This window comes from uncultured Thermosynechococcus sp. (genome assembly GCF_938074695.1).
Taxonomy (GTDB): Bacteria; Cyanobacteriota; Cyanobacteriia; order Thermosynechococcales; family Thermosynechococcaceae; genus Thermosynechococcus.
On sequence record NZ_CALJEM010000044.1, the window covers coordinates 1 to 53,179 of the forward strand.

54 protein-coding genes, 2 tRNA genes and 3 pseudogenes are annotated in these 53,179 nt (G+C 53.8%); 26 read left to right on the top strand and 33 right to left on the bottom strand.

The features are described from left to right. From Q0683_RS07195 to recJ, 3 genes and pseudogenes are all read left to right on the top strand, one after another. Positions 1-829: pseudogene (locus Q0683_RS07195) on the top strand (type I restriction endonuclease subunit R); the annotation flags it as partial. Next, the gene (locus tag Q0683_RS07200) at positions 826-1,143 is read left to right on the top strand and encodes a M48 family metallopeptidase (protein ID WP_366142736.1); all 318 of its coding nucleotides are present in this window, start codon (positions 826-828) and stop codon (positions 1,141-1,143) included. The pseudogene Q0683_RS07195 and the gene Q0683_RS07200, both read left to right, overlap by 4 nt. 87 nt (positions 1,144-1,230) lie before the next feature. Next, positions 1,231-3,525, top strand: a complete 2,295-nt coding sequence (gene recJ, locus Q0683_RS07205; protein ID WP_298977006.1) for a single-stranded-DNA-specific exonuclease RecJ — start codon at positions 1,231-1,233, stop codon at positions 3,523-3,525. 22 nt (positions 3,526-3,547) lie between these two features. On the opposite strand, the gene Q0683_RS07210 is transcribed toward recJ, so the two are convergent. Further along, the gene (locus tag Q0683_RS07210) at positions 3,548-3,679 is read right to left on the bottom strand and encodes a photosystem II reaction center protein Ycf12/Psb30 (RefSeq protein WP_298615073.1); all 132 of its coding nucleotides are present in this window, start codon (positions 3,677-3,679) and stop codon (positions 3,548-3,550) included. 159 nt (positions 3,680-3,838) lie between these two features. Here Q0683_RS07210 and larE point away from each other — a divergent pair, with 159 nt between their 5' ends. Next, positions 3,839-4,651 carry an ATP-dependent sacrificial sulfur transferase LarE gene (larE, locus tag Q0683_RS07215; protein ID WP_298615016.1) on the top strand — a complete coding sequence of 271 codons (813 nt, stop codon included), beginning with the start codon at positions 3,839-3,841 and terminating at the stop codon, positions 4,649-4,651. Here the strand turns inward: larE and Q0683_RS07220 are convergent. Both Q0683_RS07220 and Q0683_RS07225 read right to left on the bottom strand, forming a co-directional pair. After that, a complete protein-coding gene (locus Q0683_RS07220; protein ID WP_298977007.1) occupies positions 4,623-6,095 on the bottom strand; it encodes a helicase C-terminal domain-containing protein in 1,473 nt (490 codons plus the stop codon). The genes larE and Q0683_RS07220 overlap by 29 nt on opposite strands. 41 nt (positions 6,096-6,136) lie before the next feature. After that, positions 6,137-7,630 (bottom strand): UDP-N-acetylmuramoyl-L-alanyl-D-glutamate--2,6-diaminopimelate ligase, encoded by a 1,494-nt coding sequence (locus Q0683_RS07225; RefSeq protein ID WP_298977008.1) that lies wholly within the window; start codon positions 7,628-7,630, stop codon positions 6,137-6,139. Between the two features lie 349 nt (positions 7,631-7,979). Between Q0683_RS07225 and Q0683_RS07230 the strand changes: the two genes are divergently transcribed. Together Q0683_RS07230 and glmS are read left to right on the top strand one after the other, a co-directional pair. Further along, positions 7,980-8,255: a hypothetical protein gene (locus Q0683_RS07230; RefSeq protein ID WP_298977010.1), complete on the top strand. Its 276-nt coding sequence runs from the start codon at positions 7,980-7,982 to the stop codon at positions 8,253-8,255. Positions 8,256-8,294: 39 nt separating this feature from the next. After that, positions 8,295-10,175, top strand: coding sequence for a glutamine--fructose-6-phosphate transaminase (isomerizing) (gene glmS, locus Q0683_RS07235; RefSeq protein ID WP_298977013.1), 1,881 nt, complete (start codon positions 8,295-8,297; stop codon positions 10,173-10,175). Positions 10,176-10,260: 85 nt separating this feature from the next. Here glmS and Q0683_RS07240 read toward each other — a convergent pair whose 3' ends face one another. Together Q0683_RS07240 and Q0683_RS07245 are read right to left on the bottom strand one after the other, a co-directional pair. Next, positions 10,261-10,587, bottom strand: coding sequence for a 2Fe-2S iron-sulfur cluster-binding protein (locus tag Q0683_RS07240; RefSeq protein ID WP_298615029.1), 327 nt, complete (start codon positions 10,585-10,587; stop codon positions 10,261-10,263). Between the two features lie 204 nt (positions 10,588-10,791). Continuing rightward, positions 10,792-11,532 carry an FHA domain-containing protein gene (locus tag Q0683_RS07245; RefSeq protein WP_298977015.1) on the bottom strand — a complete coding sequence of 247 codons (741 nt, stop codon included), beginning with the start codon at positions 11,530-11,532 and terminating at the stop codon, positions 10,792-10,794. 313 nt (positions 11,533-11,845) lie between these two features. On the opposite strand from Q0683_RS07245, the gene Q0683_RS07250 reads away from it, so the two are divergent. After that, positions 11,846-11,983, top strand: coding sequence for a hypothetical protein (locus Q0683_RS07250; RefSeq protein WP_298615033.1), 138 nt, complete (start codon positions 11,846-11,848; stop codon positions 11,981-11,983). Here the strand turns inward: Q0683_RS07250 and Q0683_RS07255 are convergent. Then, positions 11,980-14,742 carry an SMC family ATPase gene (locus Q0683_RS07255; RefSeq protein ID WP_298977018.1) on the bottom strand — a complete coding sequence of 921 codons (2,763 nt, stop codon included), beginning with the start codon at positions 14,740-14,742 and terminating at the stop codon, positions 11,980-11,982. The two genes, Q0683_RS07250 and Q0683_RS07255, sit on opposite strands and share 4 nt — an antisense overlap. Before the next feature lie 318 nt (positions 14,743-15,060). Here Q0683_RS07255 and Q0683_RS07260 point away from each other — a divergent pair, with 318 nt between their 5' ends. Beyond that, complete coding sequence (locus Q0683_RS07260; protein ID WP_298615038.1) at positions 15,061-15,420, top strand: hypothetical protein; 360 nt, start codon at positions 15,061-15,063, stop codon at positions 15,418-15,420. Positions 15,421-15,431: 11 nt separating this feature from the next. On the opposite strand, the gene menD is transcribed toward Q0683_RS07260, so the two are convergent. The 3 genes from menD to ftsH3 all read right to left on the bottom strand — a co-directional run bounded on the left by menD (position 15,432) and on the right by ftsH3 (position 19,214). Beyond that, complete coding sequence (menD, locus tag Q0683_RS07265; RefSeq protein WP_298615040.1) at positions 15,432-17,120, bottom strand: 2-succinyl-5-enolpyruvyl-6-hydroxy-3-cyclohexene-1-carboxylic-acid synthase; 1,689 nt, start codon at positions 17,118-17,120, stop codon at positions 15,432-15,434. Positions 17,121-17,250: 130 nt separating this feature from the next. Then, positions 17,251-17,321, bottom strand: a tRNA-Gly gene (locus Q0683_RS07270). Between the two features lie 54 nt (positions 17,322-17,375). Next, complete coding sequence (ftsH3, locus tag Q0683_RS07275; RefSeq protein ID WP_298615042.1) at positions 17,376-19,214, bottom strand: ATP-dependent zinc metalloprotease FtsH3; 1,839 nt, start codon at positions 19,212-19,214, stop codon at positions 17,376-17,378. Positions 19,215-19,324: 110 nt separating this feature from the next. Here ftsH3 and Q0683_RS07280 point away from each other — a divergent pair, with 110 nt between their 5' ends. Further along, entirely contained in the window at positions 19,325-20,146 is an 822-nt protein-coding gene (locus Q0683_RS07280) for a pentapeptide repeat-containing protein (RefSeq protein ID WP_298977020.1), read from the top strand. Here the strand turns inward: Q0683_RS07280 and hisB are convergent. Together hisB and Q0683_RS07290 are read right to left on the bottom strand one after the other, a co-directional pair. Continuing rightward, positions 20,143-20,775, bottom strand: a complete 633-nt coding sequence (gene hisB / locus Q0683_RS07285) for an imidazoleglycerol-phosphate dehydratase HisB (RefSeq protein WP_298615047.1) — start codon at positions 20,773-20,775, stop codon at positions 20,143-20,145. The genes Q0683_RS07280 and hisB overlap by 4 nt on opposite strands. Positions 20,776-20,781: 6 nt before the next feature. After that, positions 20,782-21,402 carry a hypothetical protein gene (locus Q0683_RS07290; RefSeq protein WP_298977023.1) on the bottom strand — a complete coding sequence of 207 codons (621 nt, stop codon included), beginning with the start codon at positions 21,400-21,402 and terminating at the stop codon, positions 20,782-20,784. 139 nt (positions 21,403-21,541) lie between these two features. Between Q0683_RS07290 and Q0683_RS07295 the strand changes: the two genes are divergently transcribed. Further along, positions 21,542-22,456: a cell division protein FtsQ/DivIB gene (locus Q0683_RS07295; protein WP_298615052.1), complete on the top strand. Its 915-nt coding sequence runs from the start codon at positions 21,542-21,544 to the stop codon at positions 22,454-22,456. Positions 22,457-22,505: 49 nt separating this feature from the next. Continuing rightward, positions 22,506-23,225 carry a peptidylprolyl isomerase gene (locus Q0683_RS07300; RefSeq protein ID WP_298615054.1) on the top strand — a complete coding sequence of 240 codons (720 nt, stop codon included), beginning with the start codon at positions 22,506-22,508 and terminating at the stop codon, positions 23,223-23,225. On the opposite strand, the gene Q0683_RS07305 is transcribed toward Q0683_RS07300, so the two are convergent. Both Q0683_RS07305 and Q0683_RS07310 read right to left on the bottom strand, forming a co-directional pair. Further along, positions 23,185-23,721: a DUF2062 domain-containing protein gene (locus Q0683_RS07305; protein WP_298615057.1), complete on the bottom strand. Its 537-nt coding sequence runs from the start codon at positions 23,719-23,721 to the stop codon at positions 23,185-23,187. The genes Q0683_RS07300 and Q0683_RS07305 overlap by 41 nt on opposite strands. A 78-nt stretch (positions 23,722-23,799) precedes the next feature. Beyond that, positions 23,800-24,999, bottom strand: coding sequence for an MFS transporter (locus Q0683_RS07310; RefSeq protein ID WP_298615059.1), 1,200 nt, complete (start codon positions 24,997-24,999; stop codon positions 23,800-23,802). Positions 25,000-25,315: 316 nt separating this feature from the next. Here Q0683_RS07310 and Q0683_RS07315 point away from each other — a divergent pair, with 316 nt between their 5' ends. Further along, positions 25,316-26,719, top strand: a complete 1,404-nt coding sequence (locus tag Q0683_RS07315) for a BCD family MFS transporter (protein ID WP_298615063.1) — start codon at positions 25,316-25,318, stop codon at positions 26,717-26,719. Positions 26,720-26,725: 6 nt separating this feature from the next. On the opposite strand, the gene Q0683_RS07320 is transcribed toward Q0683_RS07315, so the two are convergent. Further along, positions 26,726-27,976, bottom strand: coding sequence for a hypothetical protein (locus Q0683_RS07320; RefSeq protein ID WP_298977027.1), 1,251 nt, complete (start codon positions 27,974-27,976; stop codon positions 26,726-26,728). A gap of 190 nt (positions 27,977-28,166) precedes the next feature. Beyond that, positions 28,167-28,571, bottom strand: a complete 405-nt coding sequence (locus Q0683_RS07325) for a hypothetical protein (RefSeq protein ID WP_298615068.1) — start codon at positions 28,569-28,571, stop codon at positions 28,167-28,169. A gap of 182 nt (positions 28,572-28,753) precedes the next feature. Here Q0683_RS07325 and Q0683_RS07330 point away from each other — a divergent pair. Beyond that, positions 28,754-28,990: pseudogene (locus tag Q0683_RS07330) on the top strand (zinc ribbon domain-containing protein); the annotation flags it as partial. 246 nt (positions 28,991-29,236) lie between these two features. On the opposite strand, the gene Q0683_RS07335 reads toward Q0683_RS07330, so the two are convergent. Then, positions 29,237-29,683 carry an Rrf2 family transcriptional regulator gene (locus Q0683_RS07335; RefSeq protein ID WP_298616086.1) on the bottom strand — a complete coding sequence of 149 codons (447 nt, stop codon included), beginning with the start codon at positions 29,681-29,683 and terminating at the stop codon, positions 29,237-29,239. Further along, on the bottom strand, positions 29,680-31,224 hold the full coding sequence (locus Q0683_RS07340) for a SagB/ThcOx family dehydrogenase (RefSeq protein ID WP_298616088.1): 1,545 nt from the start codon (positions 31,222-31,224) through the stop codon (positions 29,680-29,682). Before Q0683_RS07340 ends, Q0683_RS07335 begins: the two co-directional genes overlap by 4 nt. A gap of 121 nt (positions 31,225-31,345) precedes the next feature. Between Q0683_RS07340 and Q0683_RS07345 the strand changes: the two genes are divergently transcribed. Beyond that, the gene (locus Q0683_RS07345; RefSeq protein ID WP_298616090.1) at positions 31,346-31,876 is read left to right on the top strand and encodes a pentapeptide repeat-containing protein; all 531 of its coding nucleotides are present in this window, start codon (positions 31,346-31,348) and stop codon (positions 31,874-31,876) included. Here Q0683_RS07345 and cbiE read toward each other — a convergent pair. Beyond that, positions 31,867-33,114, bottom strand: a complete 1,248-nt coding sequence (gene cbiE / locus Q0683_RS07350; RefSeq protein WP_298616993.1) for a precorrin-6y C5,15-methyltransferase (decarboxylating) subunit CbiE — start codon at positions 33,112-33,114, stop codon at positions 31,867-31,869. The genes Q0683_RS07345 and cbiE overlap by 10 nt on opposite strands. Next, positions 33,111-33,725: a cobalt-precorrin-8X methylmutase gene (locus tag Q0683_RS07355; protein ID WP_298615145.1), complete on the bottom strand. Its 615-nt coding sequence runs from the start codon at positions 33,723-33,725 to the stop codon at positions 33,111-33,113. The genes cbiE and Q0683_RS07355 overlap by 4 nt, the downstream gene beginning before the upstream one ends. A 36-nt stretch (positions 33,726-33,761) precedes the next feature. Here Q0683_RS07355 and Q0683_RS07360 point away from each other — a divergent pair. Both Q0683_RS07360 and Q0683_RS07365 read left to right on the top strand, forming a co-directional pair. Continuing rightward, positions 33,762-33,846, top strand: a tRNA-Ser gene (locus Q0683_RS07360). 154 nt (positions 33,847-34,000) lie between these two features. Then, complete coding sequence (locus Q0683_RS07365) at positions 34,001-34,297, top strand: hypothetical protein (RefSeq protein WP_298615142.1); 297 nt, start codon at positions 34,001-34,003, stop codon at positions 34,295-34,297. On the opposite strand, the gene murQ is transcribed toward Q0683_RS07365, so the two are convergent. The 5 genes from murQ to Q0683_RS07390 all read right to left on the bottom strand — a co-directional run bounded on the left by murQ (position 34,294) and on the right by Q0683_RS07390 (position 37,610). Then, positions 34,294-35,220 (bottom strand): N-acetylmuramic acid 6-phosphate etherase, encoded by a 927-nt coding sequence (gene murQ / locus Q0683_RS07370; RefSeq protein ID WP_298977033.1) that lies wholly within the window; start codon positions 35,218-35,220, stop codon positions 34,294-34,296. The two genes, Q0683_RS07365 and murQ, sit on opposite strands and share 4 nt — an antisense overlap. Next, the gene (locus tag Q0683_RS07375; RefSeq protein ID WP_298977035.1) at positions 35,217-35,786 is read right to left on the bottom strand and encodes a glyoxalase-like domain protein; all 570 of its coding nucleotides are present in this window, start codon (positions 35,784-35,786) and stop codon (positions 35,217-35,219) included. Before Q0683_RS07375 ends, murQ begins: the two co-directional genes overlap by 4 nt. A 54-nt stretch (positions 35,787-35,840) precedes the next feature. Next, positions 35,841-36,869: a pyruvate dehydrogenase (acetyl-transferring) E1 component subunit alpha gene (pdhA, locus tag Q0683_RS07380; protein ID WP_298977040.1), complete on the bottom strand. Its 1,029-nt coding sequence runs from the start codon at positions 36,867-36,869 to the stop codon at positions 35,841-35,843. A gap of 113 nt (positions 36,870-36,982) precedes the next feature. Beyond that, entirely contained in the window at positions 36,983-37,315 is a 333-nt protein-coding gene (locus tag Q0683_RS07385; protein WP_298977042.1) for a DUF1877 family protein, read from the bottom strand. Continuing rightward, entirely contained in the window at positions 37,278-37,610 is a 333-nt protein-coding gene (locus Q0683_RS07390) for a DUF565 domain-containing protein (protein WP_298615131.1), read from the bottom strand. The genes Q0683_RS07385 and Q0683_RS07390 overlap by 38 nt, the downstream gene beginning before the upstream one ends. 57 nt (positions 37,611-37,667) lie before the next feature. Between Q0683_RS07390 and Q0683_RS07395 the strand changes: the two are divergent. Further along, positions 37,668-37,909, top strand: a pseudogene (locus Q0683_RS07395) (alpha-E domain-containing protein); the annotation flags it as partial. A gap of 240 nt (positions 37,910-38,149) precedes the next feature. Here Q0683_RS07395 and Q0683_RS07400 read toward each other — a convergent pair. Next, positions 38,150-38,788, bottom strand: coding sequence for an ATP synthase F0 subunit B (locus Q0683_RS07400; protein WP_298615124.1), 639 nt, complete (start codon positions 38,786-38,788; stop codon positions 38,150-38,152). After that, a complete protein-coding gene (coaD, locus tag Q0683_RS07405) occupies positions 38,743-39,249 on the bottom strand; it encodes a pantetheine-phosphate adenylyltransferase (protein ID WP_298977048.1) in 507 nt (168 codons plus the stop codon). Before coaD ends, Q0683_RS07400 begins: the two co-directional genes overlap by 46 nt. 763 nt (positions 39,250-40,012) lie before the next feature. Here coaD and Q0683_RS07410 point away from each other — a divergent pair. Beyond that, positions 40,013-40,705 carry a hypothetical protein gene (locus tag Q0683_RS07410; protein WP_298977050.1) on the top strand — a complete coding sequence of 231 codons (693 nt, stop codon included), beginning with the start codon at positions 40,013-40,015 and terminating at the stop codon, positions 40,703-40,705. A gap of 135 nt (positions 40,706-40,840) precedes the next feature. Next, on the top strand, positions 40,841-41,644 hold the full coding sequence (locus Q0683_RS07415; protein WP_298977052.1) for a hypothetical protein: 804 nt from the start codon (positions 40,841-40,843) through the stop codon (positions 41,642-41,644). Here the strand turns inward: Q0683_RS07415 and Q0683_RS07420 are convergent. Next, on the bottom strand, positions 41,556-42,296 hold the full coding sequence (locus tag Q0683_RS07420) for a hypothetical protein (protein ID WP_298615115.1): 741 nt from the start codon (positions 42,294-42,296) through the stop codon (positions 41,556-41,558). The genes Q0683_RS07415 and Q0683_RS07420 overlap by 89 nt on opposite strands. 77 nt (positions 42,297-42,373) lie before the next feature. Between Q0683_RS07420 and Q0683_RS07425 the strand changes: the two genes are divergently transcribed. Next, the gene (locus Q0683_RS07425; RefSeq protein ID WP_298615112.1) at positions 42,374-43,054 is read left to right on the top strand and encodes a response regulator transcription factor; all 681 of its coding nucleotides are present in this window, start codon (positions 42,374-42,376) and stop codon (positions 43,052-43,054) included. A 1-nt stretch (position 43,055) separates the two neighbouring features. On the opposite strand, the gene Q0683_RS07430 is transcribed toward Q0683_RS07425, so the two are convergent. Continuing rightward, on the bottom strand, positions 43,056-43,964 hold the full coding sequence (locus Q0683_RS07430) for a ChaN family lipoprotein (RefSeq protein ID WP_298615109.1): 909 nt from the start codon (positions 43,962-43,964) through the stop codon (positions 43,056-43,058). A 113-nt stretch (positions 43,965-44,077) separates the two neighbouring features. On the opposite strand from Q0683_RS07430, the gene Q0683_RS07435 reads away from it, so the two are divergent. From Q0683_RS07435 to Q0683_RS07445, 3 genes are all read left to right on the top strand, one after another. Further along, positions 44,078-45,337: a bifunctional oligoribonuclease/PAP phosphatase NrnA gene (locus Q0683_RS07435; protein ID WP_298977054.1), complete on the top strand. Its 1,260-nt coding sequence runs from the start codon at positions 44,078-44,080 to the stop codon at positions 45,335-45,337. 34 nt (positions 45,338-45,371) lie between these two features. Then, positions 45,372-45,890, top strand: coding sequence for a phosphohistidine phosphatase SixA (gene sixA / locus Q0683_RS07440; RefSeq protein ID WP_298615105.1), 519 nt, complete (start codon positions 45,372-45,374; stop codon positions 45,888-45,890). An 81-nt stretch (positions 45,891-45,971) separates the two neighbouring features. Further along, positions 45,972-46,346, top strand: coding sequence for a hypothetical protein (locus Q0683_RS07445; protein WP_298615103.1), 375 nt, complete (start codon positions 45,972-45,974; stop codon positions 46,344-46,346). On the opposite strand, the gene Q0683_RS07450 is transcribed toward Q0683_RS07445, so the two are convergent. Beyond that, positions 46,315-46,731 carry a nuclear transport factor 2 family protein gene (locus tag Q0683_RS07450; RefSeq protein WP_298615101.1) on the bottom strand — a complete coding sequence of 139 codons (417 nt, stop codon included), beginning with the start codon at positions 46,729-46,731 and terminating at the stop codon, positions 46,315-46,317. The two genes, Q0683_RS07445 and Q0683_RS07450, sit on opposite strands and share 32 nt — an antisense overlap. Before the next feature lie 78 nt (positions 46,732-46,809). Continuing rightward, on the bottom strand, positions 46,810-47,307 hold the full coding sequence (locus Q0683_RS07455; protein ID WP_298615098.1) for an orange carotenoid protein N-terminal domain-containing protein: 498 nt from the start codon (positions 47,305-47,307) through the stop codon (positions 46,810-46,812). 285 nt (positions 47,308-47,592) lie between these two features. Here Q0683_RS07455 and Q0683_RS07460 point away from each other — a divergent pair, with 285 nt between their 5' ends. The 3 genes from Q0683_RS07460 to Q0683_RS07470 are packed head-to-tail and all read left to right on the top strand — an operon-like array spanning position 47,593 to position 51,486. Continuing rightward, the gene (locus Q0683_RS07460; RefSeq protein WP_298615096.1) at positions 47,593-48,693 is read left to right on the top strand and encodes a glycosyl transferase; all 1,101 of its coding nucleotides are present in this window, start codon (positions 47,593-47,595) and stop codon (positions 48,691-48,693) included. Then, complete coding sequence (locus Q0683_RS07465; RefSeq protein ID WP_298617812.1) at positions 48,690-50,564, top strand: tetratricopeptide repeat protein; 1,875 nt, start codon at positions 48,690-48,692, stop codon at positions 50,562-50,564. Before Q0683_RS07460 ends, Q0683_RS07465 begins: the two co-directional genes overlap by 4 nt. After that, the gene (locus tag Q0683_RS07470) at positions 50,548-51,486 is read left to right on the top strand and encodes a 5'-nucleotidase (RefSeq protein ID WP_298615091.1); all 939 of its coding nucleotides are present in this window, start codon (positions 50,548-50,550) and stop codon (positions 51,484-51,486) included. The genes Q0683_RS07465 and Q0683_RS07470 overlap by 17 nt, the downstream gene beginning before the upstream one ends. Positions 51,487-51,544: 58 nt before the next feature. On the opposite strand, the gene Q0683_RS07475 is transcribed toward Q0683_RS07470, so the two are convergent. From Q0683_RS07475 to rpiA, 3 genes are all read right to left on the bottom strand, one after another. After that, positions 51,545-51,682, bottom strand: a complete 138-nt coding sequence (locus Q0683_RS07475) for a hypothetical protein (RefSeq protein WP_298615088.1) — start codon at positions 51,680-51,682, stop codon at positions 51,545-51,547. Positions 51,683-52,050: 368 nt separating this feature from the next. Beyond that, entirely contained in the window at positions 52,051-52,374 is a 324-nt protein-coding gene (locus tag Q0683_RS07480; RefSeq protein ID WP_298977058.1) for a hypothetical protein, read from the bottom strand. Positions 52,375-52,513: 139 nt separating this feature from the next. Beyond that, the coding region (gene rpiA / locus Q0683_RS07485; RefSeq protein ID WP_298977060.1) for a ribose-5-phosphate isomerase RpiA at positions 52,514-53,179 on the bottom strand (666 nt) is incomplete at its 5' end.

The following is a 53,179-nucleotide window of genomic DNA, read 5'->3' on the forward strand; positions in this document are numbered from 1 at the left end:
CGCCGAGGCGGTGTTGTTGCGCTTTCGCGATAAAGAGCAACGCGAAGCCTTCTACCGCTTCTTCCGCGAACTGGAAGAACTTTATGAAATTCTCTCGCCCGATACTTTCCTGCGCCCGTACCTAGAGGATTACCAGCGCCTGCTAGAGATGTACCGCCTGCTGCGCTCCGCCTACGAGCCGCACGTCCAAGTGGACAAATCCTTGTTGTGCAAGACTGCCAACTTGTTGTGCAAGACTGCCGAAATCGTTCAGCAGCACAGTCACGTCGGCGCCATTCGCGAACCGCAAGCGACCTACGAATTGGGGCCGGCAGCACTGCTGAACCTACTGCGTGCGGAAAAACCTGAAACGGTCAAAGTCTTCAACTTGCTCAAAGAATTGCACCATTTGGTAGACGAACAGGGGAGCACCGCGCCCTACCTGCTCTCGATTGGCGAGCGTGCCGAGGAAATCCGCCGCCGCTTCGAGGAACGCCAAATCGAATCAGAGCAAGCGCTGCGTGAACTAGAGGAGCTGGTGCGGCAACTCCAAGAGGCCGAAGAAGAACGCCGCAGCAAGATGGGCGATCTGTCCGGTCGCCCCTACGCCCCCCAAGCCTTTGCTGTCGAGTGGTGGCTGCGCACTCATCAAATTGACCCTGGGCAGGCGCTTCAGGTGGCGCAAGCGATGGAAACTGCTTTTGCCGAATTTCCCCATTGGATGAGCGATCGCCGACAGGAGGGCGACCTGCGCACCCAACTCTATCGCGCCTTGCTGGACATCGGCGTTCGGGATGTGGTTCCCTGGGCCGATGCCATCCTGAACCTGTTGCGGAAGGCCGCCGAATGAGAACTACCCCTTTCCCCGAATGGCAACCGTTGGAGCAAGCCGTGCCCCGCGACCTGTTCCACGCCGAGGTGGCGTTTTGGGCAAAGCGCATTGGCGTGACGCCGCGCGAGATTCGCATTCGCCCGATGAAGCGCAAATGGGGCAGTTGCTCCTCGCATGGGCGCCTCACCTTCAATGCCGACCTGCTGCGCCAACCCGCCGAGTTTCGCCGCGAAGTCATCGTCCACGAATTGCTGCATCTGAAAGTGCCCAATCACGGAAAACTGTTCAAAGTATTGTTTAGAGCGTACCTGGAAAGCACATCGGAAAGCTAGGAGACGGAGGTCAGGCTAGTGGGAATCTGAGTTTGAGCAAAAGTGGCTGGATTCAGTAGGACGAGGTGATAGCATTTAGTTATTTGTGTGCCTATCTCCCCCTACCGCATCATGGGTGCGCTTCTCCGGCAACGTTGGCACTTGCCACCCATTGATCCAGAGTGTTGTAATGCTCTAAAGCAGGCGCTGGGCTGCGATGTCTCCCTGGCGGAAATTTATCTGCGGCGGGGCTTGACGACTCCAGCAGCCCTACAGGCCTTTCTCAAACCGGAAACAATGGACTTGCCGCCTCCCAATGCGGTCTTTCCAGACCTTGATCTGGCGGTGGAATTGCTGCAACAGGCGATCGCCCGCAGGGAGAAGATGAGGATCTGTGGCGACTATGATGCCGATGGCATGACCAGCACAGCACTCCTCCTGCGTGCTCTGCGCCACCTAGGGGCGGACATTGACTATGCGATTCCCTCCCGCATGCACGAAGGCTATGGTCTCAATGAGCGCATTGTTCAGGAGTGCTACGACCAAGGGGTCAAACTTATTCTCACGGTGGACAATGGCATTGCTGCCCTCGAACCCATTCTGAAGGCACGGGAACTGGGACTGACAGTAATTGTCACCGACCACCACGAGGTGCCGCCGCAACTCCCCCCTGCCCATGCCATTCTCAATCCTAAATTAGTGGCTGCAACTTCTCCCTACCATAGCCTTGCCGGCGTCGGGATGGCCTATATTCTGGCATTGTCCTTAGCGCAGCGTTTAGGGAAGTGGCGGGAACTGGTGCGTCCGTTGCGGGAGTTGTGCACCCTGGGGACGATTGCGGATCTCGCGCCTTTGACCGGCGTGAACCGCCGCTGGGTGAAGCAGGGGTTACAAACCATTCCCACCTCGCCCCTTGTGGGTATTCAAGCCCTGATGCAAGTGGCGGGGTGTTTGCCCACAGAAAACACCTCCCTCAAACCGGAAGCCGTGGGTTTTCGTCTAGGACCGCGTATCAATGCCGTGGGTCGCATTGGCGATCCGCAGGTGGTCATTGAGTTGCTGACCACAGAGGATGCCGGCCGTGCCCAGGAACTGGCTGCCATTTGTGAGGCAACGAACCGCCGCCGTCAGGAGCTGTGTGCAGAGATTGAAGCCCAGGCGATCGCCCACTTGGAAGCCACAGGCTTTGATCCCCAGCAGGAATGGGTTTTAGTCATTGTCCGGCCCCACTGGCACCACGGCGTGATTGGGATTGTTGCCTCCCGCCTGGTGGAGCGCTACGGCGTGCCGGTGTTTATTGGCACCTATGAGGACGAGACCACCATTCGCGGTTCCGCGCGCGGGATTCCAGAGTTTCATGTGTTTCAAGCCCTCGAAACCACTAGAGATCTGTTGTTGAAATACGGTGGGCATCAAGCCGCCGGCGGGTTTAGCCTACGGGCAGAGCATTTGGCGCCTTGGCGCGATCGCCTGCGGGAGTTTGCCCGCACCTGTCTCAAACCAGAGGATCTGCGTCCCCTGGTAACCCTGGATGCGGAAGTTTCCTTTGAGCAACTGAACTGGGACTTTTATACTCAAGTGGAGCAACTGCAACCCTTTGGCAGTGAGAATCCCCAGCCCATTTTCTGTAGTCGCGGGGTCAAGATTCTCGAACAAGCGCCCATGGGTCAGCAGGGGGAACACCTAAAACTGACGCTGGAGCAGAAGGGTCAGCGAATGCTGGCTAAGGCTTGGGGCTGGGGACAATTTTTCCCGTTGCCCCCTTGTGTGGATATTGCCTATCACCTCACGGCTCACAGGTGGAACGGTGAAATCCAGTTGGAACTGGAACTCAAGGGAGTCAAACCTTCACTGGCGTGGCACCTTCCCGATCCACCGAGTCCCCCAATTCCCCAGTGGCACCCCCTGCCGCCGTTGACAACGCTCCTACCGCAGTTGCAGGACAATGTCTTGCTCTACGGCTATGGTCGCCCTGACATCCCCCCTCATTTGACCAGGGCAACAATTCATTACGATCGCCCCCGCGATCGCTGTCGCACCCTCATCCTCTGGTCGCTGCCTCCTTCCGTCACCCATTTGCGCTGGCTATTGGCCGTGGCTCAGCCCGAAGTGGTTTATGTGGGAGAGCAACAACCGGCGATCGCCCCCCTGACCTCCCTTCTCCTCGCCGTTCAAAATCATCTCAGGGAAACCCCCCAGATCAATCTTTTAGCCCTGAGTCAAACCTATTGGATTGCCCCTTGTACGCTGGTGGCAATCCTGCGCCACTTGGGCTATTGCTGTGAGGACTTTGCCCCCACCTTGAGCATCACCGAGGAACTGGCACGATTGCACCGTTGGTATCAGCTGCAGGCCAAGGATTTGGCACGACTTGCCCAACGGTGGGGATCTCCTAGTTCTTAAAAATTCTTAAAAAGACAACGACTTACAAATTGCCGCGACGCACTGCCAACAGGAAAATAATCATCGGTCCTGCAATGCCAATCATCGTAATCATGGTTAGTTGGGCAATCACTTCAAAGTTAATATTGCCCAGAAACTCAACAATACGATTCAAAATTTCCATAGGTTCTCCCAAATTATCAGCGGTGGTGAGTTGGTGATTTTATTTTAGAGCAGGGGGGAGCACACTTTACCCGTAGCCCCCTAGGTAGGCAATCCTCCCCCAAGCCTCGGTTAAACTGTTAGAAGCAGAATTCTCGAACATGGGTCAGCAATGGGTGTAGAGAAGCTCGCGGCCTTGCGCGATCTCATTGGCGAACTCGATCAAGCCTTGATTGCTTACTCTGGCGGTATTGATAGTACGCTCGTGGCCAAAGTTGCTCAGGATGTCCTGGGCGATCGCGCCGTGGCTGTCACGGCGGTTTCCCCTTCCCTCTTTCCAGCGGATCTGGAGGAGGCGCGCATTCAGGCGGCGGCCATTGGCATTCGCCATGAACTCATTGAAACCCATGAACTGGAGAACCCCAACTACGCCACCAACCCTGTGAACCGTTGCTATTTTTGCAAAAGCGAACTCCACGACCGCCTGCGGGAATTGGCCCAGGCGTGGGGCTATGAGTACATTCTCGATGGCGTGAATGCCGATGACCTCCAAGACTATCGCCCCGGCATTGCAGCGGCCAAAGAACGGGGGGTGCGATCGCCCCTTGCCGAGGTGGGCATTACTAAGCTAGAGGTGCGCCAAATTGCCAAATCCTTGGGCTTGCCGTGGTGGAATAAGCCCGCCCAGCCCTGTCTGAGTTCACGCTTTCCCTACGGTGAAGAAATTACCCTTGCCAAGCTGCAACGGGTGGGCAATGCCGAATACTACTTGCGCCAGCAGGGCTGGGAACTCTGCCGCGTCCGCAGTCATGGCGATACCGCTCGCATTGAGGTACCCCAGGCGCAGATTGTTGACTTTGTAACGATGACTAACTTGGAGAAGCTGGTGAGCCACTTTCAGTCCCTGGGCTTTACCTATGTCACACTGGATCTGGAGGGCTTTCGCAGTGGCAAACTCAATGCGGGGATGGGGCGCGATCGCTAACGCGGTTGTAGGGACTGAGACTTTGGAGAATTTCCCGACCATAGCTGCGTGCCGTGAGCCGCCGATCTAAAATGGCCACCAGCGTTTCATCCTGACGCACAGGGGCAAGGACCCGATCCAGTACCGTTAAGCACTCCGGCAAGAGATACTGGCGAAACCAGTCCTGTTTTTGTTGCTTGTGCCACTCAATGCGGGCACTCACCACCGCTTTCTCCGGCGAGGGCAAGGGGAGGGTGGTTATGACCAACAGCGCCGGGCAGGGTAACTGCGCTCCATAGCGCAGCCAAAAGGTCTCCCCCGTTACTAAAATCGCGTTCCTGTCAAGGGTTGGCGTCTCCACCTGTACCCGCGAACCGTAGAGGGCGGCCAATTGCGCGGCCAACTGCTCCCGCAGGGGAACATCAGCGGCGAGGATCACTGCCCGTTGATGGCCAATTGTGCCAATGAGATCGTAGAGGCGCCGCAGGACGGCCGAGGCAAATTCTGGAGTATTGGGCAGGGGCAAGTCTTCCGCAATTAAGAGCGTAATGGCTTCGCTGTGGCGATCGCTGGCAAATTTAACCGTCGTTTGGGGCGGCAGCCCCAGTTCCTGCTGCACATAGGCCAAGGGGGAGTCCGTATCTGGTCCGCTCCCAATGAGAACAAAGGGTGCCTGCGACCAAAGCCCCTGAAAATAGGAGCGGAAATTGAGAGGGTGGCCTTGGAGACTGAAGTAGCCCACCGTGGGATGGCGGCGTCCCCAAATCACCGTATCATTGCGGTTGAGGTAGTCACGCAGTTGCACCCATTGGGAAGGCAGCGCCTGCGGCCATTGATTAAGCAGCTCAAGGAGGGGTTGCTGCTCCGAAGGGGTGAGTAGGTAGTCGCCGTAGGGGTTGTGGGGTCGCTGAAAGAGGTGCTGTGCCAGCTGAGCATAGACTTGGCGAATGGCGTCGCGAGCACCGGGAATGGCCAGTTTCAAATGCTCCCAATCGCTGGTGGTAATCGTGCAGGTCGTTTGCTGCTGGATAATTTGGGGCAATGCTTCAATGCCATCAATGACTGTGACGATATTGGGATGGGCAGTGGCTTGGCGACACCAGTCCTCGAGACTCATCACGAGTACCCCCTCAAAGGCTGGCTGCAGACAGTGACTGTGCTGAATGGGTTTTGTAACCGCAAGAAACGTCAGCAGTTCAGGAATTTCTTGATGCAGCAGCCGGGTGAGTCGCTCTTGGGGCACCACTAGCAGGGCAGGCTCAGGATATAACAGCAGTGGCAGCAGATAACTCAGGCCATAGCGATGCTGCAACACCGCTCGCTGGCTAACCTGCAGTAAGCACCCCCGCCGCAGCCGCAGGGCACGGGCAACCAACCGCGCCAACGTGAGATGATGAGGCCACCGGCGATCGCCACTGCTGCGTAAAAATGCCCGTAATTGGCGGTGAACCTCTGCCTCAATCACAATCTGCTCACTGTGGAACAACAATCCCCTATTGTGGCACGTCAACTTTGATCCGGTTGTTGTTTGCGTCGCTGTTCAAGGGCAGTACGGGCTTCTTCGCGATCATCAAAGTGGACTTTTTCAGTTCCAAGAATTTGGTAGTCCTCATGTCCCTTACCGGCAATGATCACGCCATCGCCGGGAGCTGCAGTTAGAATTGCCTGCCGAATTGCTTGGCGGCGATCAACCTCAACAATCATTGGTGTTTGCGCCGGGATACCGGCAAGGATGTCCTCCAGAATACGGCGGGGATCTTCAGTGCGCGGGTTATCGGAGGTGACCACTATTTGATCCGCAAGCCGGGCAGCAATGGCACCCATTTGCGGGCGCTTGGTACGGTCGCGATCGCCCCCACAGCCAAAGACACAGATCAGCTTGCCGGGAATGAAAGGACGGGCAGCCTGCAATAGGTTCTCAAGGCTATCGGGCGTATGGGCATAATCCACCAGCACCGTTATATCTTGGTCTGGACTCAGGCGCACCTGCTCCATCCGCCCCGGCACGCCCGGAAATTCGCAAATGGCCGCCAGCATTGCCTCCAAGGGGAGTCCCACCGCTGCCCCCATGGCGATCGCCCCTAGGGCATTGGCCACATTAAACTGTCCCACCAACGGCGCATCTAGGGTGCCGCTACCAATAGGCGTGTGAATAGTTCCCGTCACACCATTGGCACGATAGTTGAGATTCTCAGCCCGAAAATCAGCCTCCGCCCTTAGGCCATAGGTCCAGTAGCCCTGCGGTGGCAACTGCTGTGCTAGGCGCCGCCCAAAGGGATCATCGGCATTGAGAATGGCTCTACCCTTGAGGTAGTCCGGCGAAAACAGCTTAGCCTTAGCCGCAAAATACTCCTCTAGATCGCGGTGATAGTCCAAATGGTCTTGGGTCAAATTGGTAAAAGCCGCCACCTCAAACTGACAGCCCCACACCCGATCCTGCGCTAAGGCGTGGGAACTCACCTCCATCACCCCAAACCGACAGCCCGCCGCCACCGCCGCCGCCAATTGTTCCTGAAGGGTCACCGCAAAGGGCGTGGTGTGACTGGCAATCTCACAGTGTCCCGGCCAGCGACTGTAGAGTGTCCCCAAGAGTGCCGTTGGATGGCCGGCACGGTTGAGCAGGTGTTCCACCAAATGGGTTGTTGTGGTTTTGCCGTTGGTGCCCGTGACCCCCAAAAGACGGAGCTGTTGGCTGGGATAGCCATAGAATGCTGCGGCGAGGCGACCACAGGCGCGTTCAATATCGGGCACTACAATCACACAGGCCTCTCCCTCACGGGGTTTAGCTTGAGGAGACACCACCGCAGCGATCGCCCCTGCTGCCAAGGCACTCGGCCAAAAATTGCCCCCATCCACGCGCGTGCCGGGCAGGCCAATAAACAACGAGCCGTGCTGACACTCCCAAGAATTCGTCCTCAGGGACTTCACCTCTTGATCGAGGGCAGGATGCTCAAAGTTGGCCGTAATCGCTGCCGCCCTCAGGAGTTCCCGTAGGTTCATCGCCGTGCATCTCCAGTGATAGGCCGTTTAGCGTATTGTGGCACTACGGCAGTCGCCTGTGAAAGATACAGAAATAAGTTAATTCCAGTCCCAAGAACACACGTGCCAGTTTGTAAAGTGTCTAGAGTTGCACTGAAACCGCATGGACGGGGCTAGATAGGCGTAATTGCTGAACACAGCAGGTGATGGGAGTTGCAGGCTGTCTCTTTGGACTCCTGTGACGATTTTTGCCCAAAGCTTGCCTTTTGTTAAAAATCCGATAATCTAGTTCATAAAAATCCAATGAATTAATCTTTTATTAAGGTGTGGGTGTTGGGTGATGAGTGAGTGGCACAAGTTAGAGTGGAACATGAATGATCAGCAATGGCAAGCGATCGCCAATTCTCGCCGCCAAATTGAGCAATCGTGGCATAGGATAATTCGTCAGGTTCCAGCCCCCTCCCGAACCCCCCCGCAATCCTCAGACGCGATCACCATGCCAGCAGTTTCCCATCCGCGTTCGATTCAGCCCATCGGCATTCAGCCTTGGCAAGCCGAATTCACCAAAGAACGCTTTGCCTCCCGCTCACGAGTTCCCCTGAAACGGTTACAAGTGGAACTGCCGCAGTTTGCCAGCCGTCGTTAGTGCACTCCCTTTATCTCAGATGAGAGGTTCATAACTGTTATGTGTGGCATTGTTGGTTATATTGGCCCACAGCGAGCGGCACAAGTCCTGCTGCAGGGGCTGCAAAAACTGGAATATCGCGGCTATGATTCCGCAGGGATTGCCACACTGAATGAGGGTGAACTTCTCTGTGTCCGCGCCAAGGGGAAACTCCAAAACTTGGCTGAAAAAGTCGAACAACTTGACATTGTTGCCCATGTTGGCATTGGCCACACCCGTTGGGCAACCCACGGTAAACCAGAGGAACACAATGCCCATCCCCATCGCGACAGTCGCGATCGCCTAGCCGTGGTGCAAAACGGCATCATCGAGAACTACCGCGAACTGCGGCAGCAACTCCAAGCGCGCGGACACACTTTCCGCTCGGAGACCGATACAGAAGTCATCCCCCACCTCATTGCCGAAGCGTTGCCTGAGACCCCCACCCCCAATGGCCTCCTAGAAGCGGTGCGTCAAGCCATCCATCAATTGAAAGGCGCCTTCGCCATCGCCGTTATCTGTGCGGATTATCCCGATGAATTGATCGTGGTACGGCAACAAGCCCCCCTTGTAATTGGCTTTGGCCAAGGGGAATTCTTCTGCGCCTCGGATACCCCAGCCTTGATTCCCTACACCCGTGCTGTTTTGCCCCTAGAAAATGGGGAACTGGCCCGGCTGACGCCCACAGGGGTGGAAGTGTATGACTTTGAGGGACATCGCCTGCGCAAAACCCCCCGCACCCTCAACTGGAACCCCGTCATGGTGGAAAAGCAGGGCTTTAAGCACTACATGCTCAAGGAAATCTATGAGCAACCGGGGGTGGTGCGCACCTGCCTAGAGGACTATTTACGCACCGATTGGGAGGTGGACAGTCCCTTTAGCCCGGTGCAGTTGAACCTAGACCCCGGCCTCTTGGAGAATCTTCAGTACATTCAAGTCGTTGCCTGTGGCACCAGTTGGCACGCCGGTCTCGTGGGCAAATATCTGCTCGAGCAGGTGGCCCAACTTCCCACCAGTGTCCAATATGCCTCAGAGTTTCGCTATGCACCGCCGCCCCTGCTCCCCAATACCCTGACCATTGGTGTCACGCAGTCCGGGGAAACCGCAGACACCCTGGCGGCCCTAGAGATGGAACTAAAACGCCGCCAAGGACTTGAGGGCGCTTTCGCACCTCGTTTGCTGGGGATTACCAATCGCCCGGAAAGCAGTTTAGGGCATCTGATCCCCCACCTTATTGATACCCGTGCGGGGATTGAAATCGGCGTGGCCGCCACAAAAACCTTTGTTGCCCAACTGATGGCCTTTTACTTGCTGACCCTAGAGTTGGCGTGGCAACGCCAGTCCTGCGATCGCCCCCGGCTTGCGGAACTGGTTACCGGCTTGCGCCAATTGCCGGCTCAGATGGAGCAAATTCTAGAAAGCCAAGAACGCTACATTGAAGCCCTTTCCCACGACTTTGCTGAAACCCAAGACTTTATCTTTTTAGGACGCGGGATTAACTTTCCCATTGCCCTTGAAGGGGCGCTCAAACTCAAGGAAATTAGCTATATCCACGCTGAGGGGTATCCGGCGGGGGAAATGAAACATGGCCCGATCGCTCTCCTGGATGCTAAAGTGCCGGTGGTAACCATCGCCATGCCGGGCAGCGTCTTTGAGAAAGTCCTCTCCAATGCCCAAGAAGCCCGTGCCCGCGATGCCCGCCTCATTGGGGTCACCCCCCTTGATGAAGCTGAAGCGCAGCACACGTTCGATAACCTTTTACCCGTGCCTGAAGTGGATGAGCTTCTTTCCCCCATCCTGACGGTGATGCCCCTGCAACTGTTGGCCTATCACATTGCTGCCCGCCGTGGCTTAGATGTGGATCAGCCCCGCAACCTCGCCAAATCGGTGACCGTTGAGTAGCTTTCTATTTCAAGCATCCAAGGGGCAAGGCAACTGCAAATTCCTGCCACCCCCTAGTCAAGTCAAAAAATTAAATAAATTGTAATTAAGTCAAATTCAATAAATTATCTTCTTCGTGGGTCGAGATCACACAATCAGATGTGGGATAGGCTGCACACAATAGCACAAACCCTGCATCTAGCTCTTTTGGCTTCAAAAAGGAGTGATCTGACTGATCCACCGTGCCCTTGATCATGCGACCGGCACAGCTGACGCAGGCACCCGCACGGCAGGAGTAGGGCAGAGCAATCCCCTGGGCTTCAGCAGCATCGAGAATGTACTCGTCAGCGTGAACCCGGATGGTTTTGTTTAGACCTCTGGCTTCATTGACAAGGGTAACACTGTAAACTTTGTTATGATCCCGCTTTGTCATTTAATTTCTCCTAAAAGTTACCTTTGAAGTGCCTCTCTGTCTGCTTAACGCATAACTTTAGAGCGATCGCAACCGCGCAAGCTGTTGTAAAAGGCATATCTTAATAAGTTGCATTTTAGCAAAGGGAATCGGGCAAGTGAGTGTTACACAGCAGTGTTTATACTTTGAAACCATTTATTAGAATGATGAAGCTTCTGACTTGAGCTAATTGCGGGTTTCAGGAGCAGGTGGTGCACCCTGCGGTTGACTGGGGGAAACCCCCGATCGCCAGACTGCTCCAACAATGATGGCAACAACCACAAGGGCGATCGCCCCTAGACCCAAGAGGCTGGTTTTTGATCCTTGGTTCTCTTTTTCATGGACGGTTTCTTTGTTGTTTCCTTTGGGTTCGTTGTCGCTCTCACTGGCCAGGGTGTCTTTTGCCGGTTCGGATTCAGGGTGCAACTGGGTAGCTACGGCTGCCACCAATTCACGGTTAGGGGTTCGCCGCAGTTCGCCACTGAGTTCCATGCCCACAAGGGTTTCCTTGGCTCCCCGCAGATCAGATTTAATGCTTTGAAAAGCAATTGATTGCAGATATTGGCTAAACTCGGTATCCGCCATGGAGAGCAGGAGATAGGAGGCCTTGGCTTTACGCCCAAAGAGAATGACATCGCCGTGTTGTAATTCATGGCTACTGATGCGCTTGCCATTGACAAAAGTGCCGTTGGTGCTGGGTTTGCCATCGGCATTGCCATCCACAAGGCGATAGCGATAGCTGGTGGTACCGGGGATAGGTACCCGCAGGAGAATGGCGTGCTGGCGGGAAACGGTTTCAAAATCAATCACAATGGCATTACTCTCATCACGTCCAATGGAGTAGGCCGCTGCCTCAAGGGCGATCGCCCGCCGTCCCTTAGCGGTATTCAAAATTAAGACGTGACGTTCCTGTTGCAGGCTATTCATGCGATGTATCCCCCGTGTTTCAACAGCCCTCAAGAAATCATCCCCCTTGCAAATCTGAATACCTCTCGCCTTCCTCCTTGGTTAAAACAGGAGCGTTACAAAACATGACACTTCCACAAGTGGTCTAGGCTGTGTGCTTACTTCTACCTTTGCCTGTTTTACCTAGGGTTGCTGTGATATTGATCACATTTAAGAGAGTTTTTAGGAAGCGCCACAAATCGTAACAAGTCGTTATCCTTAACCCCAGGGCTAGGAAAGCGGCCTAAAATTAATTTGGTTACTGTGGATTCAATGGTGCTTGGAGCTTATTCCTATGGCCACGGACTTTAATCGCGGCATTATGAAGTTTGATGATGCCGACAGCCCAGCGATGATCGCGATTTCTGCCGTTTTGATTCTGGGCTTTATTGCAGCTCTGATTTGGTGGGCACTTCAGACCGCCTACGCCTAGGGGAGCGATCGCTCCAAATGGATCGTGTGCTCCGTGAGGGCTTCAAAGGTTTCATCGTGACTGATGACAAAAAGCTGATGAAAACTCTTGAGGTTGCTGAGGCTCTCGGCCAGTTGCTGGCGGCGCAGCTGATCCAGATTGGTGGTAGGCTCATCAAAAAAAGCAATGTCGGTGTTGACAAGTACCCGCAACAGGGCAAGGCGCACCGCAAGGGCAGCGCACATTTGCTCACCGCCAGAGAGGCTTTTGAAGGGTCGCCAGCAGCCCCCTTCATTCATCTGAATCTCATAGTCCGATGTCCATTGAAGCGCCACATCAGGACGGTTAAGGAGTTCGCGCAATAGGCGATCGGCTTCAGCGGAAACCGTGTGCAGATAGGCTTCACTGACGCGAGGGCCACTTTTGTGGAAAATGTTGCGAGCCGTCTCAATTAGGTAGTGGTGCTTTTGGGCAGCCACAAGCTGCTTTAGGGTCTCTTCCTTTTGGGCAGCAACTTCGTCAAGATACTTGAGGGTTCCTAGGCAGTTTTGATACTGCTTTTCCTTTTCGGGAAGGGCACCTAAAAGCCGTTGGTACTGGCGGTGTAAGTTCTCGTAGCGATCGCGAACGGCTTCCAGAGCAGCCAAGTCAACGCCTTGCTCTTGGGCTTTGTACTCTGCTTGGGCTTTGGCTAGGGCGGCTTTCAACTCATTGGCAGCTTGGGTGGCTGTTCTGAGGGCAGCTTCATAACTCTCGACTTGGGCGGCCTGCTGCTGGTGTTGAAGATAAGTATCATAGCTGGCGCGGAGGCGAGCAAGTTCATCGCTGAGCTGTTGTCGCTGTTCCTCAAGGGAGGCGTAGTGTTGGCGTTCCTCATAGAGGCGGGTGAGGCGAGCTTGGAGGGTGGCCTGTTCGTTGCACAAACGCTCATAGTCCGCCTCCAGTTGGGGGGCTGCTACCTGCTGCTCTAGTAATAGTTGTCGCTGGGCATGGGGTTGACCAAGGCTGGCGCGTTCTTTGCGCAATTGGTTCAGGCGGTGTTCTAGATCAACAAACTCTTTGCTCAAGGGTTCGAGGAGTTGCCGGCGATCGCCCAATTGCCTCAGCTCCGCTGCCAAACGGCTGCGTTCCTCCTCTAGGGCTTGGGCTTGCAAGAGCGATCGCTCTGCGGCAGCAGCGAGGGCAATATCGGCTTCTAACTGTTCCAATGTGCGAGTAAGGGCAGGAATGGCTTCAGGATCGGTGAGGGTTCGGCGCAGCGCCGTCAGTTGCTCCAAGAGCCAGTGATAATTCTGCTGAAGCTGCTGCAGGGCCCCTAGCCCCCGTTCAATGGCGGTGGCCACCAAGGAAAATTGCCGAACAGCCCTGAGGTCGGCCATCGCCGCCGTGACAAGGGCATCGGTTGCCGTGGCTTGGCTTTGAGCCGTGTTGAGAATGGGATCAAGGGTGGCCGCAAAGGCATGGGCAGCGGTGGCGTGGTTGAGTTGGGCTTGGAGGCGCTCTCGTTCTGCCTGTTTGGCACTCAAGGTGGCGGCCAAAGGACGCTGTTGCTCTAGGGCTTGCACCTGTTGAGTAATGTCCTCAAGGCGGGCTTGCAGGGTTGCCGCTTGTTGTTTGAGATGGCGCAGGGCCTGATCTGCCTGCTGAGCTTGCTGATAGCGCGCCTCCAGGGGGGCAATTTCGGCATCGAGGGCCTCGGCAGCGGTAATCTGGGGTTCAAGGGCAGCCAGTTGGCCGGCAATGGTGGCGATCGCTTGGCGCTGGCTTTCAATACTGGCTAATTGAGTGGCAAGCTTTTGTTGCTGCTGCTCAAGGCTGTGGATTTCCTGTTCTAGGGCAGCTCGTCCCCGCAGTTGCCGCTCGAGTTCTTGGGAGCGCGCCTCCAGTTGGCGATAGCGATCCCAGGCGGATTGCAGTTGCTGGCACCGGGCTTGACTCTCGCGGGCAGCGGTCAACTGATGCTGGCGATCGCGACAGAGTTCCTCCTGCTGACGGAGTTGGGCTTCGAGGCGTTCGCAGGTTTGCTCAAGGCGGCTCAACGTTTCAACAGCCGCTTCGTATTGCTGTTTTTGGGCGGCCAAGGCCTGACATTCTTGTTGTAATTCCTCGCACCGCCGGCGATCGCACTCTAGCGCCGCCGCCAAAGCCATTGCCTGTTGTTCATACTGGGGGCGAGTCGCCAATTCTTGTTCCTGTAGAGCCAACTGGCGCTTCAGCGACGCCACCTGCTCTTGGGAGAAATTGACAAGTGCTAAGGCGTTATCAAAGGCTTGGCGATAATCACTCACCTGTAAAATTGGGTCAAAGAGTTGGCGCCGCTGGGCGGGTGGCTTGAGAAAATCCGCCGTGATCATTCCTTGGGGAATGCCAATGATCTGCTCAAAGAGATCCCTAAGGGGAAAGGCGCTCCGGATACCGAGGTGCTCCCGCAACCATGCCTGAACATCTTCACGCGACGAGAGACCCAAGTCTCCCACTTGGGGATCGTAAATGGAGTACCCCGTTTGCGTATTGCGCCGCACCACGTAGGAGCGACCATCCACTGCCGAGATAAACTGCACCGTGGCTTCGGCCCGCCTGGCCCCCCTGCGAATAATGGCCCTATTAAAGCCACTGCCATACCCAGAGGTGGCATCGAAGAGTACCCAAGCAATGGCTTCAAAAAGACTGGTTTTGCCCGCCCCATTCTCACCGCAGATGACGTTCACTCCCGGCAGAAACTCAAAGGTACGCTCCTGATGAATCTTAAAGTTTTTTAGAGTCAGTCGTTGAATCTCCACGCACTCTCTCCAAGAATGCCTCATGCTTTTACAAAAATTTACTCGGGCTTAAGTCTTTTTGAAAAAGTGGCCGTTGACCAATGACTTTTTTTTAGGCTGGAGTTATAGTCATATCCCTGTTTCCAGAGTCAATATCAGCCCCTTGGTGACGCCGAATTCAGCCCCCTAGACTCTTGAAACTGGGTAGCCTAAGGTGGGGGGGTGCGTACTTTTTCGGGCATACCTTGAGTGCCGAGGGCTGATGATTTCCACACTACTACTTTCCCAAAGGCAGTTGAGTTGACAACTACAGCATTCCACCGCGAGAGGATTTGAACCGTGGATTTATTACATAAGCAGATTTTGGTTCTAAGTAACAAAATTGATGCCCTGTACCAGATTGTTGAACAACTTAACCAAAAGGTTTCTAAGGCCCTAGAGGAAGGACGGCTCAAGCCGTTGCCAGCAACCCCTGCTGAGGAGCCTCCTCTGGCAAGACATCGCCCTTTGAGGAGTACCCCAGAGCACAAGGATATTCTAGTGGATGATGACTACCCTCAGGCACGCCAGCTCAGCGGCGATCGCCCCCTGAGTCCAGAGATTCAAATTCAACGGCTCACGGCACAGCTCACCGCCGCCTACAACCAGATTGCTGCCCTTGAGGAGCGGTTGCTTTCCCACCACAGCCATAGCCACTGAAGGATGAAAACTCAGCCCCTGAGGTCAGCAAGTACCTGCTGTCGCCATTGGGCATTGCGGTGGCGATCGCTCCTAAATTCTAAAAGGCGTATCTTGGGCCAAGGGGTTTGGCGAAGCTGCGCCTCTATATCCGCCCAGTCTTGCAGGCAGTGGTAGGGAACGCCGTAGGCGGCGGCAAGGTAACGAAAATCCACCTGCTGGGGGGTGGCAAAAAAAGCCTCAAAGGGGGGATCAAACTGGCGAATGGGCAAATGCTCAAAAATGCCGCCCCCCTGATTATTGATCAGCAGCACCGTGAGACACCCTTGAAATTGAGGGGTGATCAGCCAGCCATTGGTATCGTGCAAGCAGGCCAGATCTCCGGTGATCAAGAGGGTGGGTTGACCGCGATGGGCCACCCCTAGGGCGCTGGAGAGGGTTCCATCAATGCCGTTGGCACCGCGATTAAAGTAAAAGCGATGGGGGCGATTACCGGCACGCCAAACACTCTCGACATCCCGCACGGGCATACTACTGGCCACAAAAATTGCCGTCTGCGTCGGCAGCCACTCTGGCAGGTGGTAAATTAATTTGGCTTCGCAAAACCAGTCAATGGTCTCAAAAAGCTGCTTTAGTTGCTCCCGCAACCGTTCATCCTGCTCTTGCCAGTCCTTGAGGTAGGGGTTGGCGGGCAGGGGGTCGGGGGGGCAGTCCACGTCTTGGGGAGCGATCGCCAGCGTCTGGCAGCGGCCATGGAGGGGATTGTTGTTATCCCCCGTAGGCTCCAGGCACCAGATCAGGGGATCGCAGGCACTCAGCCACTCCCGCAGGGGCTTACTGGTGGGCAATGGCCCCAGTTGAATCACCGCTTCAGGGCGCAGGCGTTCCCGTAGGAGGGCATCTCGCAGTAGTAGGTCGTAGTGGGCAATGCTGTGGGGCAGTCCCCGTGCTGAGGAAAGGGCATCGGCAAGCACCGGCCACTGGAGAAACCGACTCAGGCGATCAATCGCAGCAGCTTCGGCCACGGGATTCACGGTATGACTAGGTCCTGCAATAATCACCCCCCGCTGGATTTGTTGCCATGTTGGCCAAGGTAAAGGTGTAACGGTGCGAGGGTAAACAAAGGGTTGCACGTGGTCAAAGAAGTGCTCTGGCAGCGTTCCTTGAAAATTGGCCTCCAAGCGCAGGTCAAGGGGGTCTCGCAGGGGAATATTCAAATGCACCGGCCCCGGATCTGGCCAGAGAGCGGTTTGCCAACTATAGCAGAGGGTTTGCCGCAGATAGGGCAACAGGGGGAGTTCCGGCAGACTTAGTTCGCGATAGTGACGCACCGCCCGGCCATAGAGATGCACCTGATCAATGGCTTGCCCCGCCTGGCAAAAGCGCAATTCGGGGGGGCGATCGGCGGTCAGGACAATTAACGGTAAATGACTTAGGCTGGCTTCAAGAATTGCGGGGTAGAAATTGGCGGCAGCAGTGCCTGAAGTACAGACAAGGGCAACCGGTCGTCCCTGCTGTTGGACTAGGCCAAGGGCAAAAAAAGCCGCCGAGCGTTCGTCAAGAATCGGCAGAGCTTCAAGATGCCGATGGGCAGCAGCCGCGATCGCCAGGGGGCCAGAACGTGATCCCGGCGAGAGAACGACTGTCCGCAAGCCTAGACGGTAGAGGGTTTCAAAGAGGACGCTTGCCCAGAGGACATTGAGATTTTCCGTGAGAATCATCCATCAATGCGCCAATCTTGAAAAGTTGAAAATTAGAGTCTGCCTAGGGGGATTGCCCGTAGGGACTAACCAGTATGACACAACTGCCGCAGGGCAGCTTTGCAGGTAACCTAAACAGGCCTAGGTTTGAAGCGGGCAGTCGGAATCGAACCGACAACTTTAGCTTGGAAGGCTAAGGTTTTACCATTAAACTATGCCCGCAATCCCAAGGAATACTACACTAACATGACCTTGGGGCGATCGCAAAGGGCAATCCTAGGGAATGGTTGCCATCTTCACGTCGTTGCGATCCAAAATGCTTTGGAGTTCCTCAGCGTCAATCGTTTCTTTTTCAATGAGGACTTGGGCAATTTGGTCAAGGACATGGCGGTTGTTCACCAGTACCTCTTTGGCACGACGATAGGCCTGTTCCACGAGGTTGCGCACTTCGTCATCAATAGTGGCAGCCGTTTCCTCAGAGAAGTCCCGCTCCGCCATAATGTCGCGGCCCAGGAAGATATTCCCTGTTTGCCGTCCCAGAGCCACAGGCCCTAGGCGATCGCTCATGCCAAAGCGAGTGACCATTTGCCGCGCCACCCGTGCCACCTGCTGCAGGTCGTTCGAGGCACCCGTTGTCACCTCATCTTCGCCGAACACAATTTCCTCAGCAATGCGACCGCCAAGGGCTACGGCCATTTGGTTTTGCAGGTAGGCACGGCTATAGAGGCCAGAATCCATCTGATCCTCATTGGGGGTAAACCAAGTGAGACCCCCCGCCCGCCCGCGGGGAATAATGCTCACTTTTTGGACGGGATCGTAGTCGGGCATGAGGGCCCCCACCAGGGCATGACCCGCCTCATGGTAGGCAACTAACTTTTTGCGGCGATCGCTCATGACACGGTCTTTTTTCTCAGGCCCGGCGAGGACGCGATCAATGGCATCGTTAATCTCATCCATGGAGATTTCGGTGAGGTTGCGTCGAGCCGCAAGAATGGCTGCTTCGTTGAGCAGGTTCGAGAGATCCGCACCCGTGAAGCCGGGGGTACGGCGTGCAATTTTCTCGAGATCCACGTCCTTAGCAAGCGTTTTGCCACGGGCATGGACTTTGAGAATATCGAGGCGACCTTTGTAATCGGGACGATCCACCACTACTTGGCGGTCAAAGCGACCCGGACGCAACAGGGCTGCATCCAACACATCCGGACGGTTTGTGGCGGCAATAACAATAATCCCGGTATTGCCCTCAAAGCCATCCATTTCCGTCAAGAGTTGGTTGAGGGTTTGCTCCCGTTCATCGTTGCCACCCCCTAGACCGGCACCCCGTTGGCGACCGACGGCGTCAATCTCATCAATGAAAACAATACAGGGGGCATTGGCTTTGGCTTGCTCAAAGAGATCCCGCACCCGTGAAGCGCCGACCCCCACAAACATTTCCACAAACTCAGAACCGGAAATTGAGAAGAAGGGCACACCGGCCTCACCGGCCACCGCGCGCGCAAGGAGGGTTTTACCAGTTCCCGGAGGGCCTACAAGGAGAACCCCCTTGGGAATTTTGGCTCCCACTTCAGTAAAGCGATCGGCATACTTGAGGAATTCCACCACTTCGCCCAGTTCTAGCTTGGCCTGATCAATCCCCGCCACATCATTAAAGGTCACTTGGGTTTGGGGTTCCATCTGTACCCGTGCCCGGGACTTACCGAAATTCATGGCTTGGTTGCCAGGCCCCCCTTGGGCACGCCGCAGGAGGAAAAAGAGCAGTACCAACAGACCAACGGGAACGAGCAAGCTGCTGAGGGCGCGGAACCAAAAGCCATCATTGCTTTGGGGCAAGACGGCGATGTCCACGTTGTTGGTCGTAAGAATGTCGAGGAGTTCAGGATCATTGGGAAGATTGACAAGAACCCGCGTGCCATCTTGGGTTATGGCTTGAGCTTGGGAGCGGTCAGGGGTGATACTGACTTTAGTGATTTGCTTACTTTCGACCTGTTGGATGAATTCACTGTAGGGCCATGTTTGCTTGGTCGTGGGTTGGCGATCAAAGAAGGCCGTGGCCAGAGCCAGCACCACGATTCCCAGAAGAACGTATAAACCTGCGTTTCGCCATTGTTTATTCACCGATCGCCATCCTCCGCTAGGAAAAGTGAAAAGTCTTTACATAAGTTCATACTAACGCATTCTTTCGCAACCCTAGGTGAGCAGTTCCGTGGTTAAGATCGTCAATATCCATGATAAGCCGTCAGAAAATGCTCGATTTAGACACCTGCTACCGGGTACTGGAGTTAGAGCCGGGGGCGACCCTAGAGGAAGTGAACCGGGCTTATCGGGACTTGGTGTTCATTTGGCATCCCGATCGCATCCCCAAGGACAACACACGGCTAATCGAAAAGGCACAAGAGAAAATTAAGCAATTTAATGAGGCGCGAGATCAACTACGGCGGCATCTTGCTAGACACAGCAGCCAAACCTCCCAGTGGGCTGCCAGCCAGCGGCAAAGCTATCATTCCTCACCGCCGCCGCGCTATCCATCCAATCCCTACACCCATCGCAGCTCTCATGGGAGCCGTGAGCAGCAAACCACACAGCACACCTATGGCCAACCCTACAACCATTCCTACAGCAGCTATCAACGCCAAAGAACCGCTGCCCCACCCCCCCCAGAGCCACCACGCACAACGCCTCCCCACAAAGATATGTCGGGGGTGAACTTACAGGGGGCAAACCTGAGCGAAAAGGACTTTGAAGGGCGCAACCTTAGCCATGCCAACCTCAGTTATGCCGATCTCAGTGATGCCTTTTTGCATCGAGTGATTCTCCACCGCGCCAACTTACGCCACGCCAATCTCTTTCGTGCCAATTTACTGCAAGCGGATCTCAGCTATGCTGACCTACAGGAGGCCAATCTCATTGGCGCTGACTTGAGTGGTGCCGACTTGCGAGGCGCTGATCTGCGGGGGGCAAAAATGAGTCAGGGCAACCGTCTCTTGGTGAAGCTGACGGGCGCACGTCTGACAGGGGCAATTATGCCCGATGGTCACGTCCATACCTAGGCCTGAATCACGCCCTTGGAACTGGGAATCTGCTGACTGCGACGGGGATCAATGGCGATCGCCATGCGGAGGGCACGGGCAAAGGCTTTGAAGGTGGCTTCAATAATGTGGTGGGAGTTCAGGCCGTCTAATTGGCGGATATGCAGCGTCATGCGGCTATGGTTCACCAAAGCAACAAAAAACTCCCGCACCAGTTGCGTATCATAGGTGCCCACCCGCTGCGTAGGAATCTGTAATCCATAGCTAAGGTGGGGGCGTCCCGAAATGTCTAGGGCCACTTCCACGAGGCTCTCGTCGAGGGGGGCAACAAAGTGGCCAAAACGATGAATCCCTCGGCGATCGCCCAAGGCTTGATCCAAGGCCATCCCCAAGGTAATGCCCACATCCTCATTGGTGTGGTGGTCGTCAATATGGGTATCCCCCCTGGCCTGCACGCGCAAATCCACCAACCCGTGGGAGCAAAGCTGATCCAGCATGTGATCTAGAAAGGGAATCCCTGTGTGATTCTCCCCTAGACCGGTGCCATCAAGGGTGAGTTCCACGTGAACTTGGGTTTCTTTGGTCTGGCGATCAACCGTGGCTTGACGCAACAGAGATCCATGGCCATTGCCGAGGAGAGAGTCATTCATGCAGCACTACTGACGCGGTTGGGAATTGGCAGAGGTGGCTGGCGGTGGACTCGCCGCAGGCGTTCCCGAAGGAACTACCCCCGTACGCGGAAAGGGCACATCCACAAAGCCTAATTCTAGCAATTGCTGATAGGCCTTTTGTCCCAGTTCGCGGGTGGGGTTTTGGCTGCGGATAATTTCCACTAAAAGGGGCACTGCCAGTTCGGGTTGGTTATTGGCGCGATAGACCAAAGCCAGTTGAAAAGTGGCTTGATCTCGCAGTTGCGCTGCTTCTAGAGCACGGCGACGGTGGCTATCGGCAGCCGCAGTATCAATGCCCAAAAAGCTAGAGTTGAGGGACTGGTAAAAGTTTGAAAGTTGGTTCATGACTGTACGGGCTTCCAATAGCTTGCGAGCGGCGACGGCATAATTTTGGCTATTAACCGCGGCGGCAGCTTCATCCATCAAGCGCTTGCCCCCCTCAAGGGTATAAATTGAAGAACTGGGTGGGGGGGTGGGATTGACAATTTGGACATTGGGGCTAGCAGGCCGATTCTGAGCAAACACTGCCCGCGGGAGTACCCCTAGGAGTAACACCCCCAAGAGCAGGGATGATTTCGACCGGTGAGCAAACGTATTTAGGGGCATGGTGCGAAGCCTTTACTTAAGATAGAGGCAGTCAAGGGGATAATGAACAGACAATTAACATCGCGTATCTTACCATCAAGTCATGACAGCCCGTGCAGCATTCTAAGTTCCAATTCTCCTCAACACTGAGGTTAGGGCCATGGTAAACCCCATTCCTCAGGGGACAACTGTCTATGATGCCATTCGTGAACGGCGCCGCCAATTGCAAAATAAACGCCGCTGGCGGCAACTGGCAGGGCTTTGGCGTACCAGTGTCCTTTTGACCTTAACGGGGGGGTTGGTCTGGGGGTTGACATTGCCGGACTGGATTATCCGCCGTTCTGAGCAAGTGGTGATCCGCGGCAATCAACTATTGAAAACGGAAGCGTTGCAGGCACAATTGCCCCTTGAGTACCCTGAGTCCCTGCTGCGTTTGCGGCCACGGCAGATCATTCACACTTTGGAAACCACGCTACCCTTACAACGGGTAACAATTGCCCGCCAACTCTTTCCGCCAACCCTGATTGTTGAAGTCCAAGAACGCCAACCTGTCGCAGTTGCCACCTGTAATCAATGCTGGGTAATGAGTGAAACCGGACGGCTGCAAGGGCCTGCCAGTCGCTGGTTGGTGGATGGTCTTGGATTTGTTGCCCCCCTGAGTAGCTATCGGGCTGGTGCCCTGAAACCGATGCCCACCCTCCAGTTGCAGGGGTATTTTGTCCCCGTTAAGGATCCACCGCGTCCGCAGACAATGGCCGTGGATGGCGATCGCCGCCAGCAGTGGCAGCAGATTTACCAAATTCTCCAGCAGCAAGATTTACCTCTTACAGGTTTAGATTGGCGCAATGAACAGACTCTAATTGTCCAAACCCCTCTTGCGCCGGTTCACCTTGGGGTAGTGCGATGGGATAGCCCCACCTTCAAAAAACAACTCAATGCCTTAGCCAGTCTTAGGCAGCTACCCCAGTACTTGGATCCTCGGCAAATCGTCTTCATCGATCTGGTCAACCCCGATGAACCCTTAGTGCAACTGCGGCAGCAACCGACACAACAGCCCCTTGCGCGCAGCAATTAAGGGGCAATAGCACAGCATAATAGAGAGGTTAGCTTGGAGTGGCCTGTCAATGAACCCCCTGAAGTTCGGCCCAATCCTCCGCCGGTGGGTGATGGTGCTCAGCGCCCTTCTACTGGTGAGTTGCACGTCACTCTCCTCAGTGGCTGACACCAGTTCAATTCCAGGAGCACAAAGCCCAACCCCTATGGCCAATTTACCCCGACTCAATGGCGATGCAACAGTGGTGCTGACGGTCAACGATCGCCCGATTACGATTCAAGTAAGGGGGGATGCTGCCCCGATTACCGCCGGCAACTTTGTGGATTTAGTGAATCGCGGCGTCTATGATGGCACGATTTTTCACCGCGTCGTTCGTGAACCCCGCCCCTTTGTGGTTCAAGGGGGGGATCCCCAGACCAAAGACCCCAGCGTGCCGCCGCAACGCTACGGCACCGGTTCATTTATTGACCCAGCGACGAATCGCCCCCGCTATATTCCCCTAGAAATTCTAGGTCAGGGCAGCGATACCCCCACCTATAGCCAACCGGGCAAAGTCTCACCCGTTCTGAATCATAGGCGCGGTGCGGTGGCCATGGCGCGATCGCAACTCCCCGATTCGGCCTCAGCTCAGTTTTACATTGCCCTTGATCAATTGGATTTTCTGGATGGCAACTATGCGGTCTTTGGCTATGTCACCGAGGGCATGGACGTGGTGGACACCATCCAGCAGGGCGATCGCCTACAATCTGCTAAAGTTGTGGCCGGTTTGGAAAACCTACAGCAGCCATAGCAGAGCGACGGCGAAAGCGTTGCCGCAGGGCGGGTAGGAGTCGTAAACACAGGGCATAGGTAAGCAGTCCGGCAATCACGCCCACCCAAAGACTGCCAAAAATCAGAATCATTGCCATTTGCCCCCCCTGTTCTAGGAGCTTTTCCCAAGACTGCCATTCACCCAAGGATAGGGAAGGCTGCCCCATGAGCCACCAGCCCACCTGAAAGTTAAACCAATAGAGGGGCACATAGGTGAAGGGATTGCTCACCCAAGTGGCAAGGGCGGCCAACGGCTTATTGCCCCGCACTAGGAGCGCTACACTGACGGCAATGAGCATCTGACCCCCAAAGAGGGGAAGCATGCCGGCAAAAACTCCTGCCCCAAGACCACGGGCAATACTTTCGGTGCTACTGTGGGAGCGCATCAGGCGCAAATAGTGATAGCGCAGCGATCGCCGCCAAGCCTGCAGCCAGCGGGGCTGTCGAGAGGGCTGAGGAAAAGACAACCGCATCATAGGGGAGTTTCGAGAATGTCCAAAGGTTGGCAAAAGGGGTGAACGATGGTCTTTGCTTAGCAGTTTGACATATTTTACTTAGACAGTGCTAGGGGGCGTATTTTGGGGCTTGCCCAATCCCAGTGCCAAAAAGCCAAGGGCGATTACCATCATCACACTGCTTTGCCAAGCAGGCGCCACCCCACCCCAGCGATCAAAGACCCACCCTGCCCATGCGGGCCCGGCAATTCCGGCCACACTTTGCAGCGATTGGCTGGCGCCGATAATTTTCCCCTGATCTTGATCTCGCACCCGATTGGAGATCACGCCCCGCAGGGAGGGCAACATAATGCCCACCCCAAAGGCCAAACCCACAACGCACCCATAGAGGAGTGGCACACTCAGGCTGCCAACACTGGGAACGGCGGCAATCCCTAACAAGGCCAAGGCCACGAGGAGGAGTCCCCCCCAGCTCAAACGTTGCTCGCCAAACCGAGGGATCAACGAGCGAATTAAACCCGCTTGGACAATCGTACTCACCACGCCAATAATGACAAAAATGATTCCCGCCTGGGCGGGTCCCCAACTCAGTTGCCGCTTCAAAAAGAGGACAAAAATACTAGTAAACCCCGCAAAGGCAAAGTTAAAGATAAAAAAGGCCATCAGCAAGGCTTGCAGTGTGCGTTGATTGAATAGCGTTAACCACTGCTGCTGCAGGGCAAAGCCCTTTAGGGTTAGGGGCGATCGCTGAGTTGCAGGCAACGACTCCGGCAAGATGAAATAAGCCAAGACTACATTGGCTAGGGCCAAGGCGGCGGCAAACCAAATTGGTAACTTGAGGTCAATCGCTGCTAGGCTGCCCCCAATCGCCGGCCCAAAGATGAAGCCAATGCCAAAAGCTGCCCCCGTTAAACCAAAGTTCTTGGCTCGATCGGCCGGGGCGGAGGTATCGGCAATATAGGCCTGAGCCGTTGAAACCACGCCTCCCGTGAGGCCATCAATAATTCGCGAAACAAAGAGCAGCCAAGGTACCGTAGCCACAGCAAAGAGAATATAGGAGAGCGCAGTGCCGGCAATGCAAATCAGCAACACCGGACGACGTCCCCAGCAATCGGAAAGGGCACCCAGGAGGGGAGCAGCCATGAATTGGGCAGCGGCAAAGGCAGAAAATAGCAGGGTCAGGCTCAACGCATCAAAGTTAAACCGCTCCACAAAGAAGGGCAAAATGGGGAAAATGAGACTCTCACCCAAGCGGTCGATGACAATTGTGAGCAGAACAATGAATAATGGTGAGCGCAAGTTGATCCCCATTGATGTGATACGTCCCCATGTAATGGATGCCTGACCTATCGGGTTTTGACCCCCAGAAAAAGGCAGTACAATAAAAGACTACAACTTAACACAATACAGCCCTTTTCCCACTGATCGAACCAAAATATCCTAGCTAATGAGGTGATGCAACCCATGTCTGCTTATATAGACTCGTTGAAGCGATCGCTTTTTTTGACCCTGATCGCTCTGCTCGTATCGTTGACCATTTCATTCTTAATGGCACTCTAAACTCATCCTGAAAATCATTTATCATCCTCTATCAGTAATCTGAGTTGAATAAGGTATGGCCACCCATTCTGCCGCGACGCCGCCACCGCTGCCCCTTTGGGTCATGTTTCGTTTGGGTCTCTTTCAAATGGGACTGGGAATGATGTCAATTCTGGTGTTGGGGGTTCTCAACCGCATCCTCATCAAGGAATTGGCGGTGCCGGCCACATTGGTGACGCTGACGATTGCCATGCATCAATTTGTCTCACCGGTGCGGGTCTGGTTTGGTCAGCTCTCCGATGCCCACCCCATCGGGGGCTATCATCGCACGGGGTATGTCTGGGGTGGGGCTTTGGCCTTTACCCTCGTCACCTACGCCATTGTGCAAGTCATCTGGCGGGTGGGGGAAAGCTTAGATCAGATGGGCTGGAGTCTGGTTACCCAAGGCTGGATTGGCCTGCTGGGGTTGCTTTTTGCTGCCTATGGCATCTGCGTAAGCAGTAGCTCGACCCCCTTTGCTGCCCTGCTTGTGGATGTCTCCGAGGAGGAAGATCGGGGCAAATTGGTGGGGATTGTTTGGTCAATGTTGACGGTGGGGATTGTGGTCGGTGCCATTCTCAGCAGTGTGCTGTTGCGGCAGTTGGAGCTGGATACCCCCGTTGAACTCCTGCAACAAACTGTCAATCGCCTCTTTTTGGTGGTTTTGACGGTGGTTTTCGCTCTGGCGATCGCCAGTACTTGGGGGGTTGAAGCCAAGTATTCCCGCTACCATGTGCGCAGTCGTGCCTGTGACAACCCTGAAAACATTACCCTTGGTCGTGCCCTGAAGATTCTCACGGCTAACTCCCAAACCTGGCGCTTTTTTCTCTTCCTGGTCCTCATGACCCTGAGTTTATTTATTCAGGAACCCATTCTGGAACCCTTTGGCGGGGAAGTCTTTGGCATGACAATCGCCGAAACCACGCGTTTGAATGCCTACTGGGGCATAGGCACACTGGTGGGCCTCAGTTTCACAGGATTTTTCATTGTGCCCCGCCTTGGCAAGATCCGCACCACCACCTATGGCTGTTGGGGGGTGGCCTGGATGTTCTTGCTGTTGATCATTTCAGGTGTCACGCGGCAGGTGTGGCTCTTTCAGTTGCAACTTTTTCTCTTTGGTATTGCCGCTGGAGTAACGACGACGGGTGCCCTTAGTCTCATGCTGGACTTAACAGCCGCAGAAACGGCAGGGACATTTATTGGCGCTTGGGGCTTAGCGCAGGCGATTGCACGGGGATCAGCCACCGTTGTCGGTGGAACGGCTCTCGATATTGGTCGCCAACTGTTTGGCGTGCCGCTCCTTGCCTATGGCTTTGTCTTTTGTCTGCCGATCCTGGGAATGCTGGCGGCCGTCTTACTGTTGAAACAAGTGGATGTGAGTCAATTTCGGCAACAATCTCAGGTGGCGATCGCCAAAGTCTTGGCTGAAGACTTGGAATAGAATTACCTACCAGCGGGCAAAGAAGGAGAAGTCCAACTTGCCAAAGTGGGTGACATGGGCGATATTAAAATGCTCTAGGCAATTTACCAGCCAGCGCACCTTGCCGCGACTAAAAGATTGATAGTGGTTAAACAAGATGGCAAAGCGTTTTTCGAGATAGGGCTTCACCTTCTTGCTGAGAAGAATAATCTTGAGCAATAGGCCAATTGTTGCCACCGTACCGATATTGTTGAGTAAGTCAACAAAAACCAAATGGTTGGGATTTTGGGCACTCTCCACCACTAAGTAGTGGAGGGTTTGGCTACAGGTGCGGACAATGGTGAATTCATTGAGAGGGTGGGGCTGCTGAAAGAGGGGCAGCGTTTCTAGATACTGGTAAAACCGCTGACGAAAGCGACCTCGTCCCAACTCCACGGTGGTGTCTGTTAAGTAGTGGAAGAAGGCATCCCGAAAGTCGCGGGTGGATTTCAGGCGTTGCAACCGCTGCTCAAATTGGCGAGCCAAGTCGCGATAGGTGTGACGGCCATCCACCTTACCGACAAAATGTTGAATCGAGGTTTTCACTTCCTCCGTAGAGAGTAAGGTGGGATTTTTCACCGGTGGAATATTCTGATGCCCCTGAGCACGGCGAAACTCACCGGTGAGGTATTGACTCAGGTTCATTTCAAATTGTTGCGTTGCTTTTTGCTGAAACTCTTGAATGTAGCGCAGTTCTTCCGGTGTTGTATCATCTCCCACAAGACAGTGGTTGTACAGATAGGGATAGCGCCGAATCAGGGTTGCAAGGGGGCGATCGCCATTTTGCTGAATTTGTACAGGATCTTGAGCATCCTCTTGAAAGAACTGGAGGAGCCGCTGGAGTTTTTGAAAAGCCTCACTTTCTAAGTAATCCTTGAGGAGCAGCCGCAACTTACGCACAATCGGTGCCCGGCTTAGACCCCCCGCCGGCATCGCCACAGGGGTTTGGAGCATCGCCAGAAATTCAGGCACAGCCCCTTGGAACAAAGGATGCAACTGCCAGCGGTTAATCAAAATGTGGCAGCAGCGGTTTATAAAAGGCCGGAAATTCTCCGCCACCTGTGCCCCTGTCACAATCCGATCCATCGCCTCTTGAATCTGGCGATCGGGGTAAGTGTAGCCCATGAGGAAAAGGGCACGAAACCGTTCAATAACTTGCTCTGGACTCTCATGCTGCACGCATTCCAGCAAGTGGTCGTAAATGAGTTGGTAGTCGTTTGCTTTGATCCGTGTATTCATAGGGGGTGAGGCGCTTTTAAGCCACGCCGCTAACGACTGTGCTGGAATCCAGAAGCATGACTGAGAGCGTACAGCATACTTATATCGTAGAAGGCAAGGTAAGACTCTCCTGTAATCGAAACCACAATTTTTAAGTGATCTCAATCACAAGAGTAGCCGTACTCCTGCTCTCTACAGGTTGAGTACAGCCTCAGCGACCCCGATACCCCGAAAGTTGAGCTAAGCCCTCTAGGGGATAAACTCCTTCATAGCGTTTGCCATTGATTTCCCATGTGGGGTAAGCACGAATATTCGCCTCTTTACAGAGTTCTGGCTGAGGATTAGTGCCGCGAGGATCACACTCAATATAGTTAATGGTCTTAAAGGCGCTGCCAAAAAGTTCTTTTTGCTTCATACAAGCGGGACACCAGTAGGCGCCGTACATCTTGGCATTGATTTTCTTTAGGTGGTTTGCCAGCCTTTGGGGAAAAATGGCCTGACCGGTTCCCTGCGCCATAACAATATCAGGGGATTGAAAGACGGGCAGCCGGGGAACAAAGGCGATCGCCAGCCCCATACCCAAGCCACACAGGAGATAGTGCAAGGAATTTTTCATCGAAACCCATCCACTAATCCGATATAGTGTACTGCATTCCACACGGTGCCAGAGCTAAAGACCCGGAGACACGTCTTGTAGTTCCCTTATTCTACTGAATCCTAAAATTAGTGATCAGTGATCCGCTGGGCAGCAAGCCTCCCCCTACCGCTGCGCGGGAGCAAGCTAACAGGGCTGTGTATCGAGGACTGGCAGGTGCAGAGGCAGGGACACTGGAGCAGCCGGGCAGACACGTTCGGGTCAAGTCTATCCTCGATCAAGGCTGGTTCGAGTTCCGCCGCCAACTGAGCTACAAGCTGGCTTGGCAGGGCGACTGGTTGGTGGTAGTGGCACCCTAGAACACAACTCGCACCTGTCCGTGCTGTGGTCATGTGTCAGGGGACAACCGCCAAACACAAGGGCGGTTTTTGGGCGTGGCATAGGGTTTCGAGTCCAGTGCCGATTGGGTCGGTGCATCAACCTCCTGTCTTACGGGATGGAAATCCGGCGAGAGAACCCGCATGGCCTGGGGATCGAACCGCACGGGCGGTGGGAAGCAGGAACCCGTCGCAGTGAGTCAAGTGTAGATTGATACCACGCTTGGGTGCAGTACTTTGGTCTTCAGGCTGGGGAGGATGTCAAATGGATGTTTCCTCCCCCTGTGAGATGTTCTCTGCTTAGATTGCCTAGATCACAAATGTGGCTCCATCCCCTTGGGCGGCTTGCCAACTGCGGGCATCAAAGTACAAATCTTCTAGGGAAATACCGGCCAAGGCATCCTGCAGTTTTTGGTGCAGACGTTGCCAGAGACTCAAGGTCACCCAATCCGCTGTGCCATCTTCCGGTTGGGGGGGGTGCAAAAACAGGGGGGTCGGCGACTCACCAACGGCAGTGAGAATGTCCCGCAGGGAAATGGCGGCGGGGGGACGGGCAAGTTGATAACCCCCATAGACACCCCGCAGCGATCGCACCAAGCCTGCGCGCCGCAATTCAATCAAGAGTTTTTCTAGGTAGGGGGCAGGAATCTTTTGCCGCTCAGCAATGGCACGTACGGAGGCAGGCCCATAGTTGGGCAATAAGCTCAAATCCAGTAGCGCCTTGATACTGTAGTGGCCACGGGTGGTGAGGGTCACGCTGCTTTACCGATGGTGGTAATGTACAAAACTGCCTCTTCGGGGGGAATGCCCAGAAGATCGTTGACCTGATCGTCAAAGAAACCGCCAATGCCACTGACCCCTAACCCCAAAGCGGTGGCGGCTAAATTCAGCCGCTGTCCGAGGTGACCGGCATCCATGTGCAGGTAGCGATAGGCCCGTTCCCCATAGCGGGCGATCGCCCGTTCCAGATTGGCGGTATGGAAAATCACCACTGCGGCATCGCGCCCCAGATCTTGATTGAGGCAGAGGAAATGCAACTGTTCTTGAAAATTCTTGAAGCGAATCTGGCGCAGCTCATGCTCGGCCACAGCGTAGTAGTAGCAGCCCTCCTCGAGATCCCTGACCCGCGTCACCGCAATAAAGGTTTCCACCAAGGTCAGGTCAAAGAAGCTGGGGGCTTCGTCCAGTCCTTGTTCGCGATAGTCCTGAGGATGGTAAGCAAAGGTGAGGAGAGCCGCCAGTTCATCCCTCTCAATCCCTTGGCCACTGTACCGCCGAGTGGAGCGCCGCTGAAGCATGGTCTGCTCAAGAGCGGCTAAATTGTCTTGCCAATGAATGAGGGGTTTGCTCAAACTTACCCGCAGGCCAAAGGGGAAGTTATATTTACCGGGGGCGGGTTCAGCAGGCACTTCCATACTGCCTTTGGCAACGGTTGTTTCTGCTTTAGCCATGCCGTAGATAATCTCACTGTTGACCAGAGCACTGGCACGGTGACAGGCCTTGAGCAACTCACCACTGGCGATCGCCCCGTAGTCATAGCAGGTGGCAGAGGGTAAGGCAGAGGGAAAGGGGGGTAAGTTTTCTTCCACTTCTAGCAAATTGGCAAGAGCCACCACCGCCAACACCCCCTCCTGCTCCGGATTGAGATAGAGGAGTTCATTCATTTGGGCATCCACAAAACCACCAATGCAGTGAGCGCGAAAGTCATTGATATTGGCGGCCAGTTCCACATTCCCCAAAAGATGCCCAATGTCGAGACAAATGCGGCGATAGGCGCGATCGCCATAGCGCCAAGCGGAACGATAGAAAACCGCGGTGACAATCAGGGCAACGTGCGTCCTTTCCAACGCCGGATGCCACAGACAGGCAGCCTGTAATGCCGACCAAGAGTAGCTTTGCCACACCTGCCCAAGGGCATGGTCTTTCACTTGGTAGTGGTAAATGCCGGCGGGAATGGCGGTATCGTTGCGCGTGAGGAGATAGATCTCCGCTGGATATAGCCCACCGGCGGAGGGGGCTGCCCGCATATAAAAGGGCTGATCTGGATAGGGAACCACCCCGGTAATGCCATAGCTACAGTACAACAACCGTGAGAGTCGCTGCCAATGGGGGTGGGCTGTTCCCTTCTCAGGTTCTAAAAAGGGCTTTAGGGAAAAGGAATGACCCAGAGGATAGGTTTTGAAGGGGCTGGGCTGGCGACTAAAATCCAGCGGTGTAGCCTGTTGGGCTAAGTTTTCAGGGGCATACTTGGTGCGTTCGTGGTAGTGCTGTGCCAGAGAAAGCGGTTGAACCCCCATTGTGGTGCCTCACCAAGTTAAGAAAGCATTAAGGAATGTGAACTTGGCCAATAACTTCCCGTACAGTCAAAAAGGTTTAGGTAGAAATACTTAGTCACAATACACTCTATACCATACCATTATGGCCAAATTGAGCAATGAGGAACTATTGGCAGCCTACGCAGCGGGGGAACGGGATTTTCGAGGAAGGGATCTGACGGGTCTGAGTCTCTTTGACACCAACCTGAGCGAGGCCGATTTTAGCAACAGTAATCTAGAGAATGCCTATTTGCCCTATTGCCAGTTAAATCGCATTCAGGCAACGGCTGCCAACCTCCGCCACAGTGAATTAGGGGATGCTCAGTTGTATCAAGCCAATCTGACGGCAGCGAATCTTGAGGGCGCCAGCCTGGTGCGAACCAATTTGCGGACGGCCAATTTGGAACGGGCAAACCTACAAGGGGCGAATCTGCAGGGGGCGGATTTGCGCTATGCCAATTTACGACAGGCGAATCTGCGGGGGGCAAACCTGCAACAGGCTAATTTAGAGCAGGCAGACTTAAGGGAAGCGCAGGTGCAGCGTTGTAACTTTTTTCGGGCCACGGGCGCCGATCTATCGGTTGCTGTGTGCGATCGCACCACCATCTATCCCGATGGCTATTTCTATCCCTGACTGAGGGTAATCAAGGTAACGGGATTGAGGGGCTGGAGGCGGTGGCCTTGCCCGAGGGGAACCGAGCGGCTAATTTGCACCTGCAGAAGCTGGGGGCGGAGTTGATGGGTCTGACACCACTGGAGAACTTGGCCTTGGTGTTCGAGGGTGGCGATCGCCAGTACGAGACGCCCACCGGGTTTCAACTGCGACCAGCAAAAGTCTAGATTGGCCAGTAACTGAGCACCACTGCCGCCAATAAACACGCGATCGGGTGGCGGTAAGCCACTGAGGCACTGGGGGGCTTCCCCTTGGAGGGGCAGGAGATTACCGAGGCCAAAAAGTTTGCGATTGCGTTCAATGAGTTGAAAGCCGATGGCAGTTTTTTCAATGGCATAGATGGTGGCTTGGGGGACAAGGCGAGCTATTTCCACAGCTACACTGCCGGTGCCGGCGCCCACATCCCAAACGGTTTCTACAGTCTTCGTGAGAGCCAATTCCGCCAAGGCCAGTACCCGCACCTCCCGCTTGGTCATCAAGCCGGGGCGATCGCTAAACGTGAAAAATTGATCATCCCCTAGGCCAAGAATAGGCTGTTCCCTGGGGGGCAGGCGCTGGGGTTGCCGCAGGAGCACCACCAGATTCAAGGGATGGACGGGCGGCAGTTCCCTCACCGGTTGGGCTAAGTCCCAGGGGAGAATGGCTTCGTCTTCGCTCCCAAGGGCTTGACACACCCACGCCCGATAGGTCACAGGCAGGTGCAAGGCTTGGTATAAGCGGCTAATGGCCGCAATATCGGCTTCGCCATCGGTATAAATGGCAATTTTTGCCACCCCCCGCTGCAACAGGGGCACCAACCCCGCCAAATCGCGACCATGGGCACTGTAGATGACCGCATCTTGCCAAGGGAGCTTGAGCCGGCTAAAGGCCAACTGCACCGCACTCAGGTGGGGATGAAACGTCAGCTGCTCGGGGGCAAAGACTTCCAAGAGCCAGCGTCCCAACCCGTAAAACAGAGGATCGCCACTGGTGAGAATGACCACCTGGGGGTCAGAGGTTGTTGCCAAGTGGGTTTGTATCGCCTTGAGAGTGGCATGAAAGTCCCGTAAAGAGAGGCGGGGGGTGTCTCCCTCTGGAATTAACTGCAAATGGCGATCGCTCCCCACCAAGAGCGTAGCCTTATAAATAATTTCCTGAGCTATTTTCCCCAAGCCTGCCAGACCCTCTAGGCCAATGCCCACCACATGAATTGGGGTCACACCGGCTCCTCGCTATAGGCCAACTCTAGGAGGGCATTCACAATTGCTGCTGCCACAGGGGATCCCCCCTTGCGACCGGCAACGCGAATTTGGGGCACAGGGAGTTGTGCCAAGGCAGTCTTTGACTCCACCACGTTGACAAAGCCCACGGGAACCCCAATAACGCCCGCCGGAGGTACAGGGGTCTCTTGCAGGCGATCGCACAGAGCCAAGAGCGCCGTTGGCGCATTCCCGATTACAAACAGACCAGAGGGCCATTGTTCCCAAGCCCGAATCATTCCTGCGGCGCTGCGGGTTTGACCAGCAGCAGTGTGGCTGCCATCATCCAGCGCGGTAATAATTGGGTTTTGAAAGGTACGGCTGACCATTGTTTGAATACCCACACTGACCATGGCCACGTCCGTAATAATCGGCACGCCTGAGCGCAAAGCTTGAGTCATGTGGGCGATCGCCCCCGGCGAAATTTCCAACAGTTCCTTTAACTCAAAATCGGCGGTGCTATGGATCATCCGCCGCAAAATTGCATAGCTAGGGGGATCGAAATTGTGAGCGCCGATCTCCCGATCAATGATAGCAAAACTGGCCTCGGCAATGGGATGTAGCAAAGACACGGGACTTTTGATAGAATAGCAAAACTGCCTAAACTAGGAGAGATGGCCGAGTGGTCGAAGGCGCAGCACTGGAAATGCTGTGTGGGGCAACTCACCGAGGGTTCGAATCCCTCTCTCTCCGTTCTAAGTTTATTACTTTGCTTGTACTTGAGGGCGCCCCTTGCAAGGCGGCGGAGGGAAGTAGCCGAGCTAAAATTAAGGAAGAAACTCAATGGCAGTCATCGCATAGCTAGAGGGTTTAAGGGTCTAAGTTCTACCGCTATCGAGGGGTCTGGATGATGCGTTTCTCCTCACTTCCTTTGGTGCTGATGGTTGGCACCCTTGCTGCCGCACCAGCCGTTGCAGATTCCAATGCCATTGGCACGATTCAGGTTAGCCCTGACTTGCGATCGGCCCTGCAGTCGGCAGCAGATTCTACCGCAACCATCAACGTCCTACAACAGGTGCGAGATAAGGTGGAAATTGAAAACAGCCTAGAGATTGCCCCTGTACCGCCTCGCCCTGCTCCCCAAGTATATCGGCAATTTGAGGAACCCCGCCGCCGCGGCATTGGTTTCCGGGTTGGCATTTAGCGGGGGCTGGCAGCCTGCTTGGCAGCATGAAGCTGGGCATTGTGTTGCTGCAATAGGGCTTGAGCGGCAAGGGCATCTAATCCTGTCCAATGCATGAGCAGGGCACGTTTCACTTGGTAGCCACTGCGTTCAAGGAGATCTGCTGCCGCTGCGCGGTCAATCCCTGTGAGATCCGTAAGAATCCGCAGGGCACGATCCAAGAGCTTACGATTTGTGACCGCCACATCCACCATGCGGTTGCCATAGACTTTGCCTAACTGCACCATTACGCCGGTGGAAATGATATTCAGTGCCATTTTTGTGGCCGTACCGGCTTTCAAACGGGTGGATCCCGCCAGGAGTTCAGGCCCTACCAGCAGACGAATGTCAATGTCGGCAGCCCGCTGCACCTGCTCCGAGGGAACGCAGGCGATAAAGACCGTCAGTGCCCCCACTGCTTGAGCGGCATCGAGGGCGCCATGCACATAGGGAGTCGTGCCCCCGGCGGTAATGCCAATCACCACATCTTGGGCAGTAATCTGGCGATCGCCCACCACCGCCACCCCATCCTCGTAGCGATCCTCAAGGCCTTCGGAGCTGCGCACAAGGGCTGCTTCTCCCCCCGCCAGAATGCCCTGCACCAAATCAGGAGGGGTACAAAAGGTGGGTGGACATTCGACAGCATCTAAAACCCCCAAGCGACCACTGGTGCCTGCCCCCACATAAAAAAGCCGACCTCCTTGGCGGAGACGGTCTGCGGTGGCGGCAATGGCTTGGGCTAGAGCTTCCCGCGCTTGGGCAATTGCCTTTAGGGTCTGGGCATCTTCGCGATTAAAGAGATCAACCAGTTCTAGGGGAGTGAGCTGATCCAGATGCTGGCTGGCGGGGTTAACCTGCTCGGTTAAGAGATGGCCACGATTGGGGAGTTCTGAGTGGGCTGTCATGGCCGTGCTGAAATTTCTGCCATTTCAATCACGGTGCCCTCGTAGTCCTTCACAAGGAAATTGAGGGGGCGATCGCTGCGCAGTTTGTAGCGCAACTGCCGCCGTTGAATCCGCTGCAACAGGAGTTCCAAGCACTCCCGGTCAAAGCAGACATGGCGCTGACGGTTGCGTTCCCCCTTGCTGGCACCGCTAATCACGTGCAGTTGCGTGTTTTTCTTGAGTTGGTACCATAGACCATCACTGGGGCTAGGGCGCTTGGGGCTGCTGTAGCTCAAAGCCGAGGGCACATAGAGGGGATCCAGCGAGGCCACACCAAGGGTTTGCTCATAGTTGTAGTAATAGTGCAGCGGCACCTCGGCAATGGGTAAGTTTAACTCCTGCTCGTAGAACTGCTGCGCGTGCTCCAGATCCGAAACCATGATCGTATAGACTTTGGGGGCACTGGACAAAAAGAGCCACATTGCCCCTGCGTAGCCCATCAGCAGCATGATCATGATCCCTTGGGTGGAGAATACCCCATCCCAGAGACCATCCAGCCAAGCAAACAAAGGAGGAGTCAACAGCATGCCAATGTTCTAGAAAAGTTTCCTTTTATTGTAGTCAACAGAACTCATCCTAGGTTATTCATCGGCAAAGATATAGTCGTAGAGTTCTTCGGGCTGCGGCTCAGGACTTTCCTCGGCAAAGGCCACCGCATCCTCGACAATGGCTTGTACTTTTTGCTCAATGGCACGCAGATCTTCGTGAGTGGCAAGTTCTTGCTCCACAAGGTAAGCACCCAGCTTTTTGATGGGATCGCGCTTCAGCCAAAATTCTTTCTCTTCTTTGGAGCGCAGTTCATCGGGATCGGCGAGCGAGTGACCGCGGAAACGGTAGGTCAAGGCTTCAATCAGGGTAGGGCCTTCACCCGCACGGGCACGGGCGATCGCTGCCTCGGCTACGGTGCGCACTGCCAGCACATCCATGCCATCCACTTCCTCGCCCACCATGCCAAAGACCTTGGCCTTCTTGTAAATTTCCGTTTGGGAGCTGGCGCGCTCATGGGCCATGCCGATCGCCCACTTGTTGTTTTCCACCACAAACAGAATCGGCAATTTCCAGAGTGCCGCCATATTCAAGCACTCAAAGAACTGGCCATTATTGGTGGCACCATCGCCAAAGAAACAAGCTGTAACCTGATCAGCCTGGGCATCGCCCATCACTTGACGGCGGTACATCGTCTGAAACGCGGCGCCCAGTGCTACGGGAATGCCCTCAGCTACGAAGGCAAAGCCCCCCAAGAAATTGTGCTTGGCGGAAAATAAGTGCATTGAGCCACCTCGACCCTTGCTACAGCCTGTGGCCTTGCCAAAGAGTTCGGCCATCACCTCACGGGCAGGAACACCGGCACTGAGGGCATGGACGTGATCGCGATAGGTACTGCACACGTAATCATCAGAACGCATAGCTTTGATCACGCCTGTGGAGACAGCTTCTTGACCGTTGTAGAGGTGGACAAAGCCAAACATCCGCCCCCGATAGTACATTTCGGCACACTTATCCTCAAAGGTGCGCCCCAGTACCATATCTTCATAGAGCATTAACCCTTGCTCGCGGGTAATCGCAGTTTGGGGAATGGACAAAGAGGGCAGACTACGCTCTTGAACCATAGCAGGCAGTGATCAACCTAGGGTAAACGCCGTACCAACAGGGCAAGCCGCCGTTGGCATCCCCCTATTTTACTCAAATTATGCCTGCTAAATAGAGGATTCTTTTAATCAAACTAAATCAGTCCCCCTGCCCCTTGCTGCTCTGCGCTTGCTAAAAAGTCCTGTAGATCGCTATGGGATTGCCAAGGCAGTTGCCAAGCCTCTTGCCGGCTGCGGCTCCAAAAGGAGGTGGGAGAGATGTGGGCGGCAGCCATTGCCTGTGGGTTAAAACGTTGTGCTAGGGCCGTTTCAGTCACAGATTGCAGTGTTTGAGGCCGAGCCTCTACCTGCCGGCGATTGAGGAGACGGGGCGCCCTCTCCGGCCAGTCTTCAGAGGTAACTTCTGTTCCCCCTTTGGGGGAGTAACACCTAACTGCCCAAAAGGAAGGCAATGAGGCACAAGCCATAGAGGAGACCAAACTTCACGGCATTGAGAATTTCGCCAAAGAGCGTCTGCCGCAATTTCCAGCGATCGCCATAGAACAAGGCACTAACCACTTCAGCAACAATTACCACAATGGAGGAGGCGAGAATGTCTAAGTAACCCAGTTGACCCGCGCTAGAGGAAACCGCCAAGCCTAAAAATATGCCAAAGAGAACCGCAATACTGAGGGTTGCCAGCCGTCGCCACGGATTTTTTAACTGCTCCTGAATTCCAGCGCCCAAGCGATCAAGCAGGGTATTGAGGCGGGTTTGCTGCATATACTCAAGATGGGCTAAGGTTGCTACAGTGGGCAGAAAGTCAATGCTTGCCAGTATATGCTAAGTCGTGTTGCCGATGCGCTCTATTGGTTAAATCCCTACATTGAGCGGGCGGAGAATATTGCGCGCTTTGTTGATGTGGCTCTGAACTTGAAGAAGCGACTGGATTTGCCCATGCGCCTTTTGAGTCAATGGCATCCTGTGGTATCAATAACAGGGAATTTGCCCTTTTTTTCTTTCAGGAATACTATGGCATTACTACTGCCGAAAATGTGATTCGCTTCCTTCCTTTTGGCAATTGATGGGATTCTTCATCAAGGCATGCATGAGTTCCTCGAGCACGTGCAGCAGCAGATGAATGAAGTGGATAGGCAGATTTTTCAAACGTTCTTTGCTTTAGGGTCTCTATAGATTGCCTAGGGTAACAATTTTAATTGAGCTGAGGCTAGAGCGGCCGTATTTGTTCCTGTCTGGGGCGATCGCCCCCTGGTTATCTGATCTAGGATCCCTAAAAACGGCCAACAAAATTAGAGACTTCCCTAGGGCTGACGGTGGGCTTGATGCTGCCTGAGGTATTGGCGCCCGTTTTGAATCACCGCTAGCATTTCCTTGAGCTGGCGTTCCATTTCCGCAAGGGTGCGATCGGCATAGGCATCGGCTTCCTGTTGCCGCTCTTGGCACTCCTGGCGGGTCAGTTGGCGCAGATGGGCGAGTTCTTTTTCCGTGTTTTGCCGTAGTAAATTGATTTCCTCAATCGCACGCTGGCGCATGAACTCCACTTCTTGCTGCACCTGCTGGCGGATTTTCTGGGCTTCTAGTTCCGCTTGCTGGCGAATCCGCAGTTCATCGGCAATTTGGGCAGCGCGTTGCTCTGCGGCGCGGATAATTTCTTGGGCACGGTGCTGGGCTTGTTTAATGATCTCATCTCGCTGATTGAGAATCCGCTGAGCCGTTGTGACCGATTCAGGAATGACCTGCTCAATTTGCGCTAAATGGTTAAGGAGCTGCTCTTCGTCAATGAGCTTGCGCCCCGTCAGTGGGATCTTCGTCCCTTCGAGAATGATCAGTTCTTCCAGCTTTTGCAGTTGTTGCAGCAGTTGCAAGGAGGTCGAAGGAACATTACAGGCCTCGTTTACTGCAGTGTTGGTTGAGATGGGATCGGCGTTTGAGTAAAGCATGCTTCTAAATCCTTGGCAACGGTGGCTGGTACTAGATGACGAACATTACCGCCAAATCGGGCAATTTCTTTTACTAAGCTACTACTTAAGAAACTATACTCATTGGACGTGGTGAGGAACACGGTTTCAATTTCTGGCCAGAGGCTTTTATTCGTGTGGGACATCTGAAGTTCATATTCAAAGTCCGACAGAACCCGCAGCCCTCGCAGGAGAACCGTTGCCCGTTGCGATCGCGCGTACTCCACCGTCAGGCCATCAAAGGCATCCACCCGTACATTTTTCAGGTGGCCTGTTGCCGCCTGGACTTGTTTGATGCGTTGGCTGACGCTAAAGAGAGCTTTCTTCTGGGGGTTGTGGGCGATCGCGACGATGACTTCGCTAAACAGACGAGCCCCCCGCTCAATAATATCCAAGTGCCCTAGGGTAATGGGATCAAAGCTTCCGGGATAAACAGCAAGCATAAGCAGCTCAATGACAAGATGAGACGTTAAACAGCATCGAGGGAATGCGTAAGACGATCATCGCCGATTTCTAGGAGCAGCGCATACCCTTGCTAGATCGGCAGACCCTCCGCGATCGCTCAGAATTTTTTTCAAAAGCACTGTATCTTCACTATCGGCTCTGCAACCAATACCCCCAAGGGAAATGTAATGATCCCTACACCTGTGCAGAAATAGAGCAACTGCAATTAATAAAAATTTAATGTAAAAACTGTAATCGCAATATAAAAAGATAAATTATTATTACAACTTTACCGACATCAGCTGTAGTCCTAGCTACCAAATTTCGGCTTAATGTAAAGTATTGTAAACAGTTTCTTAAATTTTGCAGTGTCATGTAGTGGCTATGTTACAGAATGGTGACTGAACAACTGTTTGTATCAGCCAATACTTGACGACCCCAGATCTCAGCATTTATAACAAAAATGTATTTGATAAAACGCACACTTAAGGTTCTTTTCGATTGGAGGGCACACTTTGATTTGAATACAGTAAATTAACCTCTAAACCTAAAGTGATTGGTATTCCCGGATGATGATTAGTTTTTTGAATAACTATTTAGTTTTATTAACTCACTTCACTTCCCCAGCTACTGCGTTTGTTAAATAAGTATTAAGCGCCATCCTTTATTTATTTTCTTTTTGCACATCCGAAAGTACGCACATATCACGTGCCTCTCCGCTTTTTGGTGCTATGTACCGTCCTGATTATGAGGGTTCCTGCTATGAATATTTCCCCGGTTAGTCGCCACTATTTGCGGCGCTTACTAGCAGAACATCCCGCCATTCAGTCCTATGTGAACCGTGACACACATCCACTGGGCATTGAGGAAAAATACCTAGAGCGTTACATCCACTTAGATCATTTAACATATCCACAAATTAATCAGCTAGAATTTCTCATTGAGTTACATCAAAAAATAAAGGTTAACGAGCCACATCAAACCCACCAGCTTAAACAGATTGAGCAGAAAATTTTTGACCTCATTGGTCTTGAATTGCCTGTTTCCCACAATGCCTTAGCGGATTTGATGTCTTTCTTTAGTCAGGTTGCGGAAACCCAAGAGCAGATCCCTAGGCGCAGTGTGAACTATGAATCTGTAAACCTTGCTGACTACTACGAATACTGTCGGCGAATTACAGAAGTAACAGTGCGCTACCTTGGCAAAATGATTGTCACTAACTATTGGCTATTGACACAACCCCGTGAAAGCTGGCTGGCAAAAATTCAAGTAGATCAGTTCCACAACCGTAACTTCACGCCCCATGATCAACTTTTAACTAACCATGAAGCAGAAACCTTGCAGCGATGGATTCGTGATTTTATTCAGCATTGCTGTCGCGTGCTGCCCACGCTGCCGCGCCTTCTCTTGGCAGCGGGGATTCCTTCCCACTTGCTCTACGAGCTTATTCGTTGATCCTTAGGTGATGCCTAAAACTGGCTTCTTTAGAGGGAGACAGAAGATATAAAAACAAATGATAATATCAAAAAAATATCTTATCAAAAAAATATCTTGGTGTGTTTCCTGTTTTGTTCAAAGTCGGAGGTTCCTATGAACATGTCAATTTCTCCTTTTGCTCGCTACTACCTAAGAAAGCTACTGTTAGCTCAGCCAGCCCTTCAAGACAAAGGGAGGAATTGCAGGAACAATGGAGAAGAAAGTGCCGATGCTTATCTTAAGCTAGAGCATCTAACTCATCCACAAATCAATGAATTAGAATTCCTTGCTGAATTACATCAAAAACTTAAGAATAGTGAGCCATCCCAAAGTGAGCAACTGCAAAAGATCGAGGATAGAATTTTTGAATTGCTGGGCATCCAGTTGCCGGTTTCCAACAATGCCTTGACGGAAATGATGGCATTTTTTAGCCAAGTGGCCAATACCCAAGAAGGTGTGGATTCATCCACAAAAATTTCCACAAAAACTAATAAAGCAACAACCTTAGAAGAATACTACCGGTATTTTCAGACTATCACCGCCGTTGCCGGCCGCTACCTTGGCAAAATGATTGTAAAAAACTATTGGTTGGCTACCCGTCCACAGCAGAGTTGGCTTGCACAAATTTCGGTGGAACAGTTCCAGAAGCCTGACTCCCCTCTGCACAGCAGCAATCAACAGTTAACTCCTCAACAGCAGAAAATCCTTCAAGAGTGGATTTGTCAATTTATCCGTCAGTGTTCTCGTATCTTGCCCATCTTGCCTCAACTCCTGTTGGCAGCCGGCGTACCCCCCTACCTATTGTGTCACTTGGTTAATCCCACAGCCCCTAAGGCATCAGCAACTGAAAGGGTAGAAGTAGGTTCCTCAGGCAAGGAGGAAGTAGCATTGCTAACTCCGAGGCCTCTCCATAAATGACACGCTGCCGACTGGGAAGATCAATCGCCAGGGAAAGGGGGAGGTTTTTCCCAGAGTGCTGCTCAACGATCAGAATCTGATTCCGTCGTTTGCTGGCGAGGGCATAGCCGAGTTCCAACGCAATCGGAGGGGGCAACTGGCCATTCTCAGCCGCTGTGCCATCGGCGATAAACAGGAGCGAGCGACGCAATTGCGTAATCACGGGACGATCCAAACGCAGAGGAGCAGTATCTGAGCGTGGGCTTTCGACTACTTCCAAGGGGAAGCGACTGGGAGTATTGGTTACAAATGCTTTGAGGGCGGTGCGAATCTCGTCGCTACTGGGGCTATCTGCGGCACTGAAAAAGAGGGTGGGCTCCAAGTAACTCAGGCGATCGCTCTTGATGAAGTAGATTTCGTGACTAAGGATATCAATGTTGGCGATTGTATAGCTGCCACTCCCTTCAATGTAAAATTCCACTGTTTCGCCAAGGCGATAGCGCTGAAACCACTCCGAGCGCTGGACTGTTGCTAAGTCATCGAGAAAATCTGCCCGCAATGCTGTTTTCAGCAAGCTACTTTTATTGAGCCGTAGATCGTGGGGGCGTTGCTCGATCTGGTCGAGGGGTTCATACTGCGGTAGGTACCATGCCCGCAGCACAATAATGGCCATTAAAACATTCCAAACAGAGACTGCAAATAATAATAAACCATGGGTAGATTGGGTTCTACGGATGTAGGAGAGAGGCAATGACAGCAAAATTACTGCTGGTGGACGATGAACCGGGGGTGCGCGAGGCGGTAACGGCCTATTTAGAGGACAGTGGCTTTGAGGTGACGGCGGTGGCCAATGGTCAGGCGGCTTTGGAGTACCTAGAGACCAATGTACCCGACCTGATTATTACAGACATCATGATGCCGCAGATGGATGGCTATGCCTTTTTGGAAAAAGTACGCCAACAGCCCCATCTCAACCACATTCCTGTCATCTTTCTCACAGCGCGCGGCATGAAGCGCGATCGCATTCAGGGCTATGATGCTGGCTGTGATGCCTACCTAGCCAAACCCTTTGACCCCGATGAACTGGTGGCCATTATTAAAAATCTGCTGCGGCGCCAAGCGGCTGCTCGCGATGAGGCAGAACCCAATTTGGCCAACCTCGCCCAACAAATTGCCGAACTGCGGGCAATGCTCGTCCAACAGGGCAAGCGCAATCCCACTACTCCCCCGCTTCAACTGGATCTCACCCCCCGCGAAGCCAGTGTCCTGCAATTGGTGGTCAAGGGACTAATGAATAAAGAAATTGCCAGCCAGCTCAATACCAGTGTTCGCAATATTGAAAAGTACGTGAGTCGCCTCTTTGTAAAAACAGGCACCAGCAGCCGCACAGAACTTGTACGCTTTGCCCTTGAACATGGCTTAGCTGACTAATTTAGAGGGAGGGATCATTTTGCCAAAACCAGTCGGCAATGCCGGGCTTGGCTTTTTCCGTTGCTGTGGGGTTGAGGAGGATAATGGCTTGGCGGAGGTGGGGGGAGAGCCGTCGCTGTACCCGCTGGGGAATGCCATCCCCAAAATAAACGTGACCCCGACCCGTCAACACCACAATCAGGCGATTAGGATCTTGCTGATGATGCTTGGCAATGACTTTGGCCATCGTTTCATCCCAAAGGACTTGGGCTTGGTAAAAAAAGTCAAAATTGAGACTGTGACTCACCCCTTGATGGGCAGCAGTAAAAATTTCCTTCAGGCGATCGCGATAGGCGGTGTTGCTTAAATCAATGTCCGTCAGGGGCGGAATATAGCGAAAATCGTCTCCTTCTAAGCTCCTTAGGCCTTGACGGGCCACTTGGCGGGTGATTTCGCTGGGGGTATTGAGGGCAATCAGGGGAATTTGCTGCTCCTTGGCAAAGCGAAAAATCGGCGCATACAGCGACCAAGGAAAGCCCCACCGCTGGGCGTATTGGGTTTGCTCCAGCAACTCCATTTCGGTAATCTCACCCGCAATGTAGGCATCGAGGGCAGCTTGAAACGGCCGCTGAATCATTTCAAGGGCGATCGCCAGTGGGCGACCCCGCCGCTGTAACTCCTGCAAAATTTGTACTTGTGCCTGATGATCGGCCACCCTATCGTGGGTCTCACCCAAATAGAGGATGTGTTTTTGCTCCCAGTCGGCATAGGCTCTTTGCACAGGAACTGATTCATTGCCCCGCCAGACCTGCTGCGCCTTCACACTGCAGGTTCCCGCCAAAAAGAGGGCGATCGCCAAGCTCAGTGCCAAGGGATGCCAAGACCGCCACACCGCTAAGCGACCCACACACCGTCCAAGGGGGGATGCCAAACGATAAAATATCTGCCAAGATCGAAATGGAGTCGTTAACGATGTGGTAACGACAATCATCTTCTGTGCGTTCCCCATTGGGTTCAACCCCGTTATCCAACCCTGAAACACCTATGCAATCTCCCTATCCACTTAAACTCAGTGACCCTGCGGCCAGTGACGTCAGTTCCACCCATCCTGAACTGAATGGTAACGCACTGGTGAAATCGGAGACGACCTCTACAGAAGTGGTGAAGGCGGAAGTTCGCTTGAGTGACCCCCGCGCCGAAGCACTGCGGCAAATGTTGGAACGCCATCGCGGGACGCGGCAGTTGATTATTCTCCAAGATTTTCCTGACCCCGATGCCCTGTCTTCGGCCTGGACCTATAAGCTCATTGCCGAGCAGTTTGAGATTCAGTGCGATATTGCCTACGCCGGTGCCCTCAGCCATCAAGAAAACATTACCTTGGTGCGGCTGACGGGGATGCCCCTTGTGCGCTGGTCAGTGCAAGGGACGAAAAATAAGGATCAGCGGGACTGCTCCTGCTACCAAGGCTACGTCCTCATTGACAACCAAGGCACCACCAGTCAATTGCTCCCCATGGTGCAGGAGGCCGGCCTACCGGCGATCGCCATTATTGACCACCACAGTCTCCAAGAAGCTATTCAAGCCGAGTTTACAGACATTCGGCCAACGACCCGCGCCACGGCAACCATCTTTACCCAATACCTGCAGGCGGGACTGCTCACCCTCGACAGTAGCAACCCGGTTCACGTAAAATGCGCCACTGCCCTCATGCACGGCCTACGCTCCGACACTGATTGCCTGAAACAGGCGAAAGAAGAGGACTTTCTGGCAGCCGCCTTTCTGAGTCGTTTTATTGATTATCAACTGCTGAACACCATTTTGCAGTCCCACCGCTCGAAACAGGTGATGGACGTCATCGAGCGATCGCTAAAAAATCGCTCCATTCACAACAATTTCTCAATTTCTGGCGTGGGCTATATCCGCTATGAAGACCGCGATGCCATTCCCCAAGCGGCTGATTTCCTTGTTACTGAAGAGAATGTTCACACCGCTGTCGTCTATGGTCTGGTTCACGACGAAGATGAAGAGGTGGAACTGATTATTGGTTCGCTGCGCACGACGAAAATTACCCTAGATCCTGACGAATTTATCAAAGAGGCCTTTGGTAAGGATGGCCAAGGGCGTTTCTTTGGTGGGGGTCGCTCCCAAGCCGGCGGTTTTGAAATTCCCGTGGGCTTCCTGTCGGGTCTCAATGAAAATCCAGAATACGCTAAACTCAAGTGGAGTGTTTACGATACCCAGATTAAGCAGAAGCTCCTCCACCTCGTTAATCCCAAGAACAATGTCCTCCACGGTACGGAGTAGGGCACTGTTCCCACTCCTCAAGTTTTAGGCCTTTATGAGGGAACTAACGGTCTTTTTTTTCCGCCACGGGATTGCGGTTGAAGCGGCGGTCTTTGAAGGCAGTGATGGCGATCGCCCCCTGACGGCCAAAGGCGAAAAGAAAACCCAGCAGATGGCGCGGCGGTTGCTGGATCTGGGCATTGAGGCAGAACTCATTCTCTCCTCACCGCTGCTGCGGGCACGGCAAACGGCAGAAATTCTCCTTGAAGTGGGGGTTGCCCCCGATTTAATGATTTCTGAGCTGCTGGCGCCGAGTGGCAGCTTGCAGGAATGGCTCCATTGGCTCAGTCACTGGCGTCAAGAACATGAAGGGCCTTTGATTGCCGTGGGTCATGAACCCAATCTCAGTCACTGGGCAGAACTGCTCATCTGTGGCAAAGCCTTGGGGCACATCCAACTCAAGAAGGCGGGCATTATCGGCCTGAAGGTGCCCGCAACCGATCCCTTGGGGAATAGCCAACTCTTTTGGTTGACACCTCCCAAGTTTTTGCTCAACAGCAATGGGATTGCCTGACTACAGGCATCTTGCCGATGCTGCGCCATCCCTCTCCCTAAAGCGACAAAATAGAAGTACGGCCTGCCACAGGATGGAACTGTGAATTCTGAGTCGAACATTACGGCGCATTTACCCCCACATCTTCTCCGTTGGCTGGATGCCTATCAGCGGGAGCATCAATTTCCTAGCCTTGAAGTGGCAATTGTGGACATTGTTTGTAAGTTTTATGCCCAAACGGAGCGTTTGCCTGAGCGAGTGGCAGAGTTAGAGCAACAGGTCAATGCTCTTAGCCGTGAAGTAATTCATCTGCGCCAACAACTGCCCGAAACCTACGATCGCCTGCGGGAGCAGTTGGCAGCGGTACGCCTCAGTCATTCTGGCATTCTCCACAATTTGCGCGATCGCCTCGAAGCCTTAGAAGCGGAAGTCTTTGCCAATCCCCCTAGCGCTGCTGACGCAGAGGCTGATAGTTGAAGAGTTCCTCCAAGGTAGCAAGCAAATCAACTTTTACAAACGTGATTTGATTCTCGGTATTGAGGCCAAACTGCCAGGCCACATTGACACTAAAGAGAGGGAGTTTAGCTTTGCCCACTAACCGATAGCAGCGCTCTGTTCCCTCTTGTGCCAACAATTCTCCTTTGCGGGGTTCTGCCCGCATACCCGCGGCTTCAAGGTGGAGATAGTGGGCGATCGCTCCCCGCCCAATGACCGGCTCCTCAAAGGGCGGATAGAGAACTCCCTCCTCGGCAAAGAGGGCGGCCACCTCTTCATAGCGTTCGTCATTGAGGGCAGCAAAATAGGCAATCAGCGTTGGCTCATCAATGCCGAGAAGGGGACTCCCTTGAACAGAATGGGGCATTCTTTAACATCCTCAGTGGTTTGAAGCGAGATAAAAAAGGGAGCACGTTGCCCCCTTGTGTAACCCATGGCATCTTCATTAGACAGCAAGCGGATCCACACCCATGGCGACCACGGCATTCCGCAGGACGGTAATTTGTTGACCAAAGTCAAGGGCTTTGATAGCTTCAAACACGCGCTCGGCATCGCGGCTGAGGGTATAACCGGGGGGCACGGGCACCACAAACCCCTGTTTCATCAGTTCTGCCAATTGGTACCAGAAGGCGAGCTTGGTGTTGGGACTAAAGACGCCGTAGGCGCGGGTGAGAGGGGTATCCACATTGGCCACCAAGTCACGCATGAATTGCAGTTGATCATCAAAACTGAGTGCTTTGACCTGATTGAGCAGCCCTTCCGCCAGTTGTAGGCGAGCCGTGCCGGGGGCGGCGGCTGTAATCGAACGACCCGTTTCGGTGTAGATGAACCACAGAAGGCCTAGTTTGTCATCCACGCTCAGGCAGTTGAAGAGAGTGGTGACCTCTTGCACCGCTGTGGCCAGTGTTGAGGGTGTGAAACGAGTATCGGTTGTGTAGGTCATACAGCTTCAGAGAGATTGAACGTCTAGCAGGTTGCCATGCTTATCTCTGCCTCCTAATCAAGAGTATGTTACATATCTTCATAAGTTGCAACAGAATTTTATAAATACCGCCAATAAGTCTATTTTATAGACTCCCAGAATAGATTGAAATAAATACTTTGCGACAACCTTCCCGAGGGCAAAACAGGGGGTTGCTTTGGAAACCAAGGCAAAAAGATACCCAGAACACACAGAGGCAACTGTTACAAATGTTAGGATTGCTTCTGTTTTCAGAAAATGATGGCTGTGGCTCGACCAACCCTTTACGTGGCAATCACCAATCATGGTTTTGGGCATGTGGCGCGGACAACGGCCCTGGTGAATGCCATTCGCCGTCAGGTGCCGGATCTGTTGCCCTTAATGGTAACGGCTGCTCCCTATTGGTTGTTGCAGACAAATTTGGAGGGGGAATTTATTCATCGTCCCCGTGCCCTTGATCTGGGGGTGGTTCAGCGGGATAGTCTGCACATGGATTTGGCGGCAACCCGTGCCAAGCTTTTGGAACTGCGGGCGGCTGCCCCTGAGTTAATCTGCGCAGAGGCCGAGTTTATTCGGCAAAATCGGGCGCAGTTGGTCTTAGCCGATATTCCGCCATTGGCTGTCGCGATCGCCCATGCGGCCGGCGTGCCCTGCTGGATGGCCAGTAATTTTGGCTGGGATTTTATCTATCGCTCCTTTGGGGATGACTTTGTTGAGATTGCGGATTGGGTGAGTGATCTCTATAGCGGCTGCGATCGCCTGTTTCAACTGCCCTTTGCTGAACCGCTAGCGGCCTTTCCCCACAAGGAACCCGTGGGCCTGACGGGAGCCGAGCCGCGCTTTGAGCCGGCGGAGTTGCGGCAGCGCCTTGGTCTTGTGACCCCCCGCGATCGCACGGTTTTACTGACCTTTGGGGGGTTGAGTCTAGAAGCAATTCCCTATGCGGCCCTTAGGGACTTTCCCGACTGGCAGTTCCTCACCTTTGACAACACTGCACCGGCGGACATGCCAAACCTGATCAAGCTCTGTGGTCGTCAACTGCGTCCAGTAGATGTCATGCCCCTCTGTGGACGGGTGGTCTCCAAGCCCGGCTATGGTACCTACGCAGAGGCTTGTCGCTTGGGGGTACCCGTGGCAACGATTCGCCGTGATGATTTTGCTGAAGGGCCAGTGTTGGTAGCGGGATTACAGGCACACCACTACCATCAAATCCTGAGTCATGAAGAATTCTTTAGCGGCAATTGGCAGTTTTTGCGGGCAGAACCGCAGCCGCCCCAAGACCCGACTCCCCTAGACTGCAATGGAAATTCTACAATTGCCACCGCCGTTGCCTATTATTTGAATAACCATTCCTACTCGTCACCGTGAGTCTTTTTGGATGGCGAACCGCCTCGCCGCTAAAAAAGGCGTGGCAACTCTATCAGCAACAGGACTGGCAGGGGGCACAGCAGTGGGCACGCCAGAGTGTTCAGAAAACCCCCCAGCCAGAAGCCTACTATCTTTTGGGCTTGAGTGCAGAACAATTGGCGCAACCCCTAGAAGCCAAAAGTGCCTATGAACAGGCGATCGCCCTTGATCCGTGGTATGCCCCTGCCCACTATCGGCTGGCCATTGTGCTCCACGATGTCCTTCAGCAGCCGGCCGCGGCTCTGCCTCACTATCAGCGTGCCCTTGAAGTTAGGCCGGAGTGGGTAGAAGCCCACAGCAACCTGGGCAATGCCTATCTGGATTTAGGAGAGACTGAGCAGGCGATCGCCTGTTACCGCCAAGCCCTGTCTTTGAATCCCGACTTGCCCACGACGTTGTATAACTTGGGACTGTGCCTGCACTCTCAGGGGAAACTCACAGAGGCCAGTGCTTGCTATGAACAGTCCCTCTTCCTGGAAGCCGGCCAAGCCGATGTCCACAATAACCTGGGCAGTGTCTATCTGGAACTGAAAAACTATGAGGCAGCGGTTCGCCACTTTCAAGCGGCCCTGAGCGCCAATCCGGAACTGCTGGCCGCTCTCTACAATCTGGGCTATGCTTTGCAGCTCCAGGGGAACCTCGCAGCGGCGCGCGATCGCTATCAAGAAGTCCTACTGCGGGACAATAAACATCAACAAGCACTCCTGCAACTGGGTCAAATTTGCCTCAGCGAAGCCGACTTTAGCGGAGCAATTGGTTACTACCAACGCTGTCTGAGTCTTGACCCCCTCAATGCCCCTGCCCACGCCGGCTTGGCCACCGCGCTTCTGGAAATAGGCAATCCGCAAGCTGCCCTCCACCACTTTCGCCAAGCGGTTGCCTTAGACCCCCAAGCGGCAGACGTGCGCCTCAACTTTGCCCTGGTGCTGCTACTCTTGGGGCACTTTCAGGAGGGATGGCGAGAATACGAATGGCGCTGGCAGCAACCCAGCGGTGGCTTGCGCACCTATCCGCAGCCGCGCTGGCAGGGTCAGTCTCTTGAGGGAAAAACGCTTTTTATCTATAGCGAGCAGGGGCTGGGGGACTGTATTCAGTTTGTGCGCCTCCTGCCCTTCATGGCGCGGCGTGCCCAACGGGTCATTTTTGCCGCTTATCCACCCCTACTGCGTCTTTGTCAGACGTTGCCGCGCATTGAGGTGATTAGCACCGAGGACACGCCTCCTCCTTTTGACTATCACACCCCTCTCCTGAGTCTGCCCCGCTACTTGGGCATTGATCAGGATCACTTTCCCAAGTTCAAGCCCTATTTCCCTTTGCCGGCCCACCCACCCCACAGCATCTTTCATGTTTCTAAACCTCGGATTGGCCTAGTCTGGGCAACCCGCAGTCAAACGCCAAGCGCGGCTCGGCGCTCCTGCGCTCTTGAGCACTTCCTACCGCTGCTGCGGGAATTTGATGTTCAGTGGTATAGCCTGCAAAAGGAGCGATCGCCAGAAGAAGCAGCACAACTGCAGCAGGCGGGGGTGATTGACTGCCAGTCCTATATGGGGGATTTTCTGGATACGGCGCTTTTAATCCAACAATTGGATGCAGTGGTTACAATTGACACGGCTGTGGCTCATCTTGCCGGAGCGCTGGGGAAACCCCTGTGGATTCTGCTGCCCTTTGTGGCCGATTGGCGGTGGCTTTGGCAGCAGTCGCGATCGCCTTGGTATCCGTCAGCGCAGTTAATTCGTCAGCCGCAGCGGGACGATTGGCAAGGGGCGATCGCCCAATTGCGCACTGCGCTTCAAGCGCGCTACCCAAGGATCAGCCATGGGGTATCCAATTGAGGACAAATTAGTGATTGCTGTGGCCTCCAGTGCCCTGTTTGATCTGACGGAGTCCGATGCAGTATTCCAAAACGAAGGCACGGAAAAATACCGCCAATTTCAGCGGGAGAGGAAATACGATGTGCTGCCCAAGGGGGTGGCATTTCCCTTTATTCGCCGCTTTTTGAATCTGAATCGCGCCTATCCCGAGCAGGAGCCAGTGGAGGTGGTTCTCCTGTCCCGCAATGATCCAGATACTGGTCAGCGGGTCTTTTACTCAATTCAACACTACGGTCTGAACATTACCCGCGCCGCCTTCTTGGGCGGAAAATCTCCCCATCCCTACATTCCTGCTTTCAATGTGTCCCTGTTTCTCTCTGCCAATGCAACGGATGTGCAGCAGGCCATCAAAGCGGGCTATCCGGCGGGCATGGTCATTCCTTCGCCGATTACCGACCATGAAGAGGATGCCGAGTTGCGTATTGCCTTTGACTTTGACGGCGTACTGGCGGATGATGAAGCCGAGGCCGTATTTCATCAGGGGGATTTGGAACAATTTCATGCCCATGAACTGCAAAAGGCCAACATTCCCCACAATCCGGGACCATTAAGTGATCTGTTTAGGAAACTGGCCGCCTTTCAACAGTTGGAGATGGCCAAAGAGCAGCAGGATGCCAGCTATCAGCGGCTGTTACGGATTGCGATTGTAACGGCACGCAATATCCTTGCCAGTGAACGGGTGGTCACCACCCTCAATAGTTGGGGCGTCATGCCTGATGAAACCTTTTTCCTTGGCGGTATGGAGAAATTACGGGTGCTCAAGCAACTCAAGCCACATATTTTCTTTGATGATCAATTGACCCATCTAGAATCAGCAGCGGGTTCAATTCCCTCAGTACATGTCCCCTTTGGTGTTCGCAACTGTGACATTCTCCCTCACTAAGTCAAGCTCACTAGGTCAAGGGTGCAGTGCTATCGTGGCAGGATCCTTGCGGCATTTATTATGGGCAGACCTGAGGCCCATTCATCTGGACAACCCAAACATCTAGCTCGCGATCATCAAGTTCAAGTTTGCCACCGGCAGTAACAACGCTGCCCACCCTAAGAACGCCATTGCGCAGGGCAGATTTTGCAGACATCGAGTAGGGCGATCAACATTCCTGCCACCACTAATGCCAATATCAACCAACGCAATCACATGGCACACGTCCTCAAATATAATTGTTTTCAACAATTTGACCGGCGATCGCCCTTGGAGGTTCAGTCGGAAAGTTGCTCCTCTCCCAAAACAAATCGGCCAAGTCAGCCTAAAATACACACAAAAAAAGGTCAGTGTTGTTGCCACTGACCCTTGCATAGATAAGGATGAGTCAGGTTTCTAGGAGTACATTGCTAATTAGCGGGGAACAATGACAGGACGGACTTGAACCCCCCAAGAACCTAGCGTACCCGCATTACAACCCCCTTGGCGCCCGATTGCCCCAATTTGAATTGGGTGATTCCCCTGTTACCAGTTGTCACCAATGGGCAAAAAGGCTGAACGGTTGGGGCCAAGGAACTCCGTTTCGACCCGCTGTCCCTGACGATTGGTGGTGAAATATTTCACTTCCGAGCAGTGGGTAGCAGGCGCGGTGACCTGTAGGGCGTAATCAAAGTTTGGGCTTTCAGAGGTGAAGTTATAACGAGCCATTTGGTCGCAAATTTGACCACCACCATTGCAGTTAACGATAATCGGGGGATTGGCTTGGGCTGCTGTAGTAGCAACCACAAAACCTGAAACCGCAATACTGCCTACTGTGACCAACCGGCGGCTGAAGGAGTGGAGAGACATTGGAAGCTCCTATAGAGTGGATACTCCGATTATTAATGGCAACCCTGTCGCCGCCTAAGACCTCAATCACCGGTAGATTGAGAGATTGATCACAAGACGATAACTCTTCCTTCCTCGCGGGAAATGGATGGAAAAACTGCTAGGCCATTTCACGAACATGGGGCTGGCCGTCCACAATCTCACCGATTAGGATGACGTCGGCCACATTCACAAAAAGGCCGTTTTCGAGAACGCCGGGGATGTTGTTAACGGTTCTCTCCAGTTCCGCGGGGTTGGCAATTTCGTCAAACTTAACATCAAGCACAAGATTGCCTTGATCGGTAACCACCGGGCCATCTTTTTTCACCCCCATGCGCAGCTCGGGCTGCCCCCCAAGGGCTTTCAGGGCGCGAGTCACAGGAGCTACGGCAAAGGGTAACACTTCCACAGGCACAGGGAACGTGGAACCCAATTTCTGCACCAGTTTACTGCTGTCCACCACCACCAAGAACTGATCGGCAAGGGAGTCCACGATTTTTTCACGGGTATGGGCTGCCCCACCTCCCTTGATCAGGTTTTTGGCGGGATCCACTTCATCGGCGCCGTCAATGGCGAGGTCTAATTTCTCCACGTCATCGAGGCTAAGAAGGGGAATGCCATACTTTTTAGCGAGGACAGAAGCTTGAAACGAGGTGGGCACACCGGCAATGTTACTCAGTTCTCCACTGCGCAGGCGATCGCCCAAAAATTGGATGACAAAGGCCGCGGTTGACCCTGTGCCCAAGCCGACAATCATTCCAGACTGCACGCGATCGGCAGCGGCTTT

Coding starts and splice junctions, on each gene's coding strand:
- Q0683_RS07200 (WP_366142736.1), top strand. CDS start 826: ATGAGAACTACCCCTTTCCCCGAATGGCAACCGTTGGAGCAAGCCGTG.
- larE (WP_298615016.1), top strand. CDS start 3,839: ATGGGTGTAGAGAAGCTCGCGGCCTTGCGCGATCTCATTGGCGAACTC.
- Q0683_RS07225 (WP_298977008.1), bottom strand. CDS start 7,630: ATGAACCTACGGGAACTCCTGAGGGCGGCAGCGATTACGGCCAACTTT.
- Q0683_RS07230 (WP_298977010.1), top strand. CDS start 7,980: ATGAATGATCAGCAATGGCAAGCGATCGCCAATTCTCGCCGCCAAATT.
- glmS (WP_298977013.1), top strand. CDS start 8,295: ATGTGTGGCATTGTTGGTTATATTGGCCCACAGCGAGCGGCACAAGTC.
- Q0683_RS07240 (WP_298615029.1), bottom strand. CDS start 10,587: ATGACAAAGCGGGATCATAACAAAGTTTACAGTGTTACCCTTGTCAAT.
- Q0683_RS07245 (WP_298977015.1), bottom strand. CDS start 11,532: ATGAATAGCCTGCAACAGGAACGTCACGTCTTAATTTTGAATACCGCT.
- Q0683_RS07250 (WP_298615033.1), top strand. CDS start 11,846: ATGGCCACGGACTTTAATCGCGGCATTATGAAGTTTGATGATGCCGAC.
- menD (WP_298615040.1), bottom strand. CDS start 17,120: ATGATTCTCACGGAAAATCTCAATGTCCTCTGGGCAAGCGTCCTCTTT.
- Q0683_RS07280 (WP_298977020.1), top strand. CDS start 19,325: ATGATAAGCCGTCAGAAAATGCTCGATTTAGACACCTGCTACCGGGTA.
- hisB (WP_298615047.1), bottom strand. CDS start 20,775: ATGAATGACTCTCTCCTCGGCAATGGCCATGGATCTCTGTTGCGTCAA.
- Q0683_RS07290 (WP_298977023.1), bottom strand. CDS start 21,402: ATGCCCCTAAATACGTTTGCTCACCGGTCGAAATCATCCCTGCTCTTG.
- Q0683_RS07295 (WP_298615052.1), top strand. CDS start 21,542: ATGGTAAACCCCATTCCTCAGGGGACAACTGTCTATGATGCCATTCGT.
- Q0683_RS07300 (WP_298615054.1), top strand. CDS start 22,506: ATGAACCCCCTGAAGTTCGGCCCAATCCTCCGCCGGTGGGTGATGGTG.
- Q0683_RS07305 (WP_298615057.1), bottom strand. CDS start 23,721: ATGATGCGGTTGTCTTTTCCTCAGCCCTCTCGACAGCCCCGCTGGCTG.
- Q0683_RS07315 (WP_298615063.1), top strand. CDS start 25,316: ATGGCCACCCATTCTGCCGCGACGCCGCCACCGCTGCCCCTTTGGGTC.
- Q0683_RS07320 (WP_298977027.1), bottom strand. CDS start 27,976: ATGAATACACGGATCAAAGCAAACGACTACCAACTCATTTACGACCAC.
- Q0683_RS07325 (WP_298615068.1), bottom strand. CDS start 28,571: ATGAAAAATTCCTTGCACTATCTCCTGTGTGGCTTGGGTATGGGGCTG.
- Q0683_RS07340 (WP_298616088.1), bottom strand. CDS start 31,224: ATGGGGGTTCAACCGCTTTCTCTGGCACAGCACTACCACGAACGCACC.
- Q0683_RS07345 (WP_298616090.1), top strand. CDS start 31,346: ATGGCCAAATTGAGCAATGAGGAACTATTGGCAGCCTACGCAGCGGGG.
- Q0683_RS07365 (WP_298615142.1), top strand. CDS start 34,001: ATGATGCGTTTCTCCTCACTTCCTTTGGTGCTGATGGTTGGCACCCTT.
- murQ (WP_298977033.1), bottom strand. CDS start 35,220: ATGACAGCCCACTCAGAACTCCCCAATCGTGGCCATCTCTTAACCGAG.
- Q0683_RS07375 (WP_298977035.1), bottom strand. CDS start 35,786: ATGCTGTTGACTCCTCCTTTGTTTGCTTGGCTGGATGGTCTCTGGGAT.
- pdhA (WP_298977040.1), bottom strand. CDS start 36,869: ATGGTTCAAGAGCGTAGTCTGCCCTCTTTGTCCATTCCCCAAACTGCG.
- Q0683_RS07385 (WP_298977042.1), bottom strand. CDS start 37,315: ATGGCTTGTGCCTCATTGCCTTCCTTTTGGGCAGTTAGGTGTTACTCC.
- Q0683_RS07390 (WP_298615131.1), bottom strand. CDS start 37,610: ATGCAGCAAACCCGCCTCAATACCCTGCTTGATCGCTTGGGCGCTGGA.
- Q0683_RS07400 (WP_298615124.1), bottom strand. CDS start 38,788: ATGCTTTACTCAAACGCCGATCCCATCTCAACCAACACTGCAGTAAAC.
- coaD (WP_298977048.1), bottom strand. CDS start 39,249: ATGCTTGCTGTTTATCCCGGAAGCTTTGATCCCATTACCCTAGGGCAC.
- Q0683_RS07410 (WP_298977050.1), top strand. CDS start 40,013: ATGAATATTTCCCCGGTTAGTCGCCACTATTTGCGGCGCTTACTAGCA.
- Q0683_RS07415 (WP_298977052.1), top strand. CDS start 40,841: ATGAACATGTCAATTTCTCCTTTTGCTCGCTACTACCTAAGAAAGCTA.
- Q0683_RS07420 (WP_298615115.1), bottom strand. CDS start 42,296: ATGGCCATTATTGTGCTGCGGGCATGGTACCTACCGCAGTATGAACCC.
- Q0683_RS07425 (WP_298615112.1), top strand. CDS start 42,374: ATGACAGCAAAATTACTGCTGGTGGACGATGAACCGGGGGTGCGCGAG.
- Q0683_RS07435 (WP_298977054.1), top strand. CDS start 44,078: ATGCAATCTCCCTATCCACTTAAACTCAGTGACCCTGCGGCCAGTGAC.
- sixA (WP_298615105.1), top strand. CDS start 45,372: ATGAGGGAACTAACGGTCTTTTTTTTCCGCCACGGGATTGCGGTTGAA.
- Q0683_RS07450 (WP_298615101.1), bottom strand. CDS start 46,731: ATGCCCCATTCTGTTCAAGGGAGTCCCCTTCTCGGCATTGATGAGCCA.
- Q0683_RS07455 (WP_298615098.1), bottom strand. CDS start 47,307: ATGACCTACACAACCGATACTCGTTTCACACCCTCAACACTGGCCACA.
- Q0683_RS07470 (WP_298615091.1), top strand. CDS start 50,548: ATGGGGTATCCAATTGAGGACAAATTAGTGATTGCTGTGGCCTCCAGT.
- Q0683_RS07475 (WP_298615088.1), bottom strand. CDS start 51,682: ATGTCTGCAAAATCTGCCCTGCGCAATGGCGTTCTTAGGGTGGGCAGC.
- Q0683_RS07480 (WP_298977058.1), bottom strand. CDS start 52,374: ATGTCTCTCCACTCCTTCAGCCGCCGGTTGGTCACAGTAGGCAGTATT.